The sequence below is a fragment of the Seohaeicola nanhaiensis genome, assembly GCF_042654245.1.
Lineage (GTDB): Bacteria > Pseudomonadota > Alphaproteobacteria > Rhodobacterales > Rhodobacteraceae > Seohaeicola_A > Seohaeicola_A nanhaiensis.
Genome location: NZ_JBHSGI010000002.1, coordinates 1 through 56510, shown reverse-complemented (window position 1 = coordinate 56510; position 56510 = coordinate 1). Strand labels below are relative to the sequence as shown.

Genomic DNA, 56510 nt, shown 5'->3' with positions numbered 1-56510 from the left:
GTCGCTCATCTCCGGCGCGCCCAGTTGCCCCAGCATCCGCACCCGCTCGCCAAACGGCGCCATCAACGCTTCCACCTCGGCCCGCGCCGGCCCGTCGCCCGCGATTTCCAATCGCCAGTCGCCATCGAGCAGGCCCAGCAGTTCGGCAATCAGCGCGTATGACGCCATCTTGTCCCCCGCGCGCATCATGCCCGCCGCCAGCATTGGGGCACCCTCGGCGAGCGTACTGGCCGGCGGCAACTCCGCGCGCGGCAGGAAGGGGCGCAGGTGCACCAGCCGTTGCCCGGCCGCCCGGTCACGCGCCAGCGTCTCGCCATCGCGTTCGGTCAGGTAGAAGATCACCGCCGCCGCATCGCTCGCCGCCTCCGCCGCCGCTGCAAAGCCCGCCCAGGCCCCGGTCAGCCGTTTTTTCGCCCGCGTGGATTCGACCTGGACATAGGGAATTCCCCGCGCCGCGCTGACGGCCGGGCCGATCAGGTCGGGCGCCTTGTAGTAGTTGTGGTAGGTCACCCATAGTTGCGTCTCGACGGGCAACTCGCGCACCAGCCGCGCGACCTCGGCCTCTGCGGCGCCCTTCAGCCTCGCCTGTACAGCCGCGTCCCCGGCCAGGTCGAGACTGCGCAGATCGCTCGCCACGGCAACCCGGCCAAAAGGTGTCAGCGCTGCCATCAGCCCCCGCGCCATCGCCCGGTCGCCCGAGGGCACCTCATGCGTCGGCGCCTTCAGCGGTGCATAGAAGGCGATCACGCGCCCATCTCCCGCAGCCGCGCCGACAGCCGCGCGATCCCCGGCTCAACGGCGAAGTCGCTCCGCAAGCGATCGAACGCCGCCTGCGCCATCGCTGCCGCCGTATCCGGGGCCGAGGCGATATCGACTATCGCCTCGGCGATGTCCTCCGGGCGGTCCTTCACCAGGAGTCCGTGCCGGGTGTGGGTGATGAACTCCGGAATTGCGGAAACGGCGGTCGAGACAATCGGCAACAGCTGCGACGCCGCCTCCATCAGCACGTTCGGCAATCCGTCGCGGTCGCCATCGGCGGCGATGCGGCTGGGCAGCACGAACAGATCCGCCGCCCGCATCGCCGCGATCACCTCGGGCTGATCGCAGGCGCCCTTCCAGGTGATCCGGTCCGCCACACCCGCCGCCTCGGCCTGGGCGCGCATCTGCTCCTTCAACGCGCCGCCGCCGATATGCACCCAGTGCCAGTCCAGCCACCCGGGCAGCAAGGCCAGCGCAGCGATCAGCCGGTCAAACCCCTTCTTCTCTACCAGCCGCCCCACAGACAGCAGCCGCAGCGGGCTGCCGGGCGCGCGCGGCGCACGGTCGGGCGGATCGGGAAAGCGCGTGAGATCCAGTCCGTGATACACGAGGTCGATGCGCCCCGGATCGGCCGCCAGGTCGCGCAGATGCGCCGCGCCGAAGCCCGTGCAGGTCGCCCCGAACCGCGCGCCTCCCGGACCGGTCGCAAGCTTCTCGCGCAGTTCCCAGTCGGGCGAGGTCCAGATGTCCTTGGCATGCGCCGAAAATGCCCAAGGAATTCCCAGCATCACCGCCGCATAGCGCGCGACCGAGGCGGGCGTGTGCAGGAAATGCGCATAGATCGCCGGCGTGCCCGGCGGCAGCTCGGAGGCCAGAACGCAGGCCTGCCCGAACCGGCGCACCCGGTTGCGGCTGCGGTCGCGCAGCAGATCGCTCCGCCAGAGACGCGCCGCCAAGGTGTAGCCCGGCAGGGCGCAGGCCGCGCGCCAGCCGCGCCAGACCCGGGCGCGGTCATCATGCAGATATTCGGGCAGGTAGGTCACCGGCGCCGCCAGCCTGTCATGCAGCGGATGGGTCTTTGTGTCGGTCGGATGCCGTAGCGACCACAGGGCCAGATCGTGCCCCGCCGCCTCCAGCGCCACCAGTTCCTGGGCTATGAAGGTTTCAGACAGGCGCGGCCAGCCCTTGACCACCACCGCGAGCGGCGCGGTGCTCATTCCGCGGCCTGGCCGGCCCGTATCGCCAACAGCGCCGAAATGCGGTCGGTCACGTAGTCCAGCCCGTCCAGCAGCCCGGCGGTGATCGCCTGACTGGGCAGGTTCTGGCCTGGCAGATTGCGGATCGCCTGGATCATCGATTGCGGCGTCAACCCGTCGCGGGTTTCGTCCAGCATCCGCACCAGCCCCAGTTCCTCGGCACGGCTGGCGCGAATCCATTGCTCCAGCCGCGGCACCGTGCGCGGCACGATCACCGTGCGCTTGTCGAAGGACAGCACCTCGCAGAACGTATTGTAGCCGCCCATGCCGATCACGCCCTCGGCTCCCGCGTAAAGCGTCTCGATCTGGCTGTCGAAGCCTACCGCCGTAACCCGGCCTCCCAGAGCATCGACCCGCGCCTCGAACTCCGCGCGTACCTCTCCCGACAGGAAGGGGCCATAGACCAGCACGGCACGCGGACTCAATCCCGGATCCTGTTCATAGGCCGCCAGCACCAGGTCGACCATCACCGCCCCGTCACCGCCGCCGCCCGGCGTGACCAGGATATAGGGCTGTTCCGGCGGCTCGGCGGTGGAATTGCGCGAGCGGCGCAGATAACCGGTCCAGTGCATCCGCGCCCGTGTTGCGGGGCTCAGCTCCAGCCCTGCGGTCGGGTCGTAGACCGAACGCAGGCCGTAAATCCAGATTTCGTCGTAAAAGGTCTCCATCACGGGCAGCGCGTTCTTGCGCGCCCATTCGGCGGCCAGAACCTCCGGCTCGTCCAGCACGTCGCGAAGGCCCAGCACCAGCTGCGTGCTGCCTTCTTCCTTCAGCATCCGCAGGGTGGGCATCAGTTCGCCGCGAAAGCCGGTCGGCTCCTTGTCGACGATCACCACATCCGGCTCGTATTGCTCGGCAGTCGAGCGGATCAGACCCGAACGCAGCTCGGTCGTCTCCTCGATCCCCATTCCCATGGTCTGGCTGACGTAGGATCCGTCCTGAAGCTTGGTCACGCCGGGCAAACGCACATGGTCGACCCGGCGCGGAAAGTCGAACCGCCCGGCCACCGGCGATCCGGTCAGGATCAGTGCTGATGCGGTCGGATTGGCGCTGGTGATCGCCTGTGCCAGGGCGCGCGACCGGCGCAGGTGGCCCAGCCCGAAGGTATCATGGCTGTAAAGCATGATGCGCGGCGCACGAACGCGGCGGCGGGTAAAAAGCGAGTTCATCTCAGTCCAGACACCAGGCTTGCCAGCTTCAGCGGCCCAAAAGCCACAAGCCGCACGACGGCGGCGCCGGTCTTCGGAATTTGCCCCACCGCGGTCATGTCCCGCCTCTCGCTCGGCCCGCCCGGCCGGCGCCCTGGCCGGATCGGCCACGGATGCCCGCAAAGCCCTTCCCGTCCGCCCGGCGCAATGCAGAAAACCGCACCCGTTCTCCCGGCGTCTTTCGGCAGCTTTAGTGAAATTGTTGCGGCTTGGAAATAGACAACCACGATTTTGCCGGCTGACGTGGCATCAGGCTGCGCTGAAAGGGCTTCAAAAATCCAGCAGCCAAGCCGATTGCGCGCTTTGCCCCCCTCCTGTAGCGTTTTGCGACAAAGAAGCAAAACCGGCGGGGATGGGATGCACAAGCTGATGCTGCAGTGGATTGCGGCGTTGCTGCTCGTATTGGCTCTGCCCGTCGCCGCGCAGGCCCAGCAGGCTGAAGCGGCCGAGACCGACGCGCTCACCAAGGCCATCCGCGAGGCAACAGCGGCGGGCGTCAGTGTCATCGTCATCGACAAGAATGGCACGGTCGTCGGGTCTCCCCCCGCCGCGACAGCCGAGCCGACGCCGCAGGCGCCGGCTCATACGATGGAGGGCGCCTCGACGCTGATGAAGGCGCAGTCCGAGATGACGCGCTTTCGCGATACCCTGCGCGAAAGGCTCGACGCGCTGCCCAATTCGCTGAACGAGGTCGCCTATATCCTGCGCGCGACCAGTCCCGAAGGCGCCATCATGACCTATGTGATGGTGTTCTTCTGGACGGTCGCGCTTTTGCTGGTGGGGCGGTTCGCGGCAATCCACATCTACGGGCAGCGCATCGCGCGCAGGTTTGTGGTGGCACGTGTGCTCGAGCGCCCGGAAGGCTATCGCGAGAAGATGCCATTCCTGGTCTTCCGCTTCCTGATGGGCGTCGGCGGCACCGTCTTTGGTATGGCCGTGGCCTATCTGCTGGGCCTGCTGATCTGGGGGCAGTCCAACGATCTCTCGGTTCAGTTCACGGTCACCGCGATCTTCCTCGGCTGGTTCATCGCCCGCACGCTGGCCGATGTCTGGCGCATGATCCTGTCGCCCTTCCTGCCGCAATATCGCATCCCGGACTTCAGCGACCGCGACGCGAAGCGGTTGTATTACTGGGCCTCGCTCCTCGGTGGTTACAACGTCGCCGCGATCATGTTCGGCACCTGGATTCACGACTTCGGGCTGAACTACAACGTTTACGCGCTGCTTTATGGCCTGCTGTCGCTGGTCGGCGCGCTGGCCAATCTGGCGATGATCGCATTCAACGCCCGCGCCATCACCCGGGCCATCCGTCGCGGCAAGCCGATGCAGGATCTGTCCTGGGTGACGAAGATGGTCGCGCTCGGATGGGCGCCGCTGCTGGTGGCCTATGTGATCTTCGGCTGGTTCGAATTGGCCTTCGATCTGGTCATGGAATTGCCCGAGTCGGTGCCGCTGGTCATGGGGGCCTATGGCGTCTTCCTGTCGATCATCGTCGTCTACGGCGTGATCAACTACGGGATCGAACGCTATTTCCATCGCTCGATCGCGCGCGAGCGGATCAATCAGGACATGGCCGCCGCCGACGCACTGGAAGAGGCCGAAGCCGAGGCGGTCCCGCCCCCCGCGCGGCCCACCTTCAACACCTACGAGGATCTCGCCCGCCGCGTCGCCGGCATCCTTGCCTTTGTCGCCGGCGCCTATGCTTTGCTGCGCATCTGGGATCCCGACAGTACCTTCCTGCGCGAGTCCCTTGTGGGGCGGCTTATGGATGTCACGGTGATCCTTTTCATGGGATATATCGTCTATCACGTCTTCCGCATCTGGATCGACAGCAAGATCGCCGAAGAGGCGCCCGAAATGGACGAGGCCGAACTCGGCGATGAAGGCGGGGCGACCAGCGCCAGCCGCCTCGCCACCCTGCTGCCCCTGTTCCGCGGCGCCATCCTGGCGGTTGTCGTGGTTTCGATCGGCCTGATCGCCCTGCTGGAAATGGGCATCAACGTCAGCCCGCTCTTCGCCGGGGCAGGGGTCGTCGGCCTCGCCGTCGGCTTTGGCGCGCAGACGTTGGTTCGCGACATCTTCTCGGGCGCCTTCTTTCTGATCGACGACGCCTTCCGCAAGGGCGAGTATATCGACATCAACTCGGTCAAGGGCACGGTCGAAAAGATCTCCGTCCGCTCGTTCCAGCTGCGCCATCACCTCGGCGCGCTGCACACCATTCCCTTCGGCGAAATCCAGGTCCTCACCAATTATTCGCGCGACTGGGTCATCATGAAACTGCCGCTGCGAGTCACCTATGACACCGACGTGGAAAAGGTGCGCAAGCTCATCAAGAAACTGGGTCAGGAGCTGCTGGAAGATCCGGTGATCGGGGAAAACTTCATCCAGCCATTGAAGAGTCAGGGCGTGATCGAGATGCAGGACAGCGCGATGATCATCCGGGTCAAGTTCATGACCAAGCCGGGCGACCAGTGGCTGATCCGCAAGCGTGTTTACGAGGAAATCCGGGCGCTCTTTGCCCGGGAAGGCATCAGGTTCGCCCATCGCGAGGTCACCGTCCGGCTGGCCGACGGCCATATCGAACATCTTACTCCGGAACAGCGCGACACCATTACCGGAGCAGCACTCTCAGCATTGGACGACGATGCATTGGAGGACATGAAAGGCGTCGGTGGCGACGACCGCTGAACCGGCTCAGCGGCCGGGGCGCGCCACAAGTCGTCCGGAATCTGCCAGAACGCTCGGCTTGCCGAGCCGCGCCAGAAGCGTTCGGAAGCTGTGCCCCAGCGCCGCGCAGGTGCATAGCCCCTGTCCGGTGTGTTCATTCACCAGAACAAGACGCGGTCCGTCGAATTGAAGCACAAAACCCGTGCGGCCCAGGTCCTTCAGCAGCTCGCTCCACGAGGCAGCGGTATCAAAGATACGGCCTACAACGCAGTTCAACGTGACGGCGGTTTCGATGTCGAGGATGGTTTCCCCGTCCCGTCGGCTGCCCTCGCTCCAGCGTGTGGGCATCGGGCGGTCTTCGGGCGGGGCGACCAGGTCAAAGCTGCTGGGGTTCATGTCCGGTCTCATTCGTTACAAATCTCCTGTTCAACCCGGTCAACATGGCGACCTCTGGGAGATAACTCGGTAAAATACGGACGGTTTCATACAGCCGTCTGTGGCGATGATTACAGTGTGGTAATCATTGCTCGTAGGGGTCAAGGCTGTCGCGCAGCCCGTCGCCCAGGAAATTGAACGCCAGAACGACGATGATGATGGGCAGCATGGGCAAAGCGGTCCACCAGTATATCTCTACGTTCACCAGGTTCTGCGCATCGTTAAGCATCACGCCCCAGCTCACCGCCGGTGCGCGCAATCCCAGCCCGAGAAACGATAGGGCCGTTTCACCCAGGATCATCGCCGGAATGGAAAGAGTCGCCGAGGCGATCAGGTGACTCATGAAGTTCGGCAGCAGGTGTTTTCGAATCACCCGGCCCGAGCTTGCGCCCATCATTTCCGCGGCGCGGACGTATTCTTCCTCGCGCAGCGACAGGAATTTGGACCGCACCGACCGCGCCAGCCCGGGCCAGTCGAGGATCCCGAGGATCACCGAAATGATGAAGAACACCGCAACCGGCCCCCAGTTCGACGGCACAGCCGCCGACAGCGCCAGCCACAGCGGGAGTTCCGGCAGTGACCGCAGGATCTCGATCACCCGGTTGATCACCCAGTCGATCCCGCCGCCGAAATAGCCAGCGACCGACCCGAAGAAGATCCCCAGCACGAAGGAAACCGTGATGCCGATCAGCCCGACCGTCAGGCTCAGCTGCGCGCCGTAAAGAATGCGGCTGAACATGTCGCGGCCCAGCCGGTCCGATCCCCACAGAAAGACCGTTACCCCGTCGGGCGCGCAGAACAGGTGGCGGTCGGTTTCGATCATCCCGGCCAGCGGATAGCTCGCACCCTTGCAGAAGAACCGCAGTTTCTGCGGAGCGCTGGTGTCCGGCTTGAACTCCCACTTGAAGGTTTCCATGTTGGGCTCCGAGGTCATCGGATAGACGAAGGGTCCGATGAACTCGCCCTCATGCCAAAGGTGAATGCCCTGCGGCGGCGAATAGAGGTTCTCCGAAAACCGCTCGTTCGGCGTGTAGGGCGCGATGAAGCCGGCGAAGGGCAGCATCACATAGCACAGCAACAGGAAGATGCCCGAGATCAGCCCCAGACGGTGCGTCTTGAACTTGCGCCAGATCAGCACGCGGGCCGGCGCATCCAGATCCCTGCGCTCGATTGTCTGGATCGACTGCTGCGGGTCAAAAGGGGCGTCGTCGACATACCGCCCGTCCGGCAGCACGCTCATGTCTCGCGCCCTTCATAGCGGATGCGCGGATCGAGCAGCACCAGCAGAACGTCCGAGATCATCGTGCCCAGCAGTGTCAGCAGCGCGACGAACATCAGCACGAACCCGGCCAGGAATTGATCCTGCGCCCGCAGCGCGGTCAGCAGGGTCGGCCCGATGGTCTGCAGGCCAAGCACGACGGACACCAGCACCGATCCCGACACCATCGAGGGCAGCAGATTGCCGATATCGGCGACGAAGGGGTTGAAGGCGACGCGCAGCGGGTATTTCGTCAGCATCCTGCGCGGGCTCATCCCCTTGGCGATGGCAGTCTCGACGTAGGGTTTGCCCAGCTCGTCCAGCATGTTGGCGCGCAGCCGCTGCATCATCGCCGCCGCGCCCGAGGTGCCGATCACGAAGGTCGGCACGATCAGGTGCCAGAGAATCGACTGCACCTTCGCCCAGCTCATCGGCTCACCCTCGAACGAGGGGTCCATCAGCCCGCCGATCGGCAGATCCATGTAGCGATGCCCGTAATAGAACAGGATCAGCGCCAGCAGAAAGTTCGGCGTGGCCAGCCCGAGATATCCGACGAAGGCCGAGGAATAATCGACCCAGGTCCGCGACCGTGCCGCCGCCAGCACGCCAAGGGGCAGGGCGACCATATAGACGAACAGCACGGCCGCCAGGTTCACCAGCACCGTCAGCCAGAGAGAATCTCCAACGATCTCGGATACCGGCCGGTCAAACTCGAAAGACCAGCCGAAATTGCCCTGGATCAGCCCGGAAAACCCGTGCGGGCCGGGCATGAAGCCGACCCAGATCAGATATTGCTGCCACAGCGGCCGGTCGAGCGCATATTCCTTGCGCAGGAATTCCGCCTTGGCGATCCCCGCCGACTGGCCGGTCGATTTAAGCTCGGAAATCTGGTTCGACAGATAATCGCCCGGCGGCAGGTTGATGATGGCAAAGATCAGTGCCGAAACGACCAGCAGCGTCAGCAGCATCGTGCCGAAGCGATAGATCGCATAGCGCAGGATCTGCATTACTTCCGGCCACCTTCGAAATAGAACTCGTCCATCCGGTGCACCCCGAAATGCGCGCCCGGATCCCAGGCCCAGATGGCCTGCAGCGGCACGTTCTTCAGGTTGTTGCTCACCACGATGGGCTGCGGCGCCTCCGACAGGATGCCGATGCCAAAGACGTTGTCGGCATGGATCTTCAGCATCTCGCGCCAGATCTCGGCCCGAGCCGCGTCATCGCCCGCCTTTTCCCAATCGTGCGACAGTTCCAGCAGCCGCTTGGGCGCCTCCATGTCGGGTGGCTCGCCCGAGCCGCCATTGGTCTGGTAATACTGGCCCCACTTGGGCCAGGCGAAGAACTCCTGCTGGCGCGGGGCCAGGAAATCGGGCGAGGTATAGGACTGCGGGATGCCGTTGTCCCACCCATACCAGACCGAGGCCATGGTCGTGCCCGCATATATCCGGTTGCGCAGGATGTCCCGGTCCAGCGGGCGCATCACCAGCTTTACCCCGATGTCCCGCCAGGTGTCGGTGACGATCTGCAGGGCGTTCTCCACCTCCTGCCGCTCGCCGGCCGTTTCGATGATCAGCTCCATCGGGCGCCCGTCGGGCAGCAGCCGCGTTCCATCGCCCTGGCGTTTGTCCAGCCCCGCCTCGTCCAGCAGCAGGTTGGCCTGTGCCGCGTCGAAGTTGGCCCAGGCCTTCGTGTTCTCCTCGTCGTAGAACGCACTCTGGGGCAGAACCGCCATCGCGCCGGGCTTGGCCATCTTGAAATACAGCGCCCGGTTGATCGCCACCCGATCAATCCCCAGCGAAAGCGCCCGCCGTACCCGTACGTCGCGCAGGACGTCGCGCCAGACACTATCCGCGCAATTGAGGTTGGGATAGATCGCGATCTGGCTCGCCACGCCATTGGCCCAGAGCAGGGTCCGGTAGGGCTTGCCGTCTGCCTCTCCCTTGCGAAGGATCGGAATGTCGCGAAAATCCAGCCCGCGCCCCTGAAGGTCGGTCTCGCCCGCATTCGCCTTGGCCGCGATCAGCCCGCCCGAAACGATCTCCATCTCGACCGCGTCGATATAGGGCAGCTGCACCCCATGGCTGTCGATCCTGTGGTAGTAGGGATTGCGTTCGAACTTGTGGCGGATCTTCTTGCCGTCCGACTTGTTCACCCAGGGCTGCAGCGTCGGCAGCTCGGGGTTGTCGAAGTCGTACATATTATCCACCCCGTTGTGCAGCGCGGCCCAGCTCTTGACCCGGGCCTCCGCCACCTCCGCCGCCAGCTCGGCGGGGTCGGCATATTTGACGTGGTATTTCTTCAGCACATGCGCCGGGCGATAGATGAACGGCGGACGCGCCTGCGCCAGCGTCTGCAGGAACAGCGGATTGGGCGCCTCCCAGGCATAGACCACTGTGGTCTCATCCGGCGTCGTCACCGTGGGATACTTGCCTTCGATGCGCAGGAAATCCGGCGGTCCCGAGGGGCTGAGTTCGGCGTTGTTGGCGACGTCCTCCCAGAAATAGGCAAAATCGGCGGACGTGAAGGGCGCCCCGTCCGACCATTTGTGACCCTTGCGCAAATGGAGGGTAAAGACCTTGTCGTCCTCGATATCCACACTTGCCAGAAGGTCGGGTACGAGATGGTATTGCTCGTCATAGCCCATCAGACGGGCGTAGCCGTAAACCACCATCATCCGGATATCCCGGTCGCGGGACACCAGCGTCGTCAACGTGCCGCCCGGCGTGCCGAAGGTGCGCCCCTTCGCTTCCAGATCGACGACCAGCGGCTCTGCGGGCACCCGCTCCGCCACAGGCGGCAACTCGCCCTTCGAGACCCTCTCGGTCCAATAGGGCGTTTCCTTCAGTTGCGGCGCCGCAAGGACTGCGCCGCCGGCCACGCTCGCCAGCATGACCGCAAGAGCGCGCACTATCCTAAACATGGCATCTCACCTTGTGACCTGGGTTCACCTGCGTCAGCGACGGTACCACGCTGTCGGAAAAACGGAAGGCCTCGGGCCAGCTTTCCGGTGATCCCGCGCCCAGCGCCACCAGCTTGAGGTTGATCGGACAGCTTATATCGGGCGTCGGTTGTGCCGCGATCAGCGCTTTGGTGTAGGGGTGACGCGGGCAGTGGAACAGCACCTCGGGCGGGGCCTGCTCGACCACCAGCCCCTGGCGCATCACCGCCACCTCGTCGGCAATGCGCGCGACCACCGCCAGATCGTGGCTGATGAACAGATAGCTCAGGCCCAGCCGGTCGCGGATATCCTCAAGCAGCGTCAGGATCTGCTCCTGCACCGAAACGTCCAGCGCCGAGGTCGGCTCGTCGCAGACCAGCAGCGAAGGGGCCAGCATCAGCGCGCGCGCGATCGACAGCCGCTGTCGCTGGCCGCCAGAAAAGGCGTGCGGATAGCGCATCAGCATGTCCGAGGTCAGCCCGACCTGCGCCAGCATCGCCGCGGCGCGGTCGCGCCGTTCGCTCCGGTTGCCGATATTGTGGATTTCCAGCGGCTCGCACAGCGCGTCCAGAATGCGCATCCGCGGCGACAGTGACGAATAGGGATCCTGAAACACCATCTGCGCCTGTTTCTGGAATGCGGTCCGCGCGGCCCGGTTCAGGTCGTGCACCGCAATCGGCGCGCCGCCGGGGGCCTGACGGAACAGAACCTCGCCGCCGGGATCGGGCTTTTCCGCCCCCAGCGCGATCCGCGCCGCCGTGGTCTTGCCCGACCCGCTCTCGCCGACGATCGCCAACGTGCGCCCGCGTGGCAGCGCCAGATCGACGCCCCGGCAGGCACGGATCAGAACTTCCGGCTTCCATGCCGATTTGCTGCGCATGGTGTAGGTCTTGCTGACACCCTTCAGCTCGAGGATCATATCCTCGCGCCGGGCGGTGTCGCAGGGTGCCGCCTGCGCCGGTATCGCCAGCGCCGCGTCGAACAGCTGGCGCGTGTAGGGGTGCGCAGGATCGCCCAGCACCGCCCGGGCGGCGCCCGACTCCATCACCCGGCCCTTGTGCATCACCACGACCTGCTCGGCCATATTGGCCACCACGCCCAGATCATGGGTGACCAGGATCATCGCCATCCCGGTCTCCTGCTGCAGCTCCTTCATCAGCCCCAGGACCTGCGCCTGCGTGGTCACATCCAGTGCGGTCGTCGGTTCGTCCGCGATCAGCAGGTCGGGCTTGCCGACCATAGCCATCGCGATCATTGCGCGCTGCCGCATCCCGCCGGACATCTCGAAAGGATATGAGCCATAGGCCCGCTCCGGGTCGGGAAAGCCGACCCGCGCAAAGGTGTCCAGCACCTGCCGCCGCGCTTCTTTTTCGCTGCAACCCCGATGCAGCCACAGCACCTCGGCCACCTGATTGCCCAGCGTGTGCAGCGGCGAGAGCGAGCGCATGGGTTCCTGAAACACCATCGCCACCGTGTTACCGCGCACCCGGCGCAGCTCGCGCCGCGACATCGCGCTCAGATCCTGCAGCCCGTCGCGCCCGTTCAGCAGGATCCGCCCGCCATACAGCCGCGCCGCGCGGGGCAGGATGCGCAGGATTGCCCGGCAGGTGACGGTCTTGCCCGATCCCGATTCCCCCACCAGCGCTAGCGTCTCGCCCGCCGCGACCTGGAAACTCACGTCACGCACCACAGGTTCAGCACGGCCAAAGCCGACGCTCAGGTTCTCAACTGTCAGCAATGGTGCCATATGCCCGGATGTTGCCTGCCGCTCTGGTGGGGCCGCCGTAGGGCAAGCCGATCTTCGGCCCTACCTTGGCGCGGGGCTGCCCCCGGCGTCAAACGTTATTGGCGGCCCGCAAAGGCTACTCTTTCCGCTTTTCTTCTGGCATCTATCCATTCAGCCGCCCGCAAAGGAGCGAAAGTATATGAGCCGCCTCGATCTCTTCATCGACCGCATGGTGTCGCAACGCGCCTGCCTCGACCACGCCATCGCCGAAACCGCCGCCATGCCCGGCCCGGTGTTCGAACTCGGGCTCGGGAACGGGCGCACCTATCACCACTTGCGCGAGAAGGTCTCGGGCCGACCGATCTATGTGTTCGAGCGTGCCATCGCCTCGCATCCCGACTCCACGCCGCCCGACGAGATGGCGATCCTGGGCGACGTGCGCGACACGCTGCCCGCCGCGCTGGAGCGCTTCGGCGCGACGGCCAGCCTGGTCCACGCCGATCTCGGCGGCCACAACCGCGCCAAGAACGACGCCTTCGCCCGCCTGATTTCGCCCCTTGTCGAACCGCTGCTGGCCCGGGGCGGCCTGATGGTGTCAAGCGACCGGATGTATTTCGACACCCTGACCGAACTGCCGCTGCCCGCCGGCGCCGTGCCCGAGCGCTGCTTCATCTACAGCAGATAGGTCGCGCCCGCTCTGGACAGCGGCGTCATCCTCCCTGGCACGCTGGTCCGGGCGCTGACGTTCTCTCCCAAAAGGTTCACTCCTGCGCTAGCCTGCCCTGACCGACCAGAAAGGACATCCAGGTGACCCGAACGCAGCTGCACAATATCCCCTTCGATGACCTCCAAGTCGGGATGGAGGCCACGCAGACCCGCGTGCTCCACCCCGATGACCTTTATGTCTTCGCCAATTCGTCGGGTAACCTGAACCCCATGCACCTCCCGAAAGAGGACGGAGACGGCGACGGAGCGCCCGAGGCGCTGGCCCCGCCGATGTGGATCGCTTCGCTGGTCTCGGCTCTGCTCGGCTGCGAACTGCCGGGGCCGGGCACGGTCTATCGCAGCCAGTCGCTCCGCTTCGTCAGCCAGGCGCAGGCCGGCGACACCCTGACCGTCCGGGTCAAATTGCTCGAAAAGGCCGAGGGCCGACGCGTCCGCTTTGCCACGACGGTCGAAACCCAGGATGGACGCCCGGTGCTTGAAGGCGAGGCCGAGGTGATCGCCCCGGCCCGCGCGCTCAGCTTCGATCTCTCCGACCTGCCGGGCCTGATCCTGAAGGATCACGAACATTTCGACCGCCTGCTCGAAGCCGCCGCGCCGCTGCCGCCCATGCGGACCGCCGTGGTCGCCCCGGAAGAGGCCGATGCGCTCGCAGGCCCGATCCTTGCCGCACGCCACACCCTGATCGAGCCGATCCTGGTGGGCGAGCCCACGCGCATCGCCGCCGCGGCGGCCGCGGCGGGGCTGGATATCTCCGGCTTCGAAATCGTCCCGGCGCAAGACGCCAAAGCCGCCGCAGCGCAGGCGGTGGCGCTGATCCACGAAGGCCGCGCGCAGGCGCTGATGAAGGGCCACCTGCACACCGACACCTTTCTTGGCGCCATCCTCGCCCGGGACGTCGGCCTCAGGACCGGCCGACGCCTCTCGCATGTATTCGTCATGGATGTGCCCGGTCTCGACCATCTTCTGATGGTCACCGATGCCGCCATCAACATCGCCCCCGACCTGATGGAAAAGGCCGACATCGTCCAGAATGCCATCGACCTCGCGCATTCCCTCGGTTTGGCAGAGCCGCGCGTCGGCATTCTTTCGGCAATCGAAACCGTCAATCCGGCGATTCCCTCGACGCTCGACGCGGCGATCCTGTCCAAGATGGCCGACCGGGGTCAGATCACGGGCGGCCTCGTCGATGGCCCCTTGGCGATGGACAATGCTGTCAACCTCGCGGCCGCCCGCACAAAGGGCATCCAGTCGCTGGTCGCCGGCCGTGCCGAAATTCTTGTCGCCCCGAATATGGAGGCGGGCAACATGCTGGCCAAGGAACTGACCTATCTTGCCCATGCCCAGTCCGCCGGGATCGTTCTGGGGGCGCGGTGTCCGGTGATTCTGACCAGCCGGGCCGATGACGACAAAAGCCGCCTTGCCTCCTGCGCCGTCGCCGTCCTGCATGCGGCGAGGTCCGGCACATGACCGCGATCCTGACGCTGAATGCCGGCAGCTCCTCGCTGAAGTTCGCCGTCTATGGCGCCGCCGCCGAACCCGAGATATTGCTGGCCGGTCAGGTCGAAAATCTCGGCCCCGTGGCCCGGCTCAAGCTGAAGGGCGCGCCCGAGCAGGAGATTGGCCCTGCCGATCATACCACCGCCGTGCGCACGATCCTGCAGGCCGTCGAACCGGTTCTGGCCGGTCGCCGCGTCGCCGGTGTCGGCCATCGCATCGTTCACGGTGGCAAGGCCTTCGGCGCTCCGGTCGAGCTGACAGCGGACATCCTCGCCCAGCTCGCCACGCTGGTACCGCTCGCCCCGCTGCATCAGCCGCACAACCTTGCCGCCGTCGCCGCCGCGCAGGAGGCCTTTCCGCAGGCGCTTCAGATCGGCTGTTTCGACACTGCCTTCCACCGCGGCCACCCCTTCGTGAACGACACCTTCGCCCTGCCGCGGCACCTCTATGACGAGGGCGTGCGCCGCTACGGCTTCCACGGGCTGTCCTACGACTATGTGACCGGGGTCGTGGCCAGGGAACGTCCCGAACTCGCGCGGGGCAGGGTGGTGATCGCCCATCTCGGCAACGGCGCCTCGATGTGCGCAGTCCACGAGGGCCGCTCGATCGGCTCGACCATGGGGTTCTCGGCGCTCGACGGGCTGCCGATGGGCACACGCTGCGGCCAGCTCGATCCCGGCGTGTTGCTCTACCTCATGGCCAAGGGCATGAGCGCCGCGCAGATCGAGCAGATGCTCTACCTCGAAAGCGGTCTCAAGGGCCTGTCCGAGATCAGCCACGACATGCGCACCCTGCTGGCCAGCGACGATCCCCGCGCGGCCGAGACCATCGACTATTACGTCTTCCGAATCCGCCGCGAACTTGGCGCGATGGCGGCGGTTCTCGGCGGTCTCGATGCCGTGGTCTTCTGCGGCGGCATCGGCGAGAATGCCGCCCCGATCCGCGCCCGGATCATGGAGGGCATGGAATTCCTTGGCCTCCATCTCGATACCGAGGCCAATGACGCCGGCGCCACCGACATCGGCCTCGGCCCCACCGAGATCCTGGTGATCCGCACCGACGAGGAACGCGTGATCGCCCGCGCCGTCGCCCGCGCGCTGGCCTGAGCAAACACGGCAGGATTTCGCCCCGCGCCGCAGCGTCAGGCTTGCCTCCGGGCCAGGGGCGCACAAAGGTGCGCGCAGGGAGGAACCACCATGCTGTTCTACGACTGCTCCACCGCGCCAAACCCGCGCCGCGCGCGCATGTTCATCGCCGAAAAGGGCCTGACGCCCGAAACCCGCAACATCTCGCTGGCCGAGCGCGAACAGCTCTCTCCTGACTTCCTCGCCGTGAATCCCCGCGCCACCGTCCCAGTGCTTGTCACCGACGAGGGCACCGTCCTTACCGAAAACCTCGGCATCGCCGCCTATCTCGAAGCCGCTTTCCCCGAACCGCCGCTGATGGGCACCACACCCGAAGAGAAGGGCCTGGTGCTGATGTGGAACGCCATCGCGGAACAGCAGGGCGGAATGCCCATCGCCGAGGCGCTGCGCAACGGCAACCCCCACATGAAGGACCGCGCGCTGCCCGGCACCGTGAACCACGCCCAGATCCCCGAACTCGCCGAACGCGGCATGATCCGCGCCACTGCCTTCTTCGAGATGCTGGAACAGCGCCTGCAGGCCAGCCGCTATGTCGCCCTCGACACCTTCAGCCTGGCCGATATCACCACCTTCGTCTTCGTCGAATTCGCCCGGGTGATCAAGCTGCGCATCCCCGAAGCCAACACTGCCACCCGCGCCTGGCACGAAGCCATCAAGGCCCGCCCCAGCGCCCAGCTCTGAACGATTGACGCCGCGCTCCCGCGCGGCTTGGATGGCGCCGACGAAAGGGCAAGGCCCATGCTGCAAGACATCAACCTGCCGGCGATCCTGACCGCCGCCTTCATCGCCAGCAGTTCGCCGGACCCCGCGACTTTGACAACCGCCGGCACCGCGATCAACCGCACCTGCCTTCGCCTGCGCCGTGCCTTCGAGGCCGCCTTTGCGCTCTCCTTCGGGGCGCTGGGCCTGCGCATCCTGACCGCCCGTTTGACCTGACCCCAAGGAGCAATCACATGCCCGAAGCCTATATCGTCGCCGCCACCCGCACCGCCGGAGGCCGCCGTGACGGTCGTGTCCGCGGCTGGCATCCCGTCGACCTCGCCGCCGCCGTGCTCGACGAGGTGACGCGCCGCGCAAACATCGCCCCCGACGCCATCGACGACGTGATCATGGGCTGCGTCAGCCAGGCGGGCGAGCAGGGCCTGCACTTTGGCCGCAACGCCGTACTGGCGTCGGGTCTGCCGCAGTCGATTCCGGCCGTCACCATCGACCGCCAGTGCGGCTCGTCCCAGCAGGCCATCCACTTCGCCGCCCAGGCTGTGATGTCCGGCGTGCAGGACGTGGTGATTGCCGCCGGCGCCGAAAGCATGAGCCGCGTGCCGATGGGCTCGACCGGCCGGTGGAGCCGCCATCCCCAGGCCGGTTCGCCCACCAGCCCCGGTCTCGACGCGAAATACCCGCAGACCATCTTCAGCCAGTTCACCGGCGCCGAGATGATCGCCGACAAGTGGCACCACAGCCGCGCCGATCTCGACGCCTTCGCCCTGCGCAGCCATCAGAAGGCCACCGCCGCCCGCGACAGCGGCGCCTTCGCAGCCGAGATCCTGCCGCTCGAGATCGAAACCCCGGACGGTGCCGAGATGCATACCGCCGACGAGGGCATCCGTGACACCGCAACCCTGGAAAGCATCGGCAGCCTGAAAACCCTGGTCGAGGGCGGCAAGATCACCGCCGGCAACGCCAGCCAGATCTGCGACGGCGCCGCGGCGGTCATGGTGGTCTCGGAACGCGCGCTGAAGGCGCATAACCTGACCCCTCTCGCGCGGATCCACAACCTGACAGTGACTGCGGGCGACCCCGTCATCATGCTCGAGGAACCGCTCTTCGCCACCGACCGTGCGCTGCAGCGCGCCGGCATGAAGATCGGCGACATCGACCTTTACGAGGTGAACGAGGCCTTTGCCCCCGTGCCGCTCGCCTGGCTGACCCATACCGGCGCGGACCCCGACAAGTTGAACGTCAATGGCGGCGCCATCGCGCTTGGCCATCCGCTTGGCGGCTCGGGGGCCAAGCTGATGACTACGCTGGTGCACGCCCTGCGCGCGCGGGGCAAGCGCTGGGGTCTGCAGACCATGTGCGAAGGTGGCGGCATCGCCAATGTCACCATCGTCGAGGCGCTCTGACCCCATGCCTGACGTCATCATCATCGGCACCGGCGTCATCGGCGGCGCCATCGCATTCGAACTTGCCAAACAGGGCCGCAAGGTGCTCTCGCTCGACCGCAACGCGCAGGCGGGCCACGGCTCGACCTCGGGCTCCTGCGCCATCGTGCGGATGCACTATTCCACCTTCGACGGCACCGCCTTCGCCTGGGAGGGCTATCACTACTGGCGCGACTGGGCCGACTATCTCGGCCTGCCACGCGGCACCGATCTGGCCACCTTTCGCGAGGTCGGCTGCCTGGTGATGAAGACCGAGGCCAACGGCCGCCTCGAAAAGCACAAGCGCTACAGCGCCGAACTGAACTGTCCTTTCGAGGAACTCTCTGCCCAGCAGGTGAAGGATCGCCTGCCCATCTTCTCGCTCGACAGCTTCGCCCCGGCCCGGCGCCTCGATGACCCCGACTTCGGCAAGCCCAGCGGGCGGCACATGGGCGGGGCCGTCTGCTGGCCCAACGCCGGTTATGTCACCGACCCGGCGCTTTCGGCGCAGAACCTTCTCGCCGCTGCCGCACAACACGGCGCAACAACCCGCCTCAATGCCGAGGTCACCGATATCCTCCAGCAGGGCGGCCGCGTCAGCGGCGTGCGCCTCGCCTCGGGCGAGGACATTCACGCGCCCGTGGTCATCAACGTGGCGGGTCCCGGCTCCCACGTCATCAACCGAATGGCAGGCGTGCTGGATGACATGACCATCCAGACCCGCCCGCTGCGCCAGGAGGTCGTCCATGTTCCCAGTCCGCCGAATTTCGATTTCGAGAACCTCGGCACCATCGTCTCGGACAGCGACATCGCCTGCTACATTCGCCCTGAACATGGCAACCACATTCTGATCGGCTCGGAAGACCCGGAATGCGATCCGCACCAATGGGCGCCGGACGACAAGCACTATAACCGAGACTTCACCGAGCAGTGGACCACACAGGCCATGCGCTTTGCCCAGAGGGTGCCGACGCTCGGCATTCCCAGCCGGATGCGCGGCGTGGTCGATCTCTACGACGCCTCGACCGACTGGATCCCGATCTACGACAAATCGGCATTGCCGGGCTTCTACATGGCCTGCGGCACCTCGGGGAACCAGTTCAAGAACGCCCCCATTGCGGGCAAGCTGATGGCCGCGCTGGTCGACTATTGCGAAGCCGGCGCCGACCACGACACCCAGTCGATGCGCTTCACGCTGCCTTATCTCAACCGCGAGATCGACGCCGGCTTCTATTCCCGCAAACGCGCAGTGAACAGCGAAAGCAGCTTCTCGGTGCTCGGGTAGGGCGGGGCTCCCCCGCCGCCCGGCCACTGGGCGCAAACGGTGCGGCCCGGACGGCTAAAAAACGTGTCCCGGAAAGGCACTCTTATTTTACATAATGAAATCAGAATGTTGACCCCCCGTCCTAGCTGGGACGCCCCAATCAGAACTCCAGATAGCGCCGCCGCACCGCCTCATCGGCGGCCAGTTCCGCGCTGGTCCCGGCCCATTCCACCTGTCCGCGTTGGACGATGAAATGCCGGTCCGCGATTTTCATCAGATCGACCAGGTTCTTGTCGACCACAAGGATCGACATGCCTTGCCCCCGGATCTGCGTCAGCGCCTCCCAGATCCGCCGCCGCACCAGCGGGGCCAGCCCCTCGGTCGCCTCGTCTAGGATCAGAAGCCTCGGGTTGGTCATCAGCGCCCGCCCGATCGCGAGCATCTGTTGCTCGCCCCCGGACAGGAGATTGCCCATCGACGAGACCCGAGTCGCCAGTTCCGGAAAGAGGGCAAAGACCTTCTCCACCGTCCAGGGATCCGGCAGGCCCAGATGGTTCGACGCCGTGGCGATCAGGTTCTCCATCATCGTCAGGTTCGGGAAGATCTGCCGCCCCTCGGGCACCAGCCCCAGCCCCAGGTTCGCGGTGCGAAAGCTGGGCCGCCCGACCAGTTCCTGACCGTCAAAGCGGATCGACCCGCCCGAGGCCTTCACGATCCCCATGATGGTGTTGATGGTCGTCGTCTTCCCCATGCCGTTGCGGCCCAGCAGCGTGGCGACCTCGCCCTTTTGCAGCGTCAGCGACATCCCGAACAGCGCCTGACTGGTGCCATAATGCGCGGTCACGTCCTTCAGTTCGAGCATGCTCATTCCTCGCCCAGATAGGCGTGCTGCACCGCCTCGTTGCCGCGGATTTCAGATGGTGTTCCGGTGGCGATGATATGACCGTAGACCAGAACCGAAATGCGGTCGGCCAGGGCAAAGACCGCATCCATGTCGTGCTCGATCAGCAGGATCGAATGCTTGCCCTTGATACCTTTCAGCAGGGCGACCATCTCCAGGCTTTCCTGTGTACCGAGGCCCGCCATCGGTTCATCCAGCAGCATCAGCTCGGCCTCCGAGGCCAGCGCGATGGCAATCTCCATCCGGCGGTGTTCGCCATGTGACAGGGCGACCGTCGCGTGATCCGCCTTGTCGCCGAGCCCGACCCGCTCCAGCAGGGCGCGTCCCCGGTCGCGCAGCGACGCCACGCTGCGCGCCGGCCGAAGGAAGCGGAACGAATGGCCCTCGCGCGCCTGCAGCGCCAGCGCGATATTGTCGAGCACGCTCATCTCCATGATCAGCGAGGTGATCTGGAAGGACCGGGTGATGCCCAGATGCGCGCGGCGATGGGTCGCCAGCCGTGTGATGTCGCGCCCCTTGAACATCACGCGCCCGCTGTCGGGGATCTGGGTACCGCACAGCTGGCTGATCATCGTCGTCTTGCCCGCGCCGTTGGGACCGATCACCGCGTGCAGTTCCCCCGCCTCGACCGTCAGGTTCAGGTTGTCGGTCGCCTTGATCCCGCCAAAGCTCTTGTTCAGCCCCTCGACCTTCAGAACCGCTGTCATCTCAGCGCTCCTTCCGGCCGGTCAGCAGACCGGCCAGCCCGCCGCGCACGAACAGCACGGTGACGATCAGCAGCAGGCCGAACGGCAGTTGCCAGTAGATGCCGAAAGGTTGCGGCAGGCTCGACAGAGCCTCTTCCAGAACGATGAACACAACCGCGCCAAGAACCGGTCCGATGGTCGTGGCCGCACCACCGAGGATTACCATGAACATCAGCTCGCCCGAGCGGTGCCAGTCCATCATCTCGGGGCTGATGAAGGTGGTGAAGTTGCCCAAGAGCGCCCCGGCATACCCGCACATCGCGCCCGAAATGACATAGGCGGTCAGGCGATAGGCATAGGTGTTGAAACCCAGTGTCGCCATCCGCTCGGGGTTGCCCTTGGCCCCCTGCAGCACCATGCCGAACCGAGAGTTGACGATCATTCGCACGAGGCCGAGCGCGACCAGCAGCGACAGGAAGCAGAGCGCATACATCTGCAGCGGCTTGTCCAGGTCGAAGAGCGCGAGTTCGGTGCGGCTGTCGATCACCAGCCCATCGTCGCCGCCGTATTCCTCGATCGACACGATGAGGTAATAGACCATTTGCGCGAAGGCCATGGTGATCATGATGAAGTAGACCCCCCTGGTGCGCAGGCAGACGAGGCCGGTCAGCAGGGCGAACAGGGCGGTGACCCCCACCGCCAGCGGGATGTGCAGCCAGCCACTCAACGTCGCGACGGCGTCCCAGCCGCCATACAGCCAGTGATGTGCCGGTATGCCGACGGCATAGGCGCCAAGGCCGACGAAGGCGGCGTGTCCGAAGGATACCAGACCGCCATAGCCGAGGATCAGGTTCAGGCTGACCGCCGCAATGGCCAGGATCACCAGGCGTGTCGCGAGGTCCAGATAGAAGGGCTGGCCGCTCAGGTAGAACAGGGGCGGCAGCACCGCCAGCAGGACCAGCACGACAAGGGTCAGCCATCCACGTCGGGTCATCGTCATCAGCGCACCTTTGGCGGGAACAGGCCCTGCGGCTTGAGCGCCAGCACCAGCGCCATGATAAGATAGATCAGCATGGCCGAGACTGCCGGGGCCGAGTTCTCTCCGGCGGCCGAGGACATCACGAGCCCGAAGAGATCATCAAGGAAGGCGCGTCCCAGCGTGTCGATCAGCCCGATCAGCAGCGCGCCGATGAAGGCGCCCTTGATCGATCCGATGCCGCCGACGATGATCACCACAAAGGCGGTGATGATGATCGAGTTGCCCATCCCGATATTGGCCTCGGTGATCGGAGCGATCAGCATCCCGGCCAGACCGGCCATCATCGCACCCAGCGCGAAGACCAGGCTGAACAGCATCTGGATGTCGATCCCCAGCGCCGACACCATCGTGCGGTTCGACGCGCCGGCGCGGATCAGCATTCCGATACGGGTGTAGTTCACCAGCCAGAACAGTCCGGCGGCAGCGGCAAGGCCTGCGGCGATGATCAGCAGGCGGAAGGTCGGCACCAGCATCCCCGCGCCCAGATCCACCTGGCCGTTCAGCCAGTCGGGCAGGGGCACTGCGATGCCCTGGGGCCCCCAGATCAGGTGGGCGAGCGTCTCGAATACCAGGATCAGCCCGAAGGTTGCCAGTACCTGATCAAGATGATCGCGGGCATAGAGATTGCGCGCGACCACCCGTTCCGTCAGCCAGCCGATGGCGCCTACGATAGGCAGCGCCACGACCACGGCCAGCAGGAAGTTCCCCAGCGCGAAGGTCAGCGAGGCGCAGATGAAGGCGCCCAGCATATATAGCGACCCATGCGCGAGATTGACGAAGTCGAGGATTCCGAAAACCAGCGTCAGGCCCGAGGCGACAAGGAACAGCAATAGCCCCAGCTGCAACCCGTTCAGGATCTGGATGACCAGTAGCGTGGTGTCCACCCGCTTACTCCCAAGAAAAAGCCGGCCGGGATACGTCGCCCGGCCGGCGTCCAGCGCAGGCCTTTAGCCTCAGTTCATCTTGCACTCGGCCGCGTAGGGATCGATGTGGTCCTCGTAGACCGTGTCGACCACCTTGGTCGTCCAGGTGCCGTCGGCGTCTTCCACCACTTCACGCAGGAAGAAGTCCTCGACTGGCATGTTGTTGGTGCCAAACTTGAACTTGCCGCGCACAGAATTGAAGTCGGCTTCCTTCAGTGCGGCGCGCAGGGCGTCCTTGTCGGACATATCGCCCCCGACCTTTTTCACGGCCGATGCGATCAGCATGATCGCATCATAGGACTGTGCCGCATAGTAAGAGGGGTAAGTGCCGTATTTCGCCTTGAAATCGGTAACGAACTTCTTGTTCGCCTCATTGTCTAGCGTCGGATCCCACTCTTGCGTGGTCTTGGAGCCGATAACGGACTTGAACCCGGCGGCCTGCAGCTTGGGCAGCGACAACGCGTCCACCGTGAACACCGAATACAGCGGCAGCGTGTCCTTCAGACCCGCCTGGTCATACTGCTTGATGAAGGCACCGCCGGCTGCCCCTGGATAGAAGACAAAGATGCCTTCAGCGCCCGAAGCCTTGGCCTTCGCCAGTTCGGCCGAGAAATCAAGCTGCGCGTCAGCACCCCACTTGGTCAGATCCTTGCCCTTGATCTCGCCCTTGAAGGTGCGTTCCACACCGGCGGTCATGTCCTTGCCCGCGGCATAGTTCGGCGCCATGATATACAGCGATTTCACGCCCTGCTTGTTCAACACCTCGCCCATCGCCATCGGCGTCTGGTCATTTTGCCACGAGGTCGAGAAAAAGTTCTTGTCGCACAGCTGGCCGGCCATCTGGCTGGGGCCCGCGTTGGTCGAAATCAGGATCTTGTCCGCATCCAGCACGGACTTGCGCGAGGCGAGCAGCACGTGCGACCAGATATAGCCGGCGACGAAATCGACGTTGTCCTGCTTGACCAGCTTGTCGGTGGCCTGCTTGCCCGTCTCGGGCGCAAAGCCGTCATCGCCATAGATGACTTCCAGCTTGGTGTCGCCGGCCATGCCGCCGAGGTGCTCCATCGCCAGATCGACGGCATTCTTCATGTCATTACCGATGATGGCGGCGGGTGTCGTCAGCGTGGTGACAAACCCGATCTTCACATCAGCATGGGCCGGCAGGCCCAGCATCGCGACCGCAAGTGCCGCGGAAATGGTCTTTTTCATGTCAACTCCCCTGTTGTTGTCCGGTCTGTGCCGAATCTGTGCCCGTTACGGGCTGTGTCCGCAGTTGAACACGTTCCACAAATTGAGCGCAAGATTTTCATTTTAAGCTTGAAGCATCTTGAGCACGCCCTGCCGGTCGATCTTGCCCGTCCCGGTTTTTGGCAGCGCCTCGACGAAAACAATCCGCCGCGGATATTTGTGCGGCAAAAGCTGCGTCTTTACATGGTCTTGCAGAATCTTGGCCTGATCCTGGCCGCCGGCTCCGGTCTCCTTCAGCGCGATCACGGCAGACAGCGTCATCCGGCGGTCCGCCATTTCATGCGCCAGAACCGCCGCCTCGCGCACCATGACGTGATCGTTAAGGCAGCGTTCGACCTCCAGCGGCCAGACCCATTGGCCGGAAACCTTTACCAGATCGTCGGCCCTTCCTTGGAAATAGTAGAAGCCGTCCCGCTCGACAAATCGGTCGCCGGTATACAGCCAGTCGCCCCGCATCGTTTCGGCTGTCTCGTCAGGGCGATTCCAGTAGCAAGGCGCCGAGGAATGGCCGCGCACGTACATGACTCCATCCTCGCCCGAAGGCACCGGTTTGCCGTCGGCATCGCGCAATTCGACCTCATAGCCGGGGACTGCCTTGCCCGCCGCGCCCAGGTGCTGCTCTTCGGCGGTGTTCGACAGATAGACGTGCAGCATCTCGGTCGATCCCAGCCCTTCGATGGGGGCAAGGCCGGTCAGATCCTTCCATGCCTGGAAGATCTCTCCCGAGAGAATTTCCGCCGCGCTCATGCACTGGCGAAGCGATGAAAGGTTTCGCCGCGAAACGCCTTCGGCATGGCAGAGCGCGGTATAGAGTGTCGGCAGGCCGAAAAAGACGCTGGGACGGAAGGTCTCGATCGCCTCGAGAACACGTTGCGGATCGGGACGGCCGGGCAGCAGAAGCGTGGTGGCCCCCACCGCAAAGGGAAAGGTGACTGAATTGCCGAAGCCATAGGCGAAGAACATCTTGGGCACGGAAAAGCAGATGTCGTCGGGCCGCAACCTCAGGACATGCGCGCCAAAGCTTTGCTGCGTGTAGGCCATGTCATGGTGCAGGTGGACGATGCCCTTGGGGCGCCCGGTCGAGCCCGAGGAATACATCCAGAAGGCCATGTCGTCGGGTCCGGTGTCGGCGCAATCGAGCGTCGCGGAATACCCTTCCAGAAAATTCGCGGCCTCCTCAAAGGCTCCAGCGTGTCCGTTCACGACGACAACCCGCTCCAGAGCCGTATCCTTCAGCGCGGAAAAGCGGTCTGCAAAGTCGGCTTCGCAGACCGCAATCCTTGCGCCCGAGTCCGCCAGATAGAATTGCAACAGCTCCGGGGCGGTCAGCGTGTTCAGCAGCACCGGCACGAAGCCGGCCCGCACCGCGCCGAAAAACGCGGCCGGATAGGCCGGGGTGTCGTCGAGGAACAGGGCGACGCGCTCGCCTCGTGACAGGCCGAAGGCACGGAAGGCATTTCCCCACCGCGCCGCCTGGGCGCACAGCTCGGCATAGGTCATCTCGCCGGCCGGCCCGGTCAGCGCCAGCTTGTCCGGATTGCGGTCAAGGTTGTCCCACAGAACGGCACTGCAATTCGGATGGCCCGTCTTGTCAAAGCCGATGGCGGCGCCGCCGGGTGTCTCGCCGACCGGGTCGAAAATGTCCGGCGTCAGATGGGCCTCGTATTCCGCCATGAACCGCGGCGACAGCGCGCGCAGGCGGTCCATGTCAACGCGCCCCGACCGCGTCACGTAATCGAAGGCGAAGTCCAGCGGCCTCTGATCCATTTTCGCAGCGAAACTCTCGTACCAGGCGCAGGAGGTATTGGCCGCGGTCACGATTTTTTTCGCAATCGGTTGCCGGGCAGCCTGATAGGCGGGCAGCGCCTCTCGCCAGTCCCTGTGGCGCGCCAGTTCGCCCACCAGGGCGATGGCATCTTCCATCGCCAGCCGTGTGCCCGACCCGATGGAAAAATGCGCGGTATGAACGGCATCGCCCAGCAGCACGGTATTTTCGTGATGCCAGGTCTCGCACCAGAGTTTGGGAAACTGCCGCCAGATCGACCGGTTTGACACCAGCGACGCGCCTTCCAGCACATCGGCGAAAACGGTTTCGCAGCGGGCGGCGGTCTGCGCCTCGTCCATCTGGTCGAAGCCCTCGGCGAAAAAGGTCTCGCGGTCGCATTCGACGATGAAGGTGCTCATCTCCGGGGTATAGCGATAGTGATGCGCATTCATCGCGCCATGTTCGGTTGTGCGGAAGGTCTGGGTCAGCGTATCGAAGGGCCGCCGTGTGCCGAACCAGGCAAAGCGGTTCTCCATATGGCTGATCGTGGTGCCGAACGCTTTGGGCGCCGCACTGCGCACGAGCGAGTTCAAACCGTCCGCGCCGACGATCAGATCGGCGTCCAGCTCTGTCGGCGATGTCACCGGATGACCAAAGCGCAGCTCTGCCCCAACTGCCTCGGCCCGCGCCTGCAGGACCTGCAGCAGCCGCAGGCGCCCGATCGCCGCGAAACCGATCCCGTCGAGCACCACACGGCCCTCGGGATGGTTCAGCGTCATGTTCCGCCAGCGTTCCATCTCGGGCGCGATAAGGTCATGGGTTTCGGGGTCGTCGGCCCTGAGGAAATCGAGCGCCTGATCCGAGAAGACCACGCCGAAGCCCCAGGTCACGTCCCGCGGGTTGGATTCGGTCACGCGCACCCGGACCCCTGGCAGCGCGCGGCGCAGAAGGATCGCAGTATAGAGCCCGGCGGGGCCCCCGCCAAGGATGTCGATGGTGCTCAGCATGACGCCCTCCCAGCGTACGAATCGCGGATCGACCTTGACCCAAAGGGGTAGGGTATGTTTCTGTTATGTGCAAACGTTTCTATATGGTGAAATTCATGAGCGAGGACTCCGCGCAAGGGGGCCTGCAATCGCTGGATGCGGCGCTGAGCCTCTTGGCGCGGCTTGGCCGCGCGCCGGGGCCGCAGGCGTTGACGGACCTGGCGCGTGCCGAAGGCATACCGGCCAGCAAGGCACATCGGTATCTTGCTTCCTTCGTCCATGCCGGGTTGGTGCGGCAGGCGGGGCGTTCAGGCAAATACGACCTTGGGCCAGGGGCCATGGAACTGGGGCTGGCGGCGCTGGCGCGGCTGGATTTCGTCAATCGCACGGCCGACCGGCTGCCCGATCTGGTGGCCGAGACCGGACTGACCGCGCTGCTGTGCGTCTGGAGCGAAGCTGGACCGGTGGTGGTGCGCTGGGAGCGGTCAGCGCGGTATATGGTGACCGCACTTGGGCTGGGATCGACGCTGCCGCTGCTCAACTCGGCCACGGGACGGGTGTTCCTGGCTTATACGCCGGAACCGCTGACCGAGGCATTGCTCGTCCGTGAGCGGGGCGGCGGAGCAGTTGGGCTGCGCGAGGCGACCCGCGCGGCGGGATACGCCAGTGTCACTGGCGATCTGATCCCGGGCCTAGCGGCCATTGCCGCACCCGTGCTGGACTGGCAGGGTCAGGCGCAGGCGAGCGTCACACTGATCGGGACCGACCCGGCGCTGGTCATGCCTGAAGCCGGTGCAATCGAGAAGCTGATCCGGTTCTGCCGGGATCTGAGTGCGCCGGAACGGTAATTGCTATTGCGCCCGGAAGCGGGCGGGTATGTCATCGGCGAAGGGGAAATACGAAAAGAATGGCTGCGCTTCGGCGAGCACCCGCATGATCGACGGGCGCGCCAGCAGCCGCTCGAAATAAGTGGCGAGGGCGGGTGTGCGGGCATTCCAGGGTTCGATGATGCCCGCGTAGAAGAGCGCTGGAAAGGCGGCGCAGTCGGCAAGGGTGAAGCCCGCCCCGCAGGCCCACTCGCGCGAGGACATGCGGGTCTCGATCATGCCGTAGGCGACTTGCAGCTGCGCCCGGGCCTCGTCGACACCATAGGGGTCGCGCTTTTCCTCCGACCGCAGACGGTCGGCCACGATCCGCTGCATAGGGTGGTGCACGTAAAGATCGAAGAACCGGTCCCACAGCCGAACGTCCAGAGTTCCTGTATCGGGCAGCAGGTTGGCGCCGGGGTAATGGCGGTCGAGATACTCCAGAATAATCGTGGTTTCCGGAACAAACTCGTTCCTGGCCTCGTCGATCAGCAGGGGCATCTTGCCAACCGGCCAGCGTTCCAGATGGGCGGCACGCGCCGCCTCGTCACCGAGGTCGAGCAGCCGCGCCTCGAAGGGCGTTCCTGCCTCGTAAAGTCCGATCAGCACCTTCCAGCAGAAAGAGGCGAGGGGGTGGGAGTGCAGGATCAGCGTCACGACAGGAAATCCTTGCCGCAGTCCTGACCGATCGTGGGGACAGTGTCGGGGCTGACCACATCGAACGTGACCTCGTATAGTATCGCTCCGTCGAACAGGGCCCGGATGGTCCAGATGCCCGGAACCATCTCTTCGTTCAGGTCAAAGCTGTAAGCGTTGATTGAAGCGTCTTCGCCGCCGAGGGTGGTGACATAGCTCTGATGGGTCATTCCGGATCCGATGAAGGGCGGATGCGACACCTCGATGGTCACCGGATACATCTGCAGGCCTCCGGTTTCGGTTCTGACCCCAAAGGAAATGCCGGGTTTGGCCGGGACGACAGGACCGGGCCAGCGGATTTCCGGGGTGCGTGGCAGCAGATCGACGCGCTGGGCCAGTGTGTCGGGCGCCTCGACCGAGTCGACCGACGCCAGCTGGCAGAAGGCGCCGAATTCCAGCGTCACCAGGGCCGGATCACGGTGTTGCAGACCGGCGCCTGCGGCAAGAGGCAGCGGCATCAGAAGAACGGGAAGGGCGAACAGAAAACGGACCATGGTGCCAGAATGGCGCCCCCGCGCGCGCTCTTGTCAAGCGGCGCCCGGTCACAAGCGCGCAAGCGGCCGTGCGGTGGCGGAGTGCCGCTGTTTTCCGCCCGCTCCTGGAAGGGTGGCAAACAACTGGTCGCCGTGCGGCGGCGGTCGTCCATCACCGTGTGCGCTGGACAAATACGCCTCCGTATGACACCACGCCCGCGCAATCAGGAGCCGCTGCCCATGACCGTCACCACCCGTTTTGCCCCGTCGCCGACCGGATATATCCATATCGGCAACCTGCGGGCCGCCCTGATGAACTTTCTGATCGCCCGTAAGGCTGGCGGCACCTTCATCCTGCGTATCGACGACACCGATCCCGAACGCAGCAAGGAAGAATACGTCGATGCTCTGAAAGAAGACCTGACCTGGCTGGGTCTGCACTGGGACCGGATCGAGCGGCAGTCGCTGCGGCTGGATCGCTACGCCGCCGCTGCCGAAACGCTCAAGGGCATGGGCCGGATGTACGAGGCTTTCGAGACCCCGACCGAGCTGGACCTCAAACGCAAGAAGCAGCTGAACATGGGCAAGCCGCCGGTCTATGACCGCGCCGCGCTGGCGCTGTCGGACGAGGAGAAGACGAAGCTGCGAGCCGAGCGGGGCAATGGCGTCTGGCGGTTCCTGCTGGATCAGGAGCGGATCGAGTGGACCGACGGCATCCTGGGTCCGATCTCCATCGACGCGGCCAGCGTGTCGGATCCGGTGCTGATCAAGGCCGACGGGCAGGTGCTTTATACCTTCGCCTCGGTCGTGGATGACGTCGAGATGGGCGTGACTCATATCGTGCGCGGCGCGGACCACGTGACCAATACGGCAACGCAGATCCAGATCATCAATACACTGGGCGGCACACCGCCGCAGTTCGCGCACCATTCGCTGCTGACCGGGCCGCAGGGCGAAGCGCTGTCCAAGCGGCTGGGTACGCTGTCGCTGCGCGATCTGCGCGCTCGGGGTGTGGAACCGATGGCGGTTCTGAGCCTGATGGCGCGGCTGGGGTCGTCCGATCCGATCGAACTGCAGCGCGACATGGGCAAGCTGATCGACGGCTTTGACGTGACGCATTTCGGTGCGGCGCCGACCAAGTTCGACGAGGCTGACCTTTTCCCGCTGACCGCGCATTATCTGCAAGGGGAACCGCTGGAGGCGGTGCGCGCACATGTGGATGCGCTGGGCGTGCCGGCCGACAAGGCCGAGGCCTTCTGGCTGATGGCTCGGGACAATATTACAACGCTGGCCGATCTCGGGCGCTGGTGGACCCTGTGCCGCGACGGCGCCGAACCGCTGGTGGCGGAGGAGGATGCCGAGTTCGTCGCTCAGGCGATGGCGCTTCTGCCGCCGCTGCCGTTCGACGAGACGACGTGGAGCAGTTGGACCGGCGCAGTCAAAGCCGCGACCGGGCGCAAGGGCGGGGGACTGTTCCGTCCGCTGCGGCGCGCGCTGACAGGGGCCGACAGCGGGCCGGAAATGGCGCAGCTGATGCCGCTGATGCAGGTGGTCCGCGGGCGCTGATTGACCGCCGCCCGCCAGGGCGGACGGCGGCACGGGATTAGTAGCTCAGCGCCTCGAAGGGTCGGCCAACCGGAATGTCGGGTGCATACTGGTTTTCGTTGATCACCAGATCGAACGGGAACTTTGTCCCCGGCTCCCACTGGCCGCCCACCACAGGAGTGGTCGAGACGTTGGGCACGGGGCCGGTCTGAAAGTTGATCGGCCCGACGATGGTGCGGATGTCGGTGGCCTTGATCGCCTCGATCAGCGCCCCGGGATCGGTGGGGTCGGTGGAGCGTTTCAGCACATCCAGCGCCACTTCGATCAGCGCGTGCTTGAAGCCCATCGGCTGGACCCACTGGCGGCCGGTCTCCTCTGTGAACTTGCCCGCGAACTCCGCCGAGGTCAGCCCGTTGATGGTCGAGGCGAAGGGGTGGCCCGGCGACCACCAGATCTCGGTCGACAGGCCCTTGGCGGGGGCGCCGAGTGCCTCGACGGAGCTGGGGAACAAGAGCGCCTTCGCGATGGTCGCGGCCTTGGGGCGGAAGCCAAGTTGCGCGGCCTGCACCCAGAAGGTTGTCCAGTCGGGCGGCAGGAAGATGCCGGTGATGATGTCGACGCCCGCGTCCTTGAGCTTGCCGATCTGGGCGGAATAGTCGTCCGACAGCGGCTCAAACAGGCCGAGGTCGATAACTTCCAGACCGTGGCCCTTGAGCTGCGCGGCAAAGCCCACGTCGGGGTTCGACATGGCGACTCCGTCGCTGTCGTTGGACATCATCAGGCCGACCTTGCGGTTGGTGTCGAGCTGATCCCAGAGCGAGACGTAGCTGTCCACCACCTGCTTGCCGCCCCAGAAGAAGTGATAGGTCCAGTCGAACCCCGTCGCCGGATCTCCGCCGCGCCCGAAGAAGAAGGCGTCCCACGGTGTGTCGCCCGAAATGCTGGGCACCTCGTTCAGCTCGCACTGATCGGTGACGGGCAGCACGGTGTCAGCGGATGAGGAGGAGAGCATCAGATGCACCTCGTCATCCAGGATCAGCTGCGAGGCGACCTCGGCCGAGCGGTTCGGGTTTGACTGGTTGTCCTTCGGGATAAGCTTGATGGCGTAATGCTTACCACCCACGTCGATGCCTTCTTTCAGTACTGGAGCCAGCTGGCCGAGGACGTAGTCGTCGGCCGAGCCGAACCCGGCGATAGGGCCGGTGGTGGGGCTCACCCAGCCGATGCGGATTTCGTCAGCAGCCGCCCAGGCGCGGCGCGGCGCGATGGCTGGGGCCGCGAGCGCGGCAGCGCCGGTGCCCAGCACCCGCCGCCGCGTCCAGAGCGATTTGGAATAGCGTGACAATGGTTTCCCTCCCTTGATGGTGCGGGGGAACGGTCCTCCATCCCCCGCGCGCATGACGAGAGAGTGACATAGGCTCCCAGGGTCTGACAATGAAAATATATTATCTTGTTTGTGGTGCATTTTTGATCCATCCTGGCGTCAATAGGGGAGGGGCAGAATGGATCAGAGCGCGACTGCGCTGTCGGTTTCCGGCCTTTCGAAGTCCTTTGGCGCGCTTGCGGTGACGCAGGATGTGACCTTCCAGGTCGCCTCGGGGGCGGCGCTGGGAATCATCGGCCCAAATGGTGCTGGCAAGACGACCCTGTTCAACCTGATCTGCGGCACCCTGCGCGCCAATGGTGGGACGATCACCGCGCTGGGTACCGACATCGGCGCCATGGACGCCCGCCGCCGCTGTCTGTTGGGCCTCGCGCGGACCTTTCAGGTGCCCCAGCCCTTTGCTGGCCTGACCGCCTACGAGAATGTGTTGATCGCCGCCGCCTATGGGCGGGGCCTGTCGGAACACGCGGCGCGGCGCCATGCCAGAGCGGCGCTGGACCAAACTGGGCTTGACCCTCGGGCCAATCGGCTGGCCGGCACGCTGACGCTGCTCGACCGCAAGCGGCTGGAACTTGCACGGGCGCTCGCCACCGGCCCCCGCCTGCTGTTACTGGACGAGATCGCCGGGGGGCTGACCGAGGCGGAGTGCCACGCGCTGGTCGCGCTGATCCGCGAACTGCGCACGACGGGAACCACTATCGTCTGGATCGAGCATGTTCTTCATGCCCTTCTCGCAATCGTGGACGAGGTTCTGGTGCTCGACTTCGGCAAGGTGATCGCCAAAGGCGCGCCGGACGCGATCATGCGTGACCCGCAGGTGGCCGCGGTCTATCTCGGCCCGGACGCCGACGAACGGGAGGCGCGCCATGGCTGATCCGATCCTGTCGGTGCGTGATCTCTCGACCGGCTATGGGGATTTCCAGGCACTCTTTGGTGTCAGTCTGGATCTGGCTCCCCAAAGTATCCTCGGGCTTGTGGGAGCCAATGGCGCGGGAAAGTCGACGCTGTTCAAAGCGATCCTGGGTCTGTTGCCGCGCGCCCGCGAAATGGTGACGTTTCAGGGCCGACCAATCGGCGACTTGCCCACACGGCGGCTCGCGCAACTGGGGATCGTGATGGTGCCCGAGGGGCGGCGGCTGTTCCGCTCGCTCTCGGTCGAGGAGAACCTCACCCTGGCTGCCGAGCATGGGCGCGGCGGCGCCTGGAGCGTTGCGCGTGTCTTCGAGCTTTTCCCGGTCCTGGCAGATAAACGCCGGCAGAGCGCGACCTCGCTGTCGGGCGGGCAGCAGCAGATGGTCGCCATCGGGCGGGCCTTGGTCGCAAACCCGGATGTGATCCTGTTCGACGAGATCTCTTTGGGCCTCGCGCCGATTGTCGTCAACGACGTCTACGCCGCGCTACCCGAGATCAACGGATCGGGCATTTCGGCAATTGTGGTCGAACAGGACGTCGACCGGGTGCGGCGGCTTGCCCACCAACTGGTCTGTCTGAACGAGGGCCGCGTGGTCCTGTCGGGGCCGGCGGAGGATTTCACCAAGGCGCAGCTCACCGCTGCCTATTTCGGAGAGTGAGCGGATGTATCTGGTCGATGCCGTGGTTCAGGGGATCCTCTTGGGCGGTCTTTACGCCCTGTTTGCCGCTGGTCTCAGCCTGGTATTCGGGGTGATGCGGCTGGTGAACATCGCGCATGGCGATTTCATCGTGCTGGGCGCCTATGTCGCGCTGATGGTGGTCTCGCTGACCGGGTTGCACCCGTTCCTGTCGCTGATCCTGGTCATTCCCGTAATGGCGGCGATCGGTTATGCGCTGCAGCGCTTCATTCTGGAGCGTACAATGGGCCCGGACGTCCTGCCCCCGCTGCTGGTCACGTTCGGCTGTGCGGTCATCATCCAGAACGGTTTGCTGGCGCTGTTCTCGACCGATGCCCAACGGCTTTCGGCCGGGCCAATCGAGACGGCGAGCCTGCCGGTGGCCGGGATTTCGCTGGGGGTTCTGCCGCTGATCACCTTCGGCCTTGCGGTTGCGCTGATCGCGGGGCTGGAGGTCGTCTTCTTCCGCTCGCGCGCCGGCCGCGCCTTCCGCGCGACGTCGGACGACCCCGAGACGGCCGAGACCATTGGGGTCGATACCCGCCATATCTTCGCACTGGCCATGGCGCTGAGTTTCGCGGTGATCGCTATAGCGGCGGTGCTGCTGGCGGCGCGGTCGAATTTCGATCCTTTCTCGGGGCCGGCGCGGCTGCTCTACGGGTTCGAGGCGGTGATCATCGGCGGCCTCGGCAACCTCTGGGGCACGCTGGCGGGCGGCATCGTGCTTGGCGTGGCGCAGACGCTGGGCGCGCAGGTATCGCCGAGCTTCCAGATCCTCGCCGGGCATCTGGCTTTCTTCCTGATCCTCGCGCTGCGTCCGCGCGGCCTGTTTCCTCGGATGGATTGAGCCGATGAGTGCAGCAACCCGCGCCTCCATCGGCCTGATCTTGGTCGCAGCCATCCTCGCCTCGCTGCCGTTCTGGACCGGAGCGGCGAACCTGCGGCTGGTCGGCGAGATCCTGAGTTACATGGCGCTGGCCGTGCTGTGGAACCTGCTGGCGGGCTATGCCGGGCTGGTCTCGGTCGGGCAGCAGGCGTTCCTTGGCCTTGGCGGCTATACGCTTTTCATCTGCACGATCTGGTTCGGGATGCCGCCGCTGGCCGCCATCCCTTTGGCGGCGGTGGCGGCCTGCCTGGCCGGAATGATCTTTGCGCCGCTGCTGTTCCGGCTGGAAGGCGCCTATTTCGCCGTCGGCACCTGGGTGGCGGCCGAGACGGTGGCGCTGGTTTTCGCCGCCATCCCCTCGCTGGGCGCCGGGGCTGGGATGTCGCTGCCGGCGGCGGCGGTGAAGGGGATCGCGTCGTCGAAGACGATGCGGGAATGGCTGATCTACTGGGTGATGCTGGCCATCGCGCTGGGTGTGCTGGGCGGAACCTATGCGCTGATCCGGTCCAAGGCCGGGCTGGCTCTGATGGCGCTGCGCGACAATGCAACGGCGGCGGGTTCTGTGGGCGTGGACATCTGGTGGACGCGGTTCTGGACCTATATCGGCGTCGCCGCGGCGACGGGCGCCGTCGGATCCGTCATCTTCCTGCAAAAGCTGCGCATTTCGCCGGATGCCGGCTTCTCGCTCAACGACTGGACGGCTATTGTCATCTTTATCGTTGTGATCGGCGGAATCGGGCGTATTGAGGGCGCCATCGTCGGAACCCTTGTTTATTTCCTCTTGCGCGAGATGCTCATCGACTACGGCACTGTGTACCTGATCGTCCTCGGCCTCATCGGCATTCTGGTCATGATCTTCTCGCGCGGGGGCGTCTGGGGGCTGGTGGAGCGGCGCCTGGGGTGGTCCCTACTGCCGACGCGGCGGCTGCGGGAAGAGCCATGACCGAAGAGGCCATCCACAAAAGTCGCACCGAGCGCACCTGTGCGATTCTGCGCGATGCGATCATCCGGTCGGAATACCGGCCGGGGCAGAAACTGCGGATCGACAGCCTTGGCAAGACGCTGGATGCGAGTATCGGGGCTGTGCGCGAGGCATTGTCGCGGCTGACCGCCGAGGGGCTGGTGATTGCCGAACCGCAGAAGGGGTTTGTGGTCGCCCCGATCTCGCGACGGGATCTGATCGACCTGACCGAGGTGCGGATTGATGTGGAGTGCCGCTGTCTGACCGAGACCATCGCGAATGGTACGCTCGACTGGGAAGCCGATCTGCTGTCGGTTCAGCACAAGCTGCGTGCGCTTGGCGCGAAATACGAACCCGCCGGCACAGAGGTGGCACGCCAGTGGCATCTGGTCCATGCGGCCTTTCACGACCAGCTGACCAATGCCTGCGGCAACCTGTGGTGGCTGAAAATCCGCCAGCAGCTTTACGTGCAGTCAGAGCGCTATCGTCGGCTGTCCGGTCCGCTGGACCGGGTGGGCCGCGATATAGCCGCCGAACATGATGCGATTGCCGATGCAGCCCTGGCGCGCGACGCAGAGGCGGCCAGTGCGGCCATGCGCGAGCATCTCTCGCGCACGACGCGCATCATTCTTGAGAGCGCGATCCCCTTCACGGATGCTATTTAAGTCCGGCCACCGTCGCGTTCGACGATGAGCTGGGGAAAACCGTCCGATGTCCGTGCGGCAGAGCGTCCGTTCCGTCCTATGCTGCCGTTGATCCGCCTGCGCAGGTTCGAGAAGCTGGCGAATTGCACCGTATCGACCGGCTGGTCGAGCTGAATCGCAATCGCATAGCCGTCGCCCTTCTGCGACAGCGACACGATCCGTCCGGTAAAGGGCTGACCAAGGTAGCGCCCGCGCACCGCGCCGTTCAGATGGAGCGGAACGTGACCGGTTGCTTCCTTCATCAGTCGAGCGTTCAGGGTGTTCCAGTCGCGTGCGCCATTCTGGTGGGCAACCAGTTCGAGCGCTTCGGCATGGCTTACGGTGTGCCCGGAGGCAGCCAGCGCCCGGCGGAGCGTGCGGGCTTGGGCCTTGGCCTCCGCCGGCGTCCTCATGGTGCCGGCTCCGGCGCTAGCGTCCCGATCGCGCGGCGCCTTCTCAGGAGGATTGACCCGGCGAGGCCAGCGGTCAACGTGTCGGCCAGCGGAAAGGCGAACCAGATCACTCCTGGGCCGCCAAAAGCGCCGAGGGCGACGATTAGTGCGGGACCCATCAGGAAGGGTTTGATCAGTGTCAGCGCCGCCGCCTGCGCGGCAAGACCCACCGCCTGAAAATAAAGGGCCAGCACCAGAACCGGACCAGTGAAGAGGTAAAGCGCCACCATCGGTTTCAGAATAGCATGAACGGCAAGAACGATGCCCCGATTGTCGGTGAATCCGCGGGCAACCACCTCACCAGCGCCGAGCAACAGCGCCTCGATTCCGGTGCAGTAGACAAGTGACGTTGCGAGCGCCAGCCGAAGGGTGCGGTCGGACCGGTCGTGCCGCCCGGCGCCTGTATTGTTGCCGACAATGGCCTGAGTGGCGAGAGCGACGGCCATCAGCGGCAGGAAAGCAAAGCCTAGCAGACGGGTCACAATGGCGTAGGCCGCGACGGTCTGGGCAAAGTCTTCGTCTCCTGTCCAGCGCAGCACCGCGATCACCGTTGCCGCGACCAGCGCGATGCCGACGAAACCGAGGCTCAGCGGCGTCCCGAGGAGCAGGATCGCCCGCCAGCTGCCGCACCAGCAGTTATTCAACAGCGCGTGGAGCGGCAGGAACCCGTCGCCGGTCATTCGCAGTCTGACCAGCAGCGCCAGTCCGGCCGCCTGGACCAGCACGGTGCCCCAGGCCGATCCGGCGACGCCAAGCCCGAGCCGGACGATCAGGATATAATTCAATGCGAGGTTGGCCAGAGTGACGCAAATCGACAAAAATGCCATCAATCCGGCGCGGCCTTCGATGCGACAGACGTCGCTGTGCAGCCCAAGCAGAAACTGAACGGGTGCCGCACCGACGGTGATGGCCAGATAAGACCAGGTCATCCGGGCGACAGGTTCGTCGCCGGCAGCCAGCCCGCTGACGGTTGCCGGGCCGATCAGGAAAAAGACAACGATCAGACCCAGCGCCATGACCAGGGCCAGTCCTTGGGCGCCGGCAAAAACGCTCGCCGCCTTAGCGGCATCTGCCGCGCCGCGGTGCCGGGCAAGAAGACTGGACATCCCGCCGCTGACCAGAGCCGAAAGCGCGATGGTCAGCATCACCAGGGGGAATGCGATACCGACCGCAGCCAGGGCGTCCGGGCCGACGAAGTGACCCAGAAAGATCGAATCCACCACGTTCAGAAGGCCGCTCATGACCATGACCAGAGTCATCGGCAGCGCGTTGGCCAGGAAGAGCCGACCGATCGGTGCGGTCAGGAAACGGTTTTCGGGCGCGATATCGGACGACATCGTTCACTCCTCGTCTGAGGCATTTCGCAACCGATGGGCGCCCGCATTGCCCACCGTCGAAATGCTCCGAGGGTGAGTGTCCTGTCCAAAGCCGGGCTTCACCGTGACTTGCGTCCGCAGGCGGCAGGTGCCCGATACCTGGCCGCCTGTTAGTTGCGCAGGGTGCGCCCTGTCAAGCCGGGGCGAGGACAAAGTCGAAGGGGCAGCGCCATTGAGTCGGCCCGTTCGACGGCTCAAAGGGGGCGATCAGCGAGGCCTTCACCCCAAAGACGGTGTCGGAGTCGATATAGGGATCGTCGCCGACGAAGATATGCGTGACCAGCTTCTGAAAACCGGGTGCGCTGACCATGACGTGGGTATGGGCGGGGCGGAACGGATGGCGGCCCATGCCGCGCAGAACGTCACCCACAGGTCCGTCAACCGGGACCGGGTAGGAAACGGGCTTGATCCCGATGAAGTCATAGGCGCCGTCCGCACCGGTGGTGAAGATGCCGCGATTATTCCAGCGCGGCTGCACGTCGAGCTGCTGGACGTCGTAGAAGCCTTCGGCGTTGTCCGACCAGACGTCGATTTTGGCGCCGGCGACCGGGTTACCGTCGCAGTCGAGAACGCGTCCGACGAAGTGGCAGCTTTCGCCCTTGCCATCGAGGCTGATGTTGCTGCCCATCGGCAATTCCGGTGCGCCGGCAACGTGGAAGGGGCCTTGCACCGTGTTCTCGGTGGCGTTGGCGGGGCGGCGGCTGTTGACGGCGTCGACCAGCATCGACACGCCGAGCACATCGGAGAGCAGGATGTATTCCTGCCGGTCGCCCGAGCATTTTTGCCCAGTCGCGGTCAGGAAACCGATGGCGGTTTCCCACTCCTCGCGGGTCAGTGCCACATCCTTGACGAAGGCGTGGAGGTGCGTGACCAGCGACTCCATGATCTGGCGAAAGCGCGGATCGACGCCATCGGTCATCCGCGTGCAAAAGGCCTCGACCGAGTTCGCCTCGGTGAAATACTGTGTCATGATGCCTCCCCCCTTAGAGATAGTCGTCGGCGCCGTCGCCCAGCCCCGCGAAGACCTTGCGCATCTGGCGGAAGCGGCGGACTCCATACAAGAGCGTATCCTGCCCCCTGATGTGGCTTGTCGCAACAACATCTCCGAAGAGGACGGTATGCGTCGACTGATCGGATGTCTCGCCCAGGGTGCAATCGAAGACCGCCGCGGCGCCGGCAAGCACGGGCGCGCCGGTCTTGAGCGTGGTCCAGTCGCCGGTATCGAAGCGGTTTTCGCGCGTGCCGCCCATACCGGCGAAGATCATCGCCACCACGTCCTGGTGCTCGGCCAGAACGTTGACGCAGAAATGCCCGGCCGCGAGGATCTTGTCGTGGCTCGTCCCGGACTTATTGATGCAGACCAACAGCCGCGGCGGATCTGCCGAGACCGATGAAACGGCCGTCGCGGTCAGTCCGTAGCGCTGGCCGTCCAGCGTCGCGGTGATCACGCAGACCGAGGAGACGTGCTGCGCGATCGCATCGACGTAATCCCGCGCCGAGACCGGGGGGAGGCGGGCGTCAGCCATCAGATCAGCGGCGTTCCGGGGTCGACCCCCAGCAAAACGCGGCCGTAAATTTCGGCGCCAGCCTCGTAGAGCAGCAACCCGTGCATGTTTACCGCCTGAAGATTGCGGGCGTTGAGCTGGATCGGGCTTTTCAGAGAGAGGCCCGAGGCGCCGCCGATGGTGTAAAGCTTGACAATGGCGTCGCGGCACAATCGAGGCACCATGCAGATGTCCATGCGGATGCGGGCGCGGATTTCCAGCGGCATCTTCTGGTTGGCTCGGGCGTAGTGGTCGACGTCATCGGCGGCCTTGTAGAACATCAGTTCTGCGGCATGGATCATCGACGCCGCTTCACCCAGGGCGATCTGCACGGCCGACCATTCGTGGCTGATGTGCGAGGTATACATGACCATCTTGCCGGGCACGATGCGCCGAAATTCTTCCATGGCGTGTTTCGCCGCGCCAAGTGCCGAAGTGGCGATGAACATGCCGAGGGCAGGGGTCGCCTGGCAGCGGTGGACGGGCGGCGTGTCGGGATCGAGAAAGGCCTTGGTCTGGTTCTCGACCAGCGGCGGGAGCGAGATGAAGCGGTGCGCGGGCACGTTCACGTCCTTGACCCGCACCGAGTTCGAGCCGGTGCCCTGCAGGCCCGCGACATGCCAGTCGTCGAGCCGCTCGATATCCTCGATCGGCACGGCGAAGTCGCCTTCGTCGATGGTGTTGCCATCAGCGTCGAGCACCTGCGCGCCCAGCAGCATCCAGCCCGAGCCGGCGTTGCCCGATGCGAAGGGCCAGAAGCCGTTCAGCACATAGCTGCCGTCGGGTTGCCGCTGGGCCCTGCCGCGCGGACCGATGACGGCGGCAACGGCCTGGTCGGGCGTGGCATAGATTTCCTCCTGCGCTTTCGGGTCCATATGGGCGATGATGTAGTCGTGCGCGTGGTAGACCCCCAGAACCCAGGCTGTGGCCTGGCAGCCTTCGGCCAGCGTGGCGACCGCATCCACATGAGCGCGCATGGACAGCTCGGAACCGCCCCATTTTTTGGCGCGGAAGATGCCAAGCAGTCCGCTTTCGGCCAGAAGCTTCAGGTTCTCCTCGGGCACCTTTCGCTCGGCTTCGGTGCGCAACTCGTTGGCGCGCAGGGCCGGGATCAGGCTCTGCGCGACCGGCTTCACCTCGGCCTCGGTCAAACTCTTTCTAGTGTGAATGTTCATGCCATCCTCCCCGATTGACATTCTATAATGAACGTTATTCGGTTTTGAGCATCTGTCAATGAATGGATTTGGCGAGCTGCGCTGTGCGGCGAGGCATTGATCGCGGGAAGAAATATGCCATTGTCGGTTCGAACTCGAAGGAGGTTCGAAGTTGAGGAAATCCATGCCGGAAGGCGAGACAAAACCTGGTCGCGTCGCCCGGCGGCGGCAGCGCAATCACGAGGCGCTGATCGCGGCAGGACAGGCTGTGATGGCTGAAAAAGGCATCGACGCAGCCACCATGCTGGAAATCGCCGAACATGCCGATGTCGGGGCGGGAACGGTCTACAGCTATTTCAAGTCGAAGGATGAACTGGCCATCGCCGTGCTGGAACGGCTGATGCATGACCTTGCGGTGAAGATCGAAAAGGTGACCGACACCTTTGAAGATCCTGCTCAGGTCTATGCCTATGGGGTGCGTATTGTACTGGAAACGGCCACTCAGGACGTGCGCTGGAAGCAGCTGCTGAACCGAACCGAGGTCATTTCCGATGCGATGTTCCGCATGATGGGGCCCTTTGCCATCCGCGATCTGGAAAACGCGACCCGCGCGGGGCGGTTCAAGGTCGAGAATGCGCCGTTGACGCTGAAGATGGCGACCCACGCGATCATGGGTGTGGCGCTTTCCGTGACGACGGGCGCCTTGCCGGCTTCGGTCCTGCAGGAGGCTGTTGTCGGCCTTCTGTGCATGACCGGGATCGGCCGGGATGAGGCCATCGAACTTGCCGCGCGGCCCCGCCCGATGCTGCCTGAGGATTGAATCGCCAAGCAGGCAGGTATTGATAATCTCAGATTATGAACGTTATTGGAAAATGCAACTTAAACCAATGGCGATGTTTTGTTAGAGAGGGGTCACTGACGACGGGGGGAAGCGCCGCCAGCACCGGATGTGCGGGCGGGCGCGCGGCGCCAATGGCGTGATGTCCCCGTGTCTGCAACGTATTCAAGAGACGCAGCCAGGATCGGAGAAAGACATGGACGGAAGCGACACCCAAACCGCCGGCAAATGCCCGGTGATGCACACTCACAGTGTGCGTTCCAACCGCGACTGGTGGCCGAACCAGCTGAACCTGAAAATCCTGCACCAGAACGGCCCGGCCACCAGCCCGATGGACAAGGACTTTGTCTATGCCGAGGCCTTCAAGGCCCTGGACTTCGCGGCGGTCAAGCGGGATCTGATCGCGCTGATGACCGATAACCAGCCCTGGTGGCCGGCCGACTGGGGACATTATGGCCCCTTCATCATCCGCATGGCCTGGCATGCTGCGGGCACCTATCGCATCGGCGACGGCCGTGGCGGTGCGACCTCGGGGTCGCAGCGGTTCGCCCCGCTGAACTCCTGGCCGGACAACGCGAACCTCGACAAGGCCCGCCGGCTGCTGTGGCCGGTCAAGAAGAAATACGGCAATGCGATTTCCTGGGCCGACTTGATGATCCTTGCCGGCAATGCCGCGCTTGAATCCATGGGTTTCAAGACCTTCGGCTTCGGCGGCGGGCGCGAGGATATCCACGAGCCTATGGAAGACGTCTATTGGGGCTCGGAAGAGGAATGGCTGGCCACGTCGGACAAACCGAACAGCCGCTATTCTGAAGGCCGCGCGCTGGAGAACCCGCTGGCCGCCGTGCAGATGGGTCTGATCTATGTGAACCCGGAGGGCCCGGACGGCAACCCCGACCCGCAGCTGGCCGCCAACGACATCCGCGAGACCTTTGCCCGCATGGCGATGAACGACGAAGAGACCGTCGCGCTGATCGCTGGCGGACATACCTTCGGCAAGACCCACGGCAAGGGCAGCCCGACCGACATCTCGGCAGAGCCCGAGGGCATGGACGTGACCGAGCAGGGCTTTGGCTGGAAGCACAAGCACGGCCTGAACGGCGACGACACCTTCACCTCGGGGCTTGAGGTGATCTGGACGTCGAAGCCGACTCACTGGAGCCACGAGTTCTTCCATAACCTGTTCGAGTTCGACTACGAACTGACCAAGAGCCCGGCTGGCGCACACCAGTGGCGTCCGGTGAATCCCGAGGCGCAGGACACCGTCGAGGACCCGCATGTGCCCGGCAAGCGCCGCACGCCCAACATGCTGACCACCGACCTCGCGCTGAAGGTGGACCCGGCTTATGAGAAGATCTCGCGACGGTTCTATGAGAATCCGGAAGAATTCTCCAATGCCTTTGCTCGCGCGTGGTTCAAGCTCACGCACCGCGATATGGGGCCGAAGGTTCGGTATCTCGGGCCCGAGGTCCCGTCCGAAGACCTGATCTGGCAGGACCCGCTGCCCAAGGCAGATGCGCCGGCGCTGTCCGATGCGGACATCGCATCGCTGAAGGAGAAGATCCTGGCTTCGGGTCTGTCTGTTTCGGAGCTGGTCTATACCGGATGGTCCTCGGCCGCGACCTATCGCGGTTCGGACCGGCGCGGGGGCGCCAATGGCGCGCGCATTCGCCTTGCGCCGCAGAAGGACTGGGAGGTCAACCAGCCGGCGCAGCTGCAGAAGGTTCTGGGCGTGCTGGCGGGAATCCAGTCGGGCTTTGGCAAGCCCGTCTCGATGGCCGATCTCATCGTTCTGGGCGGTGTCGCGGCGATCGAAAAGGCAGCGAAAGAGGGCGGCCATGCGGTCGAGGTGCCTTTCTCGCAGGGCCGGGTCGACGCCACCGAGGCGCAGACCGACGTCGCGTCTTTCGAACCGCTGGAGCCCAGGGCCGACGCGTTCCGCAACTATGTCCATGCCGAGATCACCGTACCGACCGAGCAGATCATGGTCGACCGGGCGCAGCTGCTGGGGCTGACCGCGCCGGAAATGACCGTGCTGGTCGGCGGGATGCGAGCGCTGGGTGCCACTTATGGCGATGCGGCGCATGGCGTGTTCACCGATCGCAAGGGCGCACTCACGAACGACTTTTTCGTCAACCTGCTCGACATGGGCACCGCGTGGAAGCAGTCGGAAACCGACAAGCACGTGTTCGAAGGCCGGGATCGGAATACGGAGGCGCTGAAGTGGACGGCGAGCCGGGTCGATCTGGTATTCGGTTCGAATTCGCAGCTGCGCGGGTTGGCAGAGGTCTATGCCGCGGATGACGCTGGCGAAAAGTTCGTGCGCGATTTCGTAGCGGCCTGGACCAAAGTCATGAACGCAGACCGGTTCGATCTGGCCTGATCCAGAGGGTTTGCTGAAACAGCAACGGCGCGCCGGTCTCCGGCGCGCCGTTCGTCTTTTTGACAGGCGCCGGAGCGGGCATCCTCAACAGGATTCAGGCTGCGGGCGCTGAACGTAACAGGGCCCCGGCGCTGCGACCACGGCTGCGTCAGTCGCGCGGTGGCAGGCGATGGCCTTGGGACCGATAGGGCAGAGGCGATGCGCGGCTGGCTCGAAACCATGGCGCCGTACTGGCATGTCGTGCAGGCCGATTTTTGCCGCTGGCCAGCGGCTTTCCTGTTGGCAGAGGGGCCAAGATATCTGGCAGAGCCAATGCGAACCGACGACGAGGCGCAGGCGCATTTCGCCTGACGCTTCTGGCAGCCTGGCGGTCCGGTGTATCTTGGCCGCCTGCGCCGCGCATTGGCAGGGCCTCCGACCGAAAGAAACCATGTCGGCGTCCGGACCGGGCAATAGCAGCCTCGTCTGATCGCGAGCGGGTCCGGCGCGGGGCCGGCAGCGGTCGGTTTTGGTCAGAGATAATTGGTGGGAATCGCGGTGGTGAACTTGAGTTCCTCCATCGAGATCATCGAATTGACCTGGCTGAATTCCAGGCGCTGGATCATCGTCTTGTAGACGGCGTCATAGGACGCCATGTCGGGCACCACGACTTTCAGGATGTAATCTACCGTGCCGGTCAGCCGGTAGGCTTCGACCACTTCCGGCAGTTCGTCGATCAGCTCGCGGAAGCGGTTGAGCCAGGCGATCTCGTGCCGCGAGGTGCTGAGGCCGATGAACAGCGTCAGGGGGACATTGGCGCGGGTCTGGTCCACCAGAACCACGCGCTTCTTGATAAGGCCGGCTTCTTCCATCCGCTTGATGCGCCGCCAGCAGGGATTGGTGGACAGGCCGACCGCCTCGGAGATCGTCTGGATCGAAGTGTCGCTGTCCTGCTGGAGCATGTCTAGAATGCGCTGGTCGATCTCGTCGAAGGTGATGCTTTCGATCGGTTTCGATCCGGTCTTGCGGGCCCGCGGTTCGCTCATGCCGGGACGAACTCCACGATGACCCCGGCCGCCGATTGCGGTGCGACGGCAATGCCTTTGGAGGTCTCGACACAGGTTGCATTCGCGCCTTCCACGCAACGGCGCGCGGCATCAAGGTTGCTGACCTTGATCTGAAGCACGGTGAAACCACCCTGCGCGGTCGCCGCAAGATCGAGCCCGGGATAGGCGGAGGTCATGCGATCCGTTTCGGCAAGGATCAGCGGCGCAGAATTCGGGCCGGTGTGGATCGTGCTAAAGCCGTCATCGGTCGATACCGCACCCTCGGCCCAGAGACGGGCAAAGCTTGTTGCATCCGCTTCGGGCGCGTCCGAGATGGCAAGAATAGCGCTCAGCCCGCAGGCCGTGTTCGGATGGGTCAGAAGTTCGGGCAGCCAGACAGTATCGCGAGTCTTGTGCTGGCACATGAAGACCGTGCCCAGCGGTGTATCCGCCGGCGTGAAGGAGACGGTGGAAAAGGCTGCAACGCCTTCCGTTCCGTCCGGCAACGGTACCGGGCGCGAGAAGCTGCCAAGCCCCTGAGTCGGAATGCTGAGTTCGGCCAGGGCCTCGGCGGCGGCTTCTGCGTCTTCGATCCGGCAGGCAATGGCATGCAGACCCTGGCCCATCCGCGCCAGCGCCTCGCGCCGCTCGGCATTGCCCTCGGTAGGCGTCAGGATGCCAAGCAGTTCGAAATAGTCGTCGGGGAACATGATCGTGTAGTTCGCGGACCCCTTTGCCGCGGAATGAAGGCCGCGAGGGGACAGGGTGAAACCGAGTGCTTTGTATTGCGCGGCGGCTGCGTCGAGGTCATCGACAAGAGCGAAGCAGTGGTCGATGCCTTTTACGGGATGGGTCATGGAACGGTCCTCTGTCGGAAATTGCGGTTGGGTCAGCGGCGCACGGGCGCGAGCAGGATTTCGGGGACGGAAACCCCGGGCTGCATTTCCGCCACGAAAAGCGCGGCCTTCGCCATGTCTTCGGGCTGGATCATTGCCGGCATCTTGCTTGCGTCAAAGCCCGGACGCTGGGCGAGGAGGGGGGTTGCCACCTCGGCCGGACAAAGCGCGGTGGAGCGGATGCCATTCTTGCCTTCCTCGTCATTAAGGCTGAGAGAGATATCCGACAGCGCGTGTTTGGAGGCGCCATAGGCAACGCCGCTGACCGGGGAGTGGAACCGGCCGGCCCAGCTCGATGTGTGGATCATCACGCCATCCTTTTGCGCGCGCATGATCGGCAGGCAGGCGGCAATGACATTGAGCGCGCCGGTGATGTTGACGGCAAGAAGCCTGTCCCAGCTTTCCCAGTCGAGTTCGGCCCAGGTGCGCCGCGGGATGTTCATGCCGGCGTTGTTACACACCACGCCGAGGTCGCCGGACCATGCGGCAATCGCCTTCGCGGCCTCTCCCATGCCGTCGCGATCGGTCACATCGCCGGGGAGGATGAGGGCCGAGTCTGGATCGGCGAGAGAGGCGGCGACTTCTTCCAGCGTATCCTGGCGGCGTGCGGTCAGCGCGACTCGGTAACCGGCCACACTGAAGGTTTTTGCCATGGCCGCGCCGATTCCCGAGCCTGCTCCGGTGATCCATACAGTCTTAGGCATAAGATTTTTCCTGTTGAAAAGGGGTGTTGCGCTGATTGTAGCACCAACTTTTTGCGTTTGTGTAGATTTTTTTTCCAATCTTGTGGCGGAAGTTAGATTATATGTTGACGAGCCAACGCGGCTCCCGTCAGGTAATGTCATAATACGACCGAACAGGCCACCAGCGGCCGAACCACCTGACAGGAGACTCCGAAAAGATGACTGCGACACTGAAGAAGACCGGGTTGATGCTGGCCCTGGCCGGGGGGATGAGCTCTCTGGCTTTCGCCGCCATGGCTGCCGAAGAGGTGCAGAAGGGTGGCACCGCGATCATTCACATGAATTCCGAACAGCGCATTCTGAACCCTGCGCTGCGGGCCTCGACGGGCGTCTACAACATCACCGGCAAGATCATGGAGCCGCTGATCGACAAGTCGTACGACGGCTACGTGCCGGTTCTGGCGACGGAGTGGTCCGGCTCGGAAGACGGCAAGACCATCACGCTGAAGCTGCGCGAGGGGGTCAAGTGGCATGACGGGGAGGATTTCACCTGCGACGACGTGGCTTTCTCGGCCATCGAGCTGTGGAAGAAGCTGCTGAACTATTCGTCGTCGCTGCAGGCCAACCTCGAAAGCGTCGATTGCCCCGATCCGCACACGGCCGTGTTCAACTATTCCAAGCCGATGCCGCTCGACCTTTTTGTCGCCGCGATGCCCGACCTTGGGCACCCGGTGCCCAAGCACCTCTACGAAGGCACCGATATCCTGAAGAACGAATACAACACGGCCCCGGTCGGCACCGGTCCGTTCAAGTTCGTCGAGTATGAGCGCGGCCAGTATGTGATGGCCGAAAAGAACGAGAACTACTGGCGCGAGGGTTATCCCTATCTCGACCGGATCGTCTGGCGCTTCATGACGGACAAGTCGGCAGCCGCCGCTGCTCTGGAAGCGGGCGAGGTGCATGAATCCGGTTTCATCGGTGTGTCGATGGCGGACATCGAACGTCTGGGCAAGGATGACCGGTTTACCGTCGGCACCCAAGGCTATGAAAACAACGTTGCCCACTCGACCGTCGAGTTCAACCACCGCAACCCGATCCTCGCCGATCTGAAGGTGCGTCAGGCGATGTATCACGGTCTCGACATCGATTATGCGATCAAGACGATTATGCGCGGCTTCGCCAAACCAGGCCGGGGCCCGGTGCCAAGCGCCGGTGGCGAGAATTACACCGATCAGGTAACCACCTACGACTATGATCCGGAACTTGCCAAGAAGATGCTCGACGAGGCAGGCTACCCGGTCAAGGACGACGGCTTCCGCTTCCACCTGCGGCACCGCCCCGCGCCCTGGGGCGAATACACCCAGCTCTGGGCCGAGTATTACGCCCAGGCGATGAAGGAGATCGGCATCGACGTCGAACTGCTGACCAACGACGCGCCCGGCTTCCTGAACGGCGTCTATCGTGACCACGATTTCGACACCGCCAACGGCTGGCACCAGTTCCGGTCGGACCCGGCCGTGTCGACGACGGTCTGGCTGCGTTCCGGCCAGCCGGAAGGGTCGCCCTGGACCAACCAGTTCGGCTGGAAGGACGAGGAAATGGACAAGCTCATCGACGACGCTGCCTCCGAGCTGGACCCGGCCAAGCGCGCCGAGATGTATCACGAGATCCAGGCCCGCTCGATGGACGAGCTGCCGGTGATCTTCGCGATCGAGCATCCGTTCATCTCGGTGACGTCGAACAAGCTCCACAACCACCACAACACCCCGCGGTGGAACTCGTCCAGCTGGTATGACCTCTGGCTCGAACAGTGACCTGAGCTCTGGCGGGCGCGTTCCGGCGCGCCCGCCATTCATCTGAAGCTGCCCCCGGTCACCAAGGAACCCCTTTAAGATGACAGTGCCGATGCCCCCGATCCTGGCCTATGCGCTCCGACGATTTGCCCAAGCCATCCCCGTGATCATCCTGATCATGATCGGGACGTTCCTCCTGCTCAAACTGGCGCCCGGTGACACCATCGATGCGCTGGTGGGCGACATGGGCGGCGCCGATGCTGCCTTCATCGACCGTCTGCGCGCCGAATACGGGCTGGACCAACCCGTCTGGGTGCAGCTCTGGCGCTATATGGCCAAGCTGGCTTCCTTCGATTTCGGCTGGTCGTTTGTCTATGAACAACCCGTCTCGACAGTCCTGATGGAGCGTCTGGGCACAACGCTGCTGCTGATGGCCACCTCGCTCAGCATCGCCTTCACGGCCGGGATCGCGCTGGGCGCCATCGCAGCGCGGCGCGCCTATTCGCTGACCGACAACCTCATCTCGGTCTTGGGGCTGGTCTTCTACGCGACACCCTCATTCTTCCTGTCCCTCATGCTGATGCTGGTGTTTTCGGTCAAGCTCGGGTGGTTACCCGTTGGCGGGATCAAGACCATCGCCGCCTTCTACACCGGCTGGGATCATGTCTGGGACGTGGTGCGCCATCTGATCATGCCGACGGCCGCGCTCTCGCTGATCTATCTGGCCTTCTACCTGCGTCTGATGCGTGCCTCGGTGATGGAAGTGGCCGACCTCGACTATGTCCGCACGGCGCGCGCCAAGGGGGCGAAGGAAGGGCGGCTGATGATTCATCATATCATGCGCAACGCGCTCTTGCCGGTGGTGACGCTGCTCGGCCTGCAATTCTCCACCGTTCTGGGAGGATCGATCGTGGTCGAGACCATCTTCTCGCTGCCCGGCCTGGGTCAGCTGGCCTACAAATCGGTCGTGCAGCGTGACCTGAACACGCTCATGGGCATCATCTTCCTGTGCGCCATCATCGTGGTCATCGTCAATTTCCTGACCGACCTGCTTTATGCGCGCCTCGACAGCCGGATCGAACTCAAATGACCTTTGCAGATACCGAAATTCCGCCGCCCGAGCCGCCACGCTATGTGATGTTCTGGCGCCGCTACAAACGCAACCGCGCGGCGCTGCTGGGACTGTTCCTCTTCGCCATCGTGATCCTCATGGCCTTGTCGGCCGGCATCGTCGATCCGGGCGACCCGCTGCGGCGCGCCGGCGAGCCGCTGACACCCCCGTTCATGAACTGGGAGACGCCACTGGGCACCGACCAACTGGGCCGGGACGTTCTTTCTGGGGTCTTCTATGGTGCGCGGATCTCGCTGATGATCGGTGTGGTGGCCACGCTTGTCGCCATCGTGATCGGTGTGGTGATCGGCGCGTTGGCCGGCTATTTTGGCGGCTGGGTCGATGACGTGCTGATGCGCATCACCGAGGCCTTCCAGACCATTCCCAACTTTGTCCTGCTGCTGGCGCTGGTCGCCATCATGGGATCGAAGATCGAATGGATCACGCTGGCCATCGGCATCGTCAGCTGGACCGCACCGGCGCGTATGGTGCGGGCCGAGTTCATGTCGCTGAGGGGCCGTGAATTCGTGGATGCCGCGCGCAACCTCGGCGTGTCCAATACCTCGATAATCTTCCGGGAAATCCTCCCCAACGCGCTGCCGCCCATTGTGGTTTACGCCTCTGTCATAATGGCGCTGTCGATCCTGATGGAAAGCGCACTGGCCTTCCTGGCGCTGGGCGATCCGAACTATGCGAGCTGGGGTAACATGATCGGGCAGGGCCGAGCCGTGCTGCGCACCGCGCCCTATTGCTCTGTGATCCCCGGCATCGCGATCATCCTGACCGTCCTGTCCTTTTCGCTTCTCGGCGAGGGGCTGAATGACGCGCTCAATCCGAGACAGAAGAAATGACCGATAAAAAACGTCCCGTTCTCGACCTGCGCGATCTGGAGATCTCCCTTCCCAAGGGTGCCGACCGTCCTTTCGCGCTCAAGGGCCTTAACCTCGTGATCGAACCAGGCGAGATCGTCTGCCTGGTCGGGGAGAGCGGCTCCGGCAAGTCGCTATGCGCCGGTGCGATCATGGGTCTTTTGCCCGAGCCACATGTGCGCGTCACCGGCGGAACGATCCGCTTTCTGGGTGAGGAACTGATCGGCAAGAGCGACGCCGAGATGCGCAAGCGGCGCGGTGCCGATATTTCGATGATTTTTCAGGAGCCGATGACCGCGCTGAACCCGCAGAAGACGGTGGGCTGGCAGATCGACGAGATGCTGTTGCTTCATACCCGGATGAACAAGGGCGAGCGCAAGGCGCGGGCGCTGGAAATGCTGGAGCGGGTGCATATTCCCGACCCGGAGTCGGCCTACAACGCCTATCCGCACCAGATTTCGGGCGGCCAGCGGCAGCGCGTTATGATCGCGATGGCGCTGGTTCTGTCGCCCAAGCTGATCATTGCGGACGAACCGACAACGGCGCTGGACGTGACCACGCAGCTGCAGATCCTCAAACTGATCCGCGAGCTTCAGGAAGATGAGGGCGCCGGCGTCTTGTTCATTACCCACGACTTCGGTGTGGTGGCGGAAATCGCCGACAAGGTTGCGGTGCTGTGCCGGGGAGAACTGGTCGAAAGCGGCACCACGGACGAAGTGCTCAATCATCCCCAGCATCCCTATACCCGCGCCCTGATCGGGGCAGTTCCCTCGCTCACCCCGCCGCCGGTGAAGGCTGCATCGCAGGCGCCGGTCGTGTTGCGCGGGACGGGGTTAAAAAAGACCTTCGCCGCGCGGGGCGGGCTGTTGTCGGGCAAGCGCAAGGCTGTGGTCGCGGTCAAGAACCTGACCTTCGAACTGCGGCAGGGCGAAACGCTGGGCGTCGTCGGCGAAAGCGGGTCGGGCAAGACCACGGTGTCGCGCATCGTGACGCGGCTGCTGGAATGCGACGAGGGCTCGGTCGAACTGGATGGCAAGGACCTTCTGGCCGCCACGCCCAGGGAACTTCGTGCCTTGCGCAAGGACATCCAGATCGTCTTTCAGGATCCCATGGCCTCGCTCAACCCGCGCAAGCGGGTGGTCGATCTGATTGCTCAGGGACCCATCGTGCACGGCGCCGATCCGGCCAGCGCACGGGAGGCGGCCAAGCGGTTGCTGGAACTGGTGGAACTGTCGCCAGCCGCGGCCAATCGTTTTCCGCACGAATTCTCGGGCGGTCAGCGTCAGCGCATCGGCATCGCGCGGGCGCTCGCGCTGGAACCCAAGGTGATCGTGGCCGACGAACCGGTTTCGGCTCTGGACGTGTCGGTTCAGGCGCAGGTTCTGAAGCTGCTCGCCGATCTGCGCGAACGGCTGAACCTGTCGTTGCTGTTCGTCACCCATGACCTGCGTGTCGCGGCGCAGCTCTGCGACCGGATCATCGTCATGCAGAAGGGCGAAATCGTGGAAAGCGGACCGACGGCAGAGGTCTTCGCGAACCCCAAGCACCCCTACACGCAGAACCTGCTTTCCTCCATTCCCGGCCGCGACTGGACGCCTCCGTCGCTGCAAACCGACGTTGCCTAAGGACCAGAAAATGTCACTCAAATTCAAAGATATCCGCAGCGCCCTGATTGGCGAGGGCACGGCCATGCCCGGCCCCTTCGGGCCGCGCGCGCTGATCTATGCCGATTACGTCGCCTCGGGGCGGGCACTCGGCTTTATCGAAGACGCTATTCGCACCCATGTCCTCCCCTACTACGGCAACACCCATACGGAGACATCTTTCGTGGGACGTCGCACCACGCAGCTGCGCGAAATGGCGCGCGAGGCGGTCCGCGCGGCGGTGGATGCCGACAAGGATCATGCGGTCATCTTCACCGGGTCGGGCGCGACGGGGGCCGTGGACAAGATGGTGCGCGCCTTTGCCATGAAGGGCCTGTCCGAAGGGGTGGTCTTTGTCGGCCCTTACGAGCATCACTCGAATGACCTGCCCTGGCGCGAGTGCGGCGCGACCGTCATACGCATCCCGCTCAACGCCGCCGGCACGATCTGCCTTGACGCGCTGGAACGTGCATTGGCTGCCCACCCCGATGCGCCGCTCAAGATCGGGGCCTTTTCGGCGGCCTCGAACGTCACTGGCGTGAGAACCGATCTGCGCGCCGTGGCCCGACTGTTGCATGCGCATGGAGCCTTCTGCGTTGCCGATTTCGCCGCTGCCGCGCCCTATATGGCGGTGCGACTGGCGGAAACCAGCCCCGGGGCGGGCGACCGGATCGACGTGGCGGTTCTCTCGCCCCACAAGTTTCCCGGCGGGCCGGGGGCCTCGGGTCTGCTGATCGCGGACCGCAGCCTGTTCGACACCGTGCGCCCCACCCTGACGGGGGGCGGCACGGTCAGCTATGTGACGGCCGAGGGCCACAGCTATATCTCCGACCCTGAGCACCGCGAAGAGGGGGGCACCCCGGCCATCGTCGACAACATCCGCGCCGGCATGGTCATGCAGCTGAAACGCGATCTTGACGAGGATCGCATCGAGACCCGCGAAACCGTGCTCACGCGGCGGATGGAAGAAGCGTTGCGCGCCATTCCGGGGATGGAACTTCTGGGGCCCAGCAATGTGCCGCGTCTCGGCATCTTCTCGTTCAACCTGCGCGTCAAGGGCAAGCTTTTGCACCACAATTTTGTTGTCGCCCTTCTTAACGACCTGTTCGGCATTCAGGCCCGCGGCGGCTGTTCCTGCGCGGGCCCCTACGGGCACGCGCTTCTCGATATTGACCCGCAGACCAGCACACGCCACGAGGCGGCGGTGCAGGGCGGCCATTCGATTTTCCGGCCGGGATGGGCGCGGTTCGGGGTGAACTGGTTCTTCGATGACGAAGACGTCGACAAGATCGCCAGTGCAATCCGGTTCATCTCGGAACACGGTCTCGACATGCTGGCCTATTACCGCCTCGATGCCGCCGAAGGCATCTGGCGGGCGGTGAACTTGTTCCACGATTCCTGTCCCGACGCGCTGTCCGCACTCTGGGCGCAGGATGGGGGCGCAGGCGCCGAGCTTCCGGACTTCGCCGCCTGCCTGAGCGAGGCGCGGCGGTTGGCCGCCGCCGCCGGGATGCAGGATGCCACGGTCGGTCCCGAACTGTCGGCCGAGGAAGAGGCCCTGCGCTGGTTCTGGCTGCCGCACGAAACGGCCGCCGCGCGCGAAGGAGCCATGGGATGACCGTCACCTTCCCGGAGTCGCTCTGGGCCGCCACGGCCCCGGCGCGCACGCCGAAGCCAGCGCTGTCGGGCGTGGCGGAAACCGACGTCGCGGTAATCGGAGCGGGTTTCACCGGCCTGTCCGCGGCCATCGAGGCTCGCCGGCGAGGCCGGGCGGTAACCGTGCTGGAGGGCAAAGCCGCCGGGTGGGGCGCCTCGGGACGGAACAACGGTCAGGTCATCCCGATCCTGACCTCGGCCGAACCGGATGTCTGGGTATCGCGCTATGGCGATGCAGGGCGCCGCATGGTCCGCCTGATCGGCAATTCGGCCGATGTGCTGTTCGATCTGGTGCGCGAGTTCGACATGCAAGCCGAGGCGGAACAGACCGGCTGGTTTCAACCGGCCCACACGCCCGGTCGGGTGAAGCTGTCGCAGAAGCGGGTCGAGGCCTGGCAGCGCCATGGCTTTCCGGCCGAGCTCAAGGATGCCCGGGAATGCGCCGAACTTCTGGGAACCGACTTCTGGTATGGCGGTATGTTCAACCCGACCGGCGGGCACATAAACCCGCTGGCCCTGGCACGTGAGATGGCGCGGGTGGCCGAACATCTGGGCGCGGTGATCCACGAGGAAAGCCCCGTCACCTCTTATGAACGGGCCGGCAGCGAATGGGTCATCCAGACCGCGGGCGGCACACTCAAGGCCCGCGCCCTGATCCTGGCGACCAACGCCTATACCGGCGAACTGATGCCGCGCCTGGCACCACGCATCGCGCATTCGGTGGTCCCGGTGCTGAGCTGGCAGATGGCGACCGAACCGGTGGGGGACAACCTGCGGCGCACCATCCTGCCGGGCCGTCAGGCGGTGTCGGACACACGCGGCGACCTGCGCTTCTTCCGGTATGATGCGCGAAACCGGCTGATCACGGGCGGCGCGGTCATGGGCTCCTACGACATCGTGAACCGGGTACGCAGGAAGGCAGCCAACAGTCTGGCGCAGGCGTTCCCCGAGTTGGGCGTGCCGGAAATGACGTATGTCTGGTCCGGCTATGTCGGCATGAACTGGGACCGCTTTCCCCGCATCCACAGGCTTGGCCCGGACGCCTGGGCCTGGGTCGGCTGCAACGGGCGCGGTGTAGCGCTGGGCACCTCGCTCGGGCGCGAACTGGCACGGGCTGCCACGGGACAGCCGGTCGAGGAACTGGCGCTGCCGGTGACGGAGCCATCGCCCTTCCCGATGCACGCCATCGTGCGCCGCGTGGCACCGACCTATCTGGCCTGGCTGAAACGGCAGGATCAAAAGGAAATCAATCTGTGATGGAGACCGAAATGGCCGAGGCCAAGATGGAACTGAACGACATTCCAATCCTCCTTCGACGCAGGATCGAAGCGATGATCCTCAAGCATGTTCTGGATGTCATCACGGAACGGTCGGGCCGCGAGGAGGCCGAGGCGGTGATCGGCGCGGCCTGCTCGAAATCTGCCATCGAGCAGGGAAAGATGCTGGCTGACGATCTTGGCCACGCGCCCGATCTGAGAGACTTTGCCGCGATACAGCCGGCCTGGACTCGCGAGGATGCATTGCGGATCGAACCCTTGGAGATGACCGAGCACAAGATGGACTTCAACGTTGTGAAGTGCCGATATGCCGAGATGTATAAAGACATGGGTCTGGGCGATATCGGCCACCTTTTGTCCTGCAATCGCGACGGCGACTTCTGTATCGGTTACAACCCCGAGATCGAATTGACCCGGACCCAGACGATCATGAAAGGCGCAAGCCACTGCGATTTCCGTTACCGCATGAAGAAGGAGGCCTGAGCATTGGCCGTCGAGAACTGGGTCGCGAAACAGGTCGAAGATCTGACGGCATTCCGTCGCGATCTGCACATGAATCCCGAATTGCTCTATGATGTGGAACGCACCGCGCAGAAGGTGGCCGAGGCGTTGCGCGCCGCCGGTGTCGACGAAGTTCACGAGGGCATCGGGAGGACCGGTGTGGTCGGGGTCATCCGCGGGCAAAGCGATACCTCGGGCCGCATGATCGGTTTGCGCGCCGACATGGACGCGCTGCCCATCGTGGAGGAAACCGGCAAGCCTTACGCCTCGCAGGTTCCGGGCAAGATGCACGCCTGCGGCCATGACGGCCACACAACGATGCTGCTGGGCGCGGCGCGTCATCTGGCCGAAAGCCGGGCGTTTGACGGAACAGTCATCGTGATCTTCCAGCCAGCCGAAGAGGGCGGCGCCGGCGCGCGTGCGATGATCGAGGACGGCCTGTTCAAGCGCTGGCCGTGCAACGAGGTTTACGGGATGCACAACCGCCCGAACCTTCCCGTCGGGCAGTTCACGATCAACTCGGGGCCGATAATGGGCTCGGTGGACGAGGTGAAGATTACCATCACCGGTCGTGGCGGCCATGCGGCCAGGCCCGACCAGACCATCGATCCGCTGCCGGTTGCCGGCGCGCTGCTTCAGGCGGTGCAGACGCTCACCTCGCGCAACATGGATCCGATCGACAGTGCGGTTGTATCGCTCTGCACGATTCAGGCGGGCAATGCCTTCAATGTCATCCCGCAGGACGTGACGATGACGGGGACCGTGCGCACGTTGCGCGAAGAGGTGCGCGACATGATCGAAGAGCGCCTGGGCCTCATGGTCGCCAATATCGCCGCGGCCTTCGGTGGGGTCGGAACGCTCGACTACATCCGGCACTATCCGGTGACGGTGAACCACGAGCAGGAAACCGACCTGGCCGCAAAGGCGGCGCAGGAGGTGGCCGGCGTCGAAAACGTGCTGCTTGACATGCCACAGACCTTGGGGGGCGAGGATTTCTCCTTCATGCTCAACGAAGTGCCCGGGGCGATGATCAATGTCGGCAACGGCCCCTCGGCGGGGCTGCATCATCCGAAATACGACTTCAATGACGACGTGATCGCCTGGGGCAGTTCCTTTTGGACCACGCTCGTGCGGCAACGCCTTCCGGCGGGAAAGTAGTCCGGGCAGGCCAACGCCCCTGGGACATGGTCAAGGTTCTGACCGAACCAGGTTTGGCACTGACTTGGCCGGCGGGATACGTTCCGTCGGCCTTTTCGCATGCTAGGGTCAGGACCCATTAATTGGCTTGAGGCCGTCCTTCCTGCGTGATTCAAGCTCCCGAACTTACGGGGGTGATGATGAGCAACCTTTTCTGGCTGACGGACGAGCAGATGGAGCGGTTGAAGCCGTTCTTCCCCAAGAGCCATGGCAAGCCGCGGGTCGATGATCGGCGCGTGCTGAGCGGCATAATCTTCATCAATCGCAACGGGTTGAGATGGTGTGACGCGTCGCGGGAGTATGGCCCACTCAAGACCCTCTACAACCGGTGGAAGCGGTGGGGGGACATGGGTGTCTTCGCCCGGATGATGGAGGGGCTGGCCTCCGAGGGCGGCGAGGAGAAGGTCGTCATGATCGACGCGACCTACCTGAAAGCGCATCGCACGGCTTCGAGCCTGCGG

The 56510-nt window shown here is 64.4% G+C and carries 52 protein-coding genes (1 of these 52 running past the window's edge); 27 read left to right on the top strand and 25 right to left on the bottom strand.

Translation table 11 applies throughout. From position 1 onward, the window contains the following. The 3 genes in view from ACFO5X_RS00335 to ACFO5X_RS00325 are tightly spaced (each overlapping or abutting the next) and all read right to left on the bottom strand, a layout consistent with a single transcriptional unit that may run on beyond the window. Positions 1-747: the 5' portion of a glycosyltransferase family 4 protein gene (locus tag ACFO5X_RS00335; RefSeq protein ID WP_380714821.1), read on the bottom strand. It extends 309 nt beyond the left edge of the window; only the first 747 of its 1056 coding nucleotides appear in the window; its start codon is at positions 745-747; the stop codon falls past the left edge of the window. Then, the gene (locus tag ACFO5X_RS00330; RefSeq protein WP_380714819.1) at positions 744-1976 is read right to left on the bottom strand and encodes a glycosyltransferase; all 1233 of its coding nucleotides are present in this window, start codon (positions 1974-1976) and stop codon (positions 744-746) included. The genes ACFO5X_RS00335 and ACFO5X_RS00330 overlap by 4 nt, the downstream gene beginning before the upstream one ends. Beyond that, the gene (locus ACFO5X_RS00325) at positions 1973-3184 is read right to left on the bottom strand and encodes a glycosyltransferase family protein (protein WP_380714816.1); all 1212 of its coding nucleotides are present in this window, start codon (positions 3182-3184) and stop codon (positions 1973-1975) included. Before ACFO5X_RS00325 ends, ACFO5X_RS00330 begins: the two co-directional genes overlap by 4 nt. Positions 3185-3580: 396 nt before the next feature. On the opposite strand from ACFO5X_RS00325, the gene ACFO5X_RS00320 reads away from it, so the two are divergent. Further along, entirely contained in the window at positions 3581-5911 is a 2331-nt protein-coding gene (locus ACFO5X_RS00320; protein WP_380714814.1) for a mechanosensitive ion channel family protein, read from the top strand. 6 nt (positions 5912-5917) lie between these two features. Here the strand turns inward: ACFO5X_RS00320 and ACFO5X_RS00315 are convergent, their stop codons facing one another. From ACFO5X_RS00315 to ACFO5X_RS00295, 5 genes are all read right to left on the bottom strand, one after another. Then, on the bottom strand, positions 5918-6298 hold the full coding sequence (locus tag ACFO5X_RS00315) for a hypothetical protein (protein ID WP_380714812.1): 381 nt from the start codon (positions 6296-6298) through the stop codon (positions 5918-5920). Positions 6299-6410: 112 nt separating this feature from the next. After that, entirely contained in the window at positions 6411-7565 is a 1155-nt protein-coding gene (locus ACFO5X_RS00310; protein ID WP_380714810.1) for an ABC transporter permease, read from the bottom strand. Beyond that, complete coding sequence (locus tag ACFO5X_RS00305; RefSeq protein ID WP_380714808.1) at positions 7562-8590, bottom strand: ABC transporter permease; 1029 nt, start codon at positions 8588-8590, stop codon at positions 7562-7564. The genes ACFO5X_RS00310 and ACFO5X_RS00305 overlap by 4 nt, the downstream gene beginning before the upstream one ends. Next, entirely contained in the window at positions 8590-10503 is a 1914-nt protein-coding gene (locus tag ACFO5X_RS00300; protein ID WP_380714806.1) for an ABC transporter substrate-binding protein, read from the bottom strand. Before ACFO5X_RS00300 ends, ACFO5X_RS00305 begins: the two co-directional genes overlap by 1 nt. Continuing rightward, the gene (locus tag ACFO5X_RS00295) at positions 10496-12268 is read right to left on the bottom strand and encodes an ABC transporter ATP-binding protein (protein ID WP_380714804.1); all 1773 of its coding nucleotides are present in this window, start codon (positions 12266-12268) and stop codon (positions 10496-10498) included. Before ACFO5X_RS00295 ends, ACFO5X_RS00300 begins: the two co-directional genes overlap by 8 nt. A gap of 178 nt (positions 12269-12446) precedes the next feature. Here ACFO5X_RS00295 and ACFO5X_RS00290 point away from each other — a divergent pair, with 178 nt between their 5' ends. From ACFO5X_RS00290 to ACFO5X_RS00260, 7 genes are all read left to right on the top strand, one after another. After that, positions 12447-12932, top strand: coding sequence for a class I SAM-dependent methyltransferase (locus tag ACFO5X_RS00290; protein WP_380714802.1), 486 nt, complete (start codon positions 12447-12449; stop codon positions 12930-12932). Between the two features lie 122 nt (positions 12933-13054). Continuing rightward, the gene (locus ACFO5X_RS00285; protein WP_380714801.1) at positions 13055-14440 is read left to right on the top strand and encodes a bifunctional enoyl-CoA hydratase/phosphate acetyltransferase; all 1386 of its coding nucleotides are present in this window, start codon (positions 13055-13057) and stop codon (positions 14438-14440) included. Continuing rightward, on the top strand, positions 14437-15576 hold the full coding sequence (locus tag ACFO5X_RS00280) for an acetate/propionate family kinase (RefSeq protein ID WP_380714800.1): 1140 nt from the start codon (positions 14437-14439) through the stop codon (positions 15574-15576). The genes ACFO5X_RS00285 and ACFO5X_RS00280 overlap by 4 nt, the downstream gene beginning before the upstream one ends. Positions 15577-15666: 90 nt before the next feature. Next, the gene (locus ACFO5X_RS00275; RefSeq protein WP_380714799.1) at positions 15667-16296 is read left to right on the top strand and encodes a glutathione S-transferase family protein; all 630 of its coding nucleotides are present in this window, start codon (positions 15667-15669) and stop codon (positions 16294-16296) included. 57 nt (positions 16297-16353) lie between these two features. Further along, positions 16354-16551 (top strand): hypothetical protein, encoded by a 198-nt coding sequence (locus tag ACFO5X_RS00270; protein ID WP_380714798.1) that lies wholly within the window; start codon positions 16354-16356, stop codon positions 16549-16551. A 17-nt stretch (positions 16552-16568) separates the two neighbouring features. After that, positions 16569-17738 carry an acetyl-CoA C-acetyltransferase gene (locus ACFO5X_RS00265; protein WP_380714797.1) on the top strand — a complete coding sequence of 390 codons (1170 nt, stop codon included), beginning with the start codon at positions 16569-16571 and terminating at the stop codon, positions 17736-17738. A 4-nt stretch (positions 17739-17742) separates the two neighbouring features. Then, positions 17743-19041 (top strand): NAD(P)/FAD-dependent oxidoreductase, encoded by a 1299-nt coding sequence (locus tag ACFO5X_RS00260; RefSeq protein ID WP_380714796.1) that lies wholly within the window; start codon positions 17743-17745, stop codon positions 19039-19041. Between the two features lie 139 nt (positions 19042-19180). Here ACFO5X_RS00260 and ACFO5X_RS00255 read toward each other — a convergent pair whose 3' ends face one another. From ACFO5X_RS00255 to ACFO5X_RS00230, 6 genes are all read right to left on the bottom strand, one after another. After that, positions 19181-19882 carry an ABC transporter ATP-binding protein gene (locus ACFO5X_RS00255; protein WP_380714795.1) on the bottom strand — a complete coding sequence of 234 codons (702 nt, stop codon included), beginning with the start codon at positions 19880-19882 and terminating at the stop codon, positions 19181-19183. Positions 19883-19884: 2 nt separating this feature from the next. After that, positions 19885-20628 (bottom strand): ABC transporter ATP-binding protein, encoded by a 744-nt coding sequence (locus ACFO5X_RS00250; protein WP_380714794.1) that lies wholly within the window; start codon positions 20626-20628, stop codon positions 19885-19887. A gap of 1 nt (position 20629) precedes the next feature. Next, complete coding sequence (locus ACFO5X_RS00245; protein WP_380714793.1) at positions 20630-21607, bottom strand: branched-chain amino acid ABC transporter permease; 978 nt, start codon at positions 21605-21607, stop codon at positions 20630-20632. Beyond that, entirely contained in the window at positions 21607-22530 is a 924-nt protein-coding gene (locus tag ACFO5X_RS00240; protein WP_380714791.1) for a branched-chain amino acid ABC transporter permease, read from the bottom strand. The genes ACFO5X_RS00245 and ACFO5X_RS00240 overlap by 1 nt, the downstream gene beginning before the upstream one ends. Positions 22531-22599: 69 nt before the next feature. Beyond that, on the bottom strand, positions 22600-23778 hold the full coding sequence (locus ACFO5X_RS00235) for an ABC transporter substrate-binding protein (RefSeq protein WP_380714789.1): 1179 nt from the start codon (positions 23776-23778) through the stop codon (positions 22600-22602). Between the two features lie 102 nt (positions 23779-23880). Then, entirely contained in the window at positions 23881-26589 is a 2709-nt protein-coding gene (locus tag ACFO5X_RS00230; protein ID WP_380714787.1) for a benzoate-CoA ligase family protein, read from the bottom strand. 95 nt (positions 26590-26684) lie between these two features. Here ACFO5X_RS00230 and ACFO5X_RS00225 point away from each other — a divergent pair, with 95 nt between their 5' ends. Further along, positions 26685-27416 carry an IclR family transcriptional regulator gene (locus ACFO5X_RS00225; RefSeq protein WP_380714785.1) on the top strand — a complete coding sequence of 244 codons (732 nt, stop codon included), beginning with the start codon at positions 26685-26687 and terminating at the stop codon, positions 27414-27416. A 3-nt stretch (positions 27417-27419) separates the two neighbouring features. On the opposite strand, the gene ACFO5X_RS00220 is transcribed toward ACFO5X_RS00225, so the two are convergent. Both ACFO5X_RS00220 and ACFO5X_RS00215 read right to left on the bottom strand, forming a co-directional pair. Further along, the gene (locus tag ACFO5X_RS00220; RefSeq protein WP_380714783.1) at positions 27420-28091 is read right to left on the bottom strand and encodes a glutathione S-transferase family protein; all 672 of its coding nucleotides are present in this window, start codon (positions 28089-28091) and stop codon (positions 27420-27422) included. Beyond that, the gene (locus ACFO5X_RS00215) at positions 28088-28624 is read right to left on the bottom strand and encodes a DUF3859 domain-containing protein (protein WP_380714781.1); all 537 of its coding nucleotides are present in this window, start codon (positions 28622-28624) and stop codon (positions 28088-28090) included. The genes ACFO5X_RS00220 and ACFO5X_RS00215 overlap by 4 nt, the downstream gene beginning before the upstream one ends. A gap of 219 nt (positions 28625-28843) precedes the next feature. On the opposite strand from ACFO5X_RS00215, the gene gltX reads away from it, so the two are divergent. Continuing rightward, the gene (gltX, locus tag ACFO5X_RS00210) at positions 28844-30169 is read left to right on the top strand and encodes a glutamate--tRNA ligase (RefSeq protein ID WP_380714779.1); all 1326 of its coding nucleotides are present in this window, start codon (positions 28844-28846) and stop codon (positions 30167-30169) included. Between the two features lie 37 nt (positions 30170-30206). Here gltX and ACFO5X_RS00205 read toward each other — a convergent pair whose 3' ends face one another. Beyond that, on the bottom strand, positions 30207-31493 hold the full coding sequence (locus ACFO5X_RS00205; protein ID WP_380714778.1) for an ABC transporter substrate-binding protein: 1287 nt from the start codon (positions 31491-31493) through the stop codon (positions 30207-30209). A gap of 157 nt (positions 31494-31650) precedes the next feature. Between ACFO5X_RS00205 and ACFO5X_RS00200 the strand changes: the two genes are divergently transcribed. The 5 genes from ACFO5X_RS00200 to ACFO5X_RS00180 are packed head-to-tail and all read left to right on the top strand — an operon-like array spanning position 31651 to position 35633. Beyond that, a complete protein-coding gene (locus tag ACFO5X_RS00200) occupies positions 31651-32406 on the top strand; it encodes an ABC transporter ATP-binding protein (RefSeq protein WP_380714776.1) in 756 nt (251 codons plus the stop codon). Further along, the gene (locus ACFO5X_RS00195; RefSeq protein ID WP_380714774.1) at positions 32399-33103 is read left to right on the top strand and encodes an ABC transporter ATP-binding protein; all 705 of its coding nucleotides are present in this window, start codon (positions 32399-32401) and stop codon (positions 33101-33103) included. The genes ACFO5X_RS00200 and ACFO5X_RS00195 overlap by 8 nt, the downstream gene beginning before the upstream one ends. Positions 33104-33107: 4 nt before the next feature. Beyond that, positions 33108-33968 carry a branched-chain amino acid ABC transporter permease gene (locus ACFO5X_RS00190; protein ID WP_380714772.1) on the top strand — a complete coding sequence of 287 codons (861 nt, stop codon included), beginning with the start codon at positions 33108-33110 and terminating at the stop codon, positions 33966-33968. 4 nt (positions 33969-33972) lie between these two features. Beyond that, positions 33973-34950, top strand: coding sequence for a branched-chain amino acid ABC transporter permease (locus ACFO5X_RS00185; RefSeq protein WP_380714770.1), 978 nt, complete (start codon positions 33973-33975; stop codon positions 34948-34950). Then, positions 34947-35633: a GntR family transcriptional regulator gene (locus ACFO5X_RS00180; protein ID WP_380714768.1), complete on the top strand. Its 687-nt coding sequence runs from the start codon at positions 34947-34949 to the stop codon at positions 35631-35633. The genes ACFO5X_RS00185 and ACFO5X_RS00180 overlap by 4 nt, the downstream gene beginning before the upstream one ends. On the opposite strand, the gene ACFO5X_RS00175 is transcribed toward ACFO5X_RS00180, so the two are convergent. The 5 genes from ACFO5X_RS00175 to ACFO5X_RS00155 all read right to left on the bottom strand — a co-directional run bounded on the left by ACFO5X_RS00175 (position 35630) and on the right by ACFO5X_RS00155 (position 40198). Beyond that, on the bottom strand, positions 35630-36064 hold the full coding sequence (locus ACFO5X_RS00175; protein WP_380714766.1) for a glyoxalase superfamily protein: 435 nt from the start codon (positions 36062-36064) through the stop codon (positions 35630-35632). The two genes, ACFO5X_RS00180 and ACFO5X_RS00175, sit on opposite strands and share 4 nt — an antisense overlap. Continuing rightward, complete coding sequence (locus ACFO5X_RS00170; protein WP_380714764.1) at positions 36061-37440, bottom strand: MATE family efflux transporter; 1380 nt, start codon at positions 37438-37440, stop codon at positions 36061-36063. Before ACFO5X_RS00170 ends, ACFO5X_RS00175 begins: the two co-directional genes overlap by 4 nt. Before the next feature lie 172 nt (positions 37441-37612). Further along, positions 37613-38449 (bottom strand): dioxygenase family protein, encoded by an 837-nt coding sequence (locus tag ACFO5X_RS00165; protein ID WP_380714762.1) that lies wholly within the window; start codon positions 38447-38449, stop codon positions 37613-37615. 13 nt (positions 38450-38462) lie between these two features. After that, entirely contained in the window at positions 38463-39005 is a 543-nt protein-coding gene (locus ACFO5X_RS00160) for a flavin reductase family protein (protein WP_380714760.1), read from the bottom strand. Further along, positions 39005-40198 (bottom strand): acyl-CoA dehydrogenase family protein, encoded by a 1194-nt coding sequence (locus ACFO5X_RS00155; RefSeq protein WP_380714758.1) that lies wholly within the window; start codon positions 40196-40198, stop codon positions 39005-39007. The genes ACFO5X_RS00160 and ACFO5X_RS00155 overlap by 1 nt, the downstream gene beginning before the upstream one ends. Positions 40199-40361: 163 nt before the next feature. On the opposite strand from ACFO5X_RS00155, the gene ACFO5X_RS00150 reads away from it, so the two are divergent. The 3 genes from ACFO5X_RS00150 (at position 40362) to ACFO5X_RS00140 (ending at position 43749) form a co-directional block, all read left to right on the top strand. Next, complete coding sequence (locus ACFO5X_RS00150) at positions 40362-40997, top strand: TetR/AcrR family transcriptional regulator (protein ID WP_380716351.1); 636 nt, start codon at positions 40362-40364, stop codon at positions 40995-40997. 214 nt (positions 40998-41211) lie between these two features. Continuing rightward, complete coding sequence (gene katG / locus ACFO5X_RS00145; protein WP_380714756.1) at positions 41212-43398, top strand: catalase/peroxidase HPI; 2187 nt, start codon at positions 41212-41214, stop codon at positions 43396-43398. A 198-nt stretch (positions 43399-43596) separates the two neighbouring features. Then, a complete protein-coding gene (locus ACFO5X_RS00140; protein ID WP_380714755.1) occupies positions 43597-43749 on the top strand; it encodes a hypothetical protein in 153 nt (50 codons plus the stop codon). Positions 43750-43910: 161 nt separating this feature from the next. On the opposite strand, the gene ACFO5X_RS00135 is transcribed toward ACFO5X_RS00140, so the two are convergent. From ACFO5X_RS00135 to ACFO5X_RS00125, 3 genes are read right to left on the bottom strand one after another with little or no spacing between them, the layout of a single operon-like run. Then, positions 43911-44423 (bottom strand): Lrp/AsnC family transcriptional regulator, encoded by a 513-nt coding sequence (locus ACFO5X_RS00135; RefSeq protein WP_380714753.1) that lies wholly within the window; start codon positions 44421-44423, stop codon positions 43911-43913. Beyond that, the gene (locus ACFO5X_RS00130; RefSeq protein WP_380714752.1) at positions 44420-45280 is read right to left on the bottom strand and encodes a VOC family protein; all 861 of its coding nucleotides are present in this window, start codon (positions 45278-45280) and stop codon (positions 44420-44422) included. Before ACFO5X_RS00130 ends, ACFO5X_RS00135 begins: the two co-directional genes overlap by 4 nt. Positions 45281-45312: 32 nt before the next feature. Beyond that, entirely contained in the window at positions 45313-46023 is a 711-nt protein-coding gene (locus ACFO5X_RS00125; protein ID WP_380714750.1) for an SDR family oxidoreductase, read from the bottom strand. 197 nt (positions 46024-46220) lie between these two features. On the opposite strand from ACFO5X_RS00125, the gene ACFO5X_RS00120 reads away from it, so the two are divergent. From ACFO5X_RS00120 to ACFO5X_RS00080, 9 genes are all read left to right on the top strand, one after another. Then, a complete protein-coding gene (locus ACFO5X_RS00120) occupies positions 46221-47816 on the top strand; it encodes an ABC transporter substrate-binding protein (protein ID WP_380714748.1) in 1596 nt (531 codons plus the stop codon). Between the two features lie 79 nt (positions 47817-47895). After that, positions 47896-48885, top strand: coding sequence for an ABC transporter permease (locus ACFO5X_RS00115; protein ID WP_380714747.1), 990 nt, complete (start codon positions 47896-47898; stop codon positions 48883-48885). Beyond that, positions 48882-49757 carry an ABC transporter permease gene (locus tag ACFO5X_RS00110; RefSeq protein ID WP_380714745.1) on the top strand — a complete coding sequence of 292 codons (876 nt, stop codon included), beginning with the start codon at positions 48882-48884 and terminating at the stop codon, positions 49755-49757. The genes ACFO5X_RS00115 and ACFO5X_RS00110 overlap by 4 nt, the downstream gene beginning before the upstream one ends. Then, on the top strand, positions 49754-51400 hold the full coding sequence (locus ACFO5X_RS00105; RefSeq protein WP_380714743.1) for an ABC transporter ATP-binding protein: 1647 nt from the start codon (positions 49754-49756) through the stop codon (positions 51398-51400). Before ACFO5X_RS00110 ends, ACFO5X_RS00105 begins: the two co-directional genes overlap by 4 nt. Before the next feature lie 10 nt (positions 51401-51410). Continuing rightward, positions 51411-53036, top strand: a complete 1626-nt coding sequence (locus ACFO5X_RS00100) for an aminotransferase class V-fold PLP-dependent enzyme (RefSeq protein WP_380714741.1) — start codon at positions 51411-51413, stop codon at positions 53034-53036. Then, positions 53033-54331, top strand: a complete 1299-nt coding sequence (locus tag ACFO5X_RS00095; protein ID WP_380714740.1) for an NAD(P)/FAD-dependent oxidoreductase — start codon at positions 53033-53035, stop codon at positions 54329-54331. Before ACFO5X_RS00100 ends, ACFO5X_RS00095 begins: the two co-directional genes overlap by 4 nt. Next, on the top strand, positions 54331-54834 hold the full coding sequence (locus ACFO5X_RS00090; RefSeq protein WP_380716350.1) for an L-2-amino-thiazoline-4-carboxylic acid hydrolase: 504 nt from the start codon (positions 54331-54333) through the stop codon (positions 54832-54834). Before ACFO5X_RS00095 ends, ACFO5X_RS00090 begins: the two co-directional genes overlap by 1 nt. A 3-nt stretch (positions 54835-54837) precedes the next feature. Then, complete coding sequence (locus ACFO5X_RS00085; RefSeq protein ID WP_380714739.1) at positions 54838-56010, top strand: M20 aminoacylase family protein; 1173 nt, start codon at positions 54838-54840, stop codon at positions 56008-56010. A gap of 179 nt (positions 56011-56189) precedes the next feature. Next, positions 56190-56510: transposase (locus ACFO5X_RS00080; RefSeq protein WP_380714738.1), on the top strand; the 321-nt coding region annotated here is incomplete at its 3' end.

Bases quoted from the DNA above. Each gene is read 5' to 3' on its own strand.
- ACFO5X_RS00330 (WP_380714819.1), bottom strand. From the start codon at position 1,976: ATGAGCACCGCGCCGCTCGCGGTGGTGGTCAAGGGCTGGCCGCGCCTG.
- ACFO5X_RS00325 (WP_380714816.1), bottom strand. From the start codon at position 3,184: ATGAACTCGCTTTTTACCCGCCGCCGCGTTCGTGCGCCGCGCATCATG.
- ACFO5X_RS00320 (WP_380714814.1), top strand. From the start codon at position 3,581: ATGCACAAGCTGATGCTGCAGTGGATTGCGGCGTTGCTGCTCGTATTG.
- ACFO5X_RS00315 (WP_380714812.1), bottom strand. From the start codon at position 6,298: ATGAGACCGGACATGAACCCCAGCAGCTTTGACCTGGTCGCCCCGCCC.
- ACFO5X_RS00310 (WP_380714810.1), bottom strand. From the start codon at position 7,565: ATGAGCGTGCTGCCGGACGGGCGGTATGTCGACGACGCCCCTTTTGAC.
- ACFO5X_RS00305 (WP_380714808.1), bottom strand. From the start codon at position 8,590: ATGCAGATCCTGCGCTATGCGATCTATCGCTTCGGCACGATGCTGCTG.
- ACFO5X_RS00300 (WP_380714806.1), bottom strand. From the start codon at position 10,503: ATGTTTAGGATAGTGCGCGCTCTTGCGGTCATGCTGGCGAGCGTGGCC.
- ACFO5X_RS00295 (WP_380714804.1), bottom strand. From the start codon at position 12,268: ATGGCACCATTGCTGACAGTTGAGAACCTGAGCGTCGGCTTTGGCCGT.
- ACFO5X_RS00290 (WP_380714802.1), top strand. From the start codon at position 12,447: ATGAGCCGCCTCGATCTCTTCATCGACCGCATGGTGTCGCAACGCGCC.
- ACFO5X_RS00280 (WP_380714800.1), top strand. From the start codon at position 14,437: ATGACCGCGATCCTGACGCTGAATGCCGGCAGCTCCTCGCTGAAGTTC.
- ACFO5X_RS00275 (WP_380714799.1), top strand. From the start codon at position 15,667: ATGCTGTTCTACGACTGCTCCACCGCGCCAAACCCGCGCCGCGCGCGC.
- ACFO5X_RS00270 (WP_380714798.1), top strand. From the start codon at position 16,354: ATGCTGCAAGACATCAACCTGCCGGCGATCCTGACCGCCGCCTTCATC.
- ACFO5X_RS00265 (WP_380714797.1), top strand. From the start codon at position 16,569: ATGCCCGAAGCCTATATCGTCGCCGCCACCCGCACCGCCGGAGGCCGC.
- ACFO5X_RS00260 (WP_380714796.1), top strand. From the start codon at position 17,743: ATGCCTGACGTCATCATCATCGGCACCGGCGTCATCGGCGGCGCCATC.
- ACFO5X_RS00255 (WP_380714795.1), bottom strand. From the start codon at position 19,882: ATGCTCGAACTGAAGGACGTGACCGCGCATTATGGCACCAGTCAGGCG.
- ACFO5X_RS00250 (WP_380714794.1), bottom strand. From the start codon at position 20,628: ATGACAGCGGTTCTGAAGGTCGAGGGGCTGAACAAGAGCTTTGGCGGG.
- ACFO5X_RS00245 (WP_380714793.1), bottom strand. From the start codon at position 21,607: ATGACGATGACCCGACGTGGATGGCTGACCCTTGTCGTGCTGGTCCTG.
- ACFO5X_RS00235 (WP_380714789.1), bottom strand. From the start codon at position 23,778: ATGAAAAAGACCATTTCCGCGGCACTTGCGGTCGCGATGCTGGGCCTG.
- ACFO5X_RS00230 (WP_380714787.1), bottom strand. From the start codon at position 26,589: ATGCTGAGCACCATCGACATCCTTGGCGGGGGCCCCGCCGGGCTCTAT.
- ACFO5X_RS00225 (WP_380714785.1), top strand. From the start codon at position 26,685: ATGAGCGAGGACTCCGCGCAAGGGGGCCTGCAATCGCTGGATGCGGCG.
- ACFO5X_RS00215 (WP_380714781.1), bottom strand. From the start codon at position 28,624: ATGGTCCGTTTTCTGTTCGCCCTTCCCGTTCTTCTGATGCCGCTGCCT.
- gltX (WP_380714779.1), top strand. From the start codon at position 28,844: ATGACCGTCACCACCCGTTTTGCCCCGTCGCCGACCGGATATATCCAT.
- ACFO5X_RS00200 (WP_380714776.1), top strand. From the start codon at position 31,651: ATGGATCAGAGCGCGACTGCGCTGTCGGTTTCCGGCCTTTCGAAGTCC.
- ACFO5X_RS00195 (WP_380714774.1), top strand. From the start codon at position 32,399: ATGGCTGATCCGATCCTGTCGGTGCGTGATCTCTCGACCGGCTATGGG.
- ACFO5X_RS00190 (WP_380714772.1), top strand. From the start codon at position 33,108: ATGTATCTGGTCGATGCCGTGGTTCAGGGGATCCTCTTGGGCGGTCTT.
- ACFO5X_RS00185 (WP_380714770.1), top strand. From the start codon at position 33,973: ATGAGTGCAGCAACCCGCGCCTCCATCGGCCTGATCTTGGTCGCAGCC.
- ACFO5X_RS00180 (WP_380714768.1), top strand. From the start codon at position 34,947: ATGACCGAAGAGGCCATCCACAAAAGTCGCACCGAGCGCACCTGTGCG.
- ACFO5X_RS00175 (WP_380714766.1), bottom strand. From the start codon at position 36,064: ATGAGGACGCCGGCGGAGGCCAAGGCCCAAGCCCGCACGCTCCGCCGG.
- ACFO5X_RS00170 (WP_380714764.1), bottom strand. From the start codon at position 37,440: ATGTCGTCCGATATCGCGCCCGAAAACCGTTTCCTGACCGCACCGATC.
- ACFO5X_RS00165 (WP_380714762.1), bottom strand. From the start codon at position 38,449: ATGACACAGTATTTCACCGAGGCGAACTCGGTCGAGGCCTTTTGCACG.
- ACFO5X_RS00160 (WP_380714760.1), bottom strand. From the start codon at position 39,005: ATGGCTGACGCCCGCCTCCCCCCGGTCTCGGCGCGGGATTACGTCGAT.
- ACFO5X_RS00155 (WP_380714758.1), bottom strand. From the start codon at position 40,198: ATGAACATTCACACTAGAAAGAGTTTGACCGAGGCCGAGGTGAAGCCG.
- ACFO5X_RS00150 (WP_380716351.1), top strand. From the start codon at position 40,362: ATGCCGGAAGGCGAGACAAAACCTGGTCGCGTCGCCCGGCGGCGGCAG.
- katG (WP_380714756.1), top strand. From the start codon at position 41,212: ATGGACGGAAGCGACACCCAAACCGCCGGCAAATGCCCGGTGATGCAC.
- ACFO5X_RS00140 (WP_380714755.1), top strand. From the start codon at position 43,597: ATGCGCGGCTGGCTCGAAACCATGGCGCCGTACTGGCATGTCGTGCAG.
- ACFO5X_RS00135 (WP_380714753.1), bottom strand. From the start codon at position 44,423: ATGAGCGAACCGCGGGCCCGCAAGACCGGATCGAAACCGATCGAAAGC.
- ACFO5X_RS00130 (WP_380714752.1), bottom strand. From the start codon at position 45,280: ATGACCCATCCCGTAAAAGGCATCGACCACTGCTTCGCTCTTGTCGAT.
- ACFO5X_RS00125 (WP_380714750.1), bottom strand. From the start codon at position 46,023: ATGCCTAAGACTGTATGGATCACCGGAGCAGGCTCGGGAATCGGCGCG.
- ACFO5X_RS00120 (WP_380714748.1), top strand. From the start codon at position 46,221: ATGACTGCGACACTGAAGAAGACCGGGTTGATGCTGGCCCTGGCCGGG.
- ACFO5X_RS00115 (WP_380714747.1), top strand. From the start codon at position 47,896: ATGACAGTGCCGATGCCCCCGATCCTGGCCTATGCGCTCCGACGATTT.
- ACFO5X_RS00110 (WP_380714745.1), top strand. From the start codon at position 48,882: ATGACCTTTGCAGATACCGAAATTCCGCCGCCCGAGCCGCCACGCTAT.
- ACFO5X_RS00105 (WP_380714743.1), top strand. From the start codon at position 49,754: ATGACCGATAAAAAACGTCCCGTTCTCGACCTGCGCGATCTGGAGATC.
- ACFO5X_RS00100 (WP_380714741.1), top strand. From the start codon at position 51,411: ATGTCACTCAAATTCAAAGATATCCGCAGCGCCCTGATTGGCGAGGGC.
- ACFO5X_RS00095 (WP_380714740.1), top strand. From the start codon at position 53,033: ATGACCGTCACCTTCCCGGAGTCGCTCTGGGCCGCCACGGCCCCGGCG.
- ACFO5X_RS00090 (WP_380716350.1), top strand. From the start codon at position 54,331: ATGGAGACCGAAATGGCCGAGGCCAAGATGGAACTGAACGACATTCCA.